A 54,795-nucleotide genomic window follows, 5' to 3' on the forward strand; every position below is an offset into this window, starting at 1 on the left:
GCCGCACCGGTGCGCCGGGGAGACCCGCCATGAGCAGCGGCCTGCGCTGGCGGGCGCTGGCCGGCGTCTCGGTGGGCCCCCTGGTGGGTGCCCTGATGGCCGGCGGCTGCGCGGTGGGGCCGGACTACGAGCGGCCCGCCGTGGACGTGCCCGAGACCTACCGCTTCGCGGAGCCCCCGCCGGCTACGGTTACGGTTACGCCCGCCACGCCCGCGCCGCCAGCCATCGACCCGCAATGGTGGGGCCAGTTCGGCGACCCGGTGCTCGACGCGATGATCGCCCAGGCGCTGGAACGCAACCGCGACATCCTGATCGCCGCGGCCCGGGTGGACGAATACTACGGGCGCGTGATGTCCACGCGCGGCCTGATGTTCCCGCAGGTGGGCGTGGAGGCTGCCGCGAGCCGGCAGCGCCTGAGCAACAGCGGCGGCACGCTGTCGCCGGTGGGCAATCCGTTCAACCAGGTGCAGGCCGATGTGTTCGCCTCGTGGGAGATCGACCTGTTCGGCCGGCTGCGGCGCCTGACCGAGTCGGCGCGCGCGCAGTGGGCGGCGTCCGACGAGGCGCGCCGCGCCGTGGAGATCAGCGTGGTGGCGGCCGTGGCCTCTGGCTACGTCACGCTGCGCGACCTGGACAACCGCCGGCTGGTGGCCGGCGACACGCTGGACAGCCGGGCCGGGGCGCTGGAGCTGTTCCGGCAGCGCTTCGAGGGCGGGGTGGTGTCCGAGGTGGAGGTGGCGCAGGCGCAGTCCGAGTACGCATCGGCGCAGACCTCGGTGGCGCTCTACGACCAGCTGGTGTCGCAGCAGGAGAACCTGCTGTCCGTGCTGATTGGGGAGAACCCGCGCGCCATGCCGCGCGGCCTGCCGATTGGCGAGTTGCGCCCGCCGACGATTCCGTCCGGCCTGCCGTCCGACCTGCTGGAGCAGCGCCCGGACCTGTTGCAGGCCGAACAGCAACTGGTGGCCGCCAACGCCGAGATCGGCGCGGCACGGGCGGAGTACTTCCCGACCATCACGCTGACCGGGCTGTTCGGCGCAGCCAGCACGGCGCTCTCCGGGCTCTGGGTGGGCGCGGCGCAGACGTGGTCGTATGGCGCATCGGTGGCGATGCCGATTTTCAGCGCGGGGCGCATTGCCGGCGATGTCCGCCAGGCCGAGGCGCGCCAGCGGCAGGCGCTGCAAGGCTACCAGCAGGCCATCCAGATCGCGTTCCGTGAGGTGGCGGACGCGCTGGTGGGCGTGCAGCGCACGCGGGACCAGCTCGCGGCCAAGACCGCGCAGGTCGATGCGCTGGCGCGCTATGCCGCGCTCGCGCGCGACCGCTACGAGGGCGGCTATACCAGCTACCTGGAGGTGCTCGACTCGGAGCGCGCGCTGTTCTCGGCCCAGATCGACCAGTCGAGCCTGCGTGGCACCGAGTTCGGACAGATCGTGCAGCTTTACAAGGCGCTCGGCGCCGGCTGGCCGCTGCGTGCGGCCGGCAACCCGCAAGCCGGGCGCCGGGATCAGGTATCCACAACGGAGTGATGACATGAAAAAGCGAGTATTGGTGATGGTGGCGATGTTGGTCATGGCAGGCGCGGCCCAGGCCCAGCCGGATACCAAGGTGGATGTCACGCGGGGGCAGGGGACGGCCACGATGACGGGCACCGCCAAGGTGAATGCGACGATCACGAAGATCGACGCGCCCACGCGCACGGTGACGCTGAAGACCCAGACGGGCAAGGTCGTGGACCTGGCCGTGGGCCCCGAGGCGCGTAATTTCGACCAGCTCAAGGTGGGCGACAAGGTAGCGGTGGAATACCGCGAGGCGCTGACACTGAAGCTGGAGAAGGGCAGCGGGCCGCTGTCGATGGAAACCAAGCCCATCGAGGAGCGTTCGGCGGCGGGTGCCAAGCCGGGCGGCGTGATTGGCCAGGAGGTGACCGTGGTGGCCGATGTGGTGGCGGTCAGCCCGTCCAAGCACACCGTGACGGTGAAGGGGCCCAAGGGCAATGTCATGGACCTGATGGTGGAGGACCCCGCCCAACTGGCCGATGTGAAGAAGGGCGACCGCATCAAGGCCGTCTACACGCAGGCCGTGGCTGTGAACGTGCAGGCGGCGACGAAGTAGCCTTATCGCATCCATCGCCCCCCATCGCCATGTCGCGCCGCCTTGCTGTCAACCTCCGCGCCTGCGTCTGCCTCGCCATGTGTGCCGTGGCCTGGCCGGCCCAGGCGTATTTCGATCATTTCCTGAACAACACCATCGTCGGCCGCCTGAGCCGCCCGCAGACGGAGACGCTGGCCGCCATCTACCGCACGGCGCTGTCCGAGAAGGACGATGGCAGCACCACGCCGTTCCAGCTGGAAGCGGACAAGGATGCGAAGGCCGCCGAGGGCAGTATGACGCTGGTCAAGACCACCCAAAAGGGTGACCAGCGGTGCCGGCAGGTGAAGTCAGAGTTCCGGCAGGCGGGCAAGACCGAGAAGTGGACGGGCTGGTACTGCCGCAAGGGCGATGGCGACTGGCGGCGCACGCAGATGAAGGAGTAGCCGGGCCGCCCCTCACTTGGGTGATGCGCGCACCGCATGGTGGACCATGGTCCAATACCGACCCGCGCCCCGGTTGAATATCTTGTTCAAGAGGCAGCGTCCGCGTCTGGCGCGGACGCTTTGACCATCGTCACCCCCTTGCGAGGCATTGCACCATGAGCCGACACGATACGTCGAAGCTGGCGAGCCTTTCGCCCTTCGAACTCAAGGATGAACTGATCAAGCTGGCCGGGAGCGTGTCCAACCGGCTGATGCTCAACGCGGGGCGGGGCAACCCCAATTTCCTGGCCACCGTGCCGCGCCATGGCTTTCTGCAGCTAGGGCACTTTGCCATGATCGAGTCGGAGCGCGCGTTCTCGTACCTGCCGGTGGGCGTGGGCGGGTTTCCGCGCCGGGCCGGCATCGAGGAGCGCTTCGACCAGTTCACGCGCCAGCACCAGGGCGTGCCCGGCGTGAGCTTCCTGACCGGCGCGGTCTCGTATGTGCGCGACCAGCTCGGGCTGGACGGTGGCGACTTCCTCTATGAGATGTGCGAGGGCTTCATGGCCTGCAACTACCCGGTGCCGGACCGGATGCTGCGGCTCAGCGAAAAGATCGTCAAGCAGTACATCCGCCGCGAGATGATCGGCACGCATCCATTCGATGGGGACTTCGACCTCTATGCCGTGGAAGGCGGCACGGCGGCCATGACCTACCTGTTCAACTCGATGCGCGTGAACGGGCTGCTGAAAGCGGGCGACACCATCGCGCTGGGCATGCCGATCTTCACGCCGTATATCGAGATTCCCGAACTGAAGGAGTACAGCCTCCACGAGGTGAATATCAACGCCGACCCGGCGGCCGGCTGGCAATACCCGGACAAGGAACTCGACAAGCTGCGCGACCCCAAGGTCAAGGCGTTCTTCCTGGTGAATCCGAGCAACCCGCCCTCGGTGCGGGTGAGCGACGCCAGCCTGGAGTATCTGGCGGGCATCGTCAAGGAACGCCCCGACCTGATCATCCTGACCGACGACGTGTACGGCACCTTCGCCGACAACTTCGTCTCGCTGTTTGCCATGTGCCCGCACAACACCATCCTGGTGTACTCGTACTCGAAGTACTTCGGCGCCACGGGCTGGCGGCTGGGGGTCATCGCCACGCATAAATCGAACCTGTTCGATGCGCAGATCGCCGCGCTGCCCGATGCCGAAAAGAAGGCGCTGAACGAGCGCTATTCGTCCATCACCACCGAGCCGGCCAAGCTGCCGTTCATCGACCGCATCGTGGCGGACAGCCGCACCGTGGCGCTGAACCACACGGCAGGGCTTTCCACGCCGCAGCAGGTGCAGATGGTGCTGTTCTCGCTGTTCTCGCTCATGGATACGGCGGACACCTACAAGGACACCGTGAAGCGGCTGATCCGCAGCCGCAAGGCCGCGCTGTACCGCGGCATGGGGGCCAAGGCGGATCCGGTGGACGAGAACGTGGTGGATTACTACACGCTGCTCGATGTGGAGCGCGAGAGCCGCGAGGTGGGGCCAGAGTTCGTGAAATGGCTGCTGGCCTCGATCCAGCCGCACGAGCTGCTGTTCCGGCTGGCCGAGGAGGCCGGCGTGGTGCTGCTGCCAGGGGGGGGATTCGGTACCCAGCATCCGTCCGGGCGGGTCTCGCTTGCCAATCTCAACGAAGAGGACTACGTGAAGATTGGCCGCTCGGTGCGCAAGCTGCGCGACGAGTACCTGGAGAGATATCTCGCGCAGGGCGGCAAGACCAGCAAAGCGGATAAGGCAGGCAAGGCCGGCAAGGCGGGCAACGGCAAGTCAGGCAAGTAGCCGCCCGTCCTCCACAAGAACAATCTGAAGGAGGTGCCCCATGAACTGGTTCGTGACGACCCTGAAGGCCTATCCCGAGATCTCGATTTTCCTGGCGCTGGGTATCGGGTACTGGGTGGGGGGGAAGAGCTACAAGGGCTTCAGTCTCGGGGCGGTGACGTCGACGCTGCTGGTCGCGATCGTGATCGGCATCCTCGGCGTCAAGATCTCGCCGAACGTGAAGTCGGTCTTCTTCCTGATGTTCCTGTTCGCGGTGGGGTATGGCGTGGGGCCGCAGTTCGTGCGGGGCATCGCCAAGGACGGCGTGCCGCAGGCGATCTTTGCCGTGGTGCTGGCGGTGCTGTCGCTGGCGGCGTCGGTGGCGGCGGCGATGATCGCCGGCTACGACCTCGGCTCGGCCGCGGGGCTGTTCGCCGGCTCGCAGACCATTTCGGCGTCGATGGGGCTGGCGACGGACGCCATCAACCGGCTCGGCCGCTCGCCAGAGGAAACCAAGGTGCTGCTGGACGGCATGCCGATTGCCTACGCGGTGACGTATATCTTCGGCACGGTCGGCTCGGCCATCATCCTCGCGCAGATTGGGCCGAAGCTGCTGGGCATCGACCTGGTGGCCGCCTGCAAGGAGTATGAGCACCTGCTGGGCGCCAGCGAGGGCGAAGACGCCGGCATGCAGTGGCACAACTTCGAGCTGCGCGCCTACAAGCTGGCAGCTGACGCGCCATACATCGGCAGGACCGTGGGCGATGTGGAGTCCCACACGCAGGCGGGCTTCCGTGCGTTCATCGAGCGCATCCGGCGCGACGGCAAGATCATCGAGACAGACCCCTCCACGGTCCTGCAGGCGGGCGATGTGGTGGCGATTGGCGGCAAGCGCAACCAGCTGATCGAGTTCCTCGGCCCGCGCGGCGCGGAGGTGGAGGACCGCGAGCTGCTGGACACGCCCACCGAGGGCGTGGACATCTACATCACCAACAAGGCCGTGGATGACCGGACGCTGGAGGACCTGGCGCGCGACCCCGGCGCGCGCGGGGTGTTCTTGAGGAAGATCAAGCGCGGTCCGACCGAGACCGTGATTCCGGTGCTGCCGAAGACCAAGCTGTATCGCGGCGATGTGGTCACGCTGGTGGGCCGCACGCGCGACATCAACGCCACGGCCAAGACACTCGGCTATGTGGACCGGCCCACCACGGTGACCGACGTGGCCTTCATGTCGCTGGCGATCACCGCGGGTGCCCTGATCGGGGCCATCGTGCTGAACGTGTCCGGCATTCCGCTGACGCTGTCCACGGCCGGCGGCGCGCTGATCGCGGGCATCATCTTCGGCTGGTATCGCGCCATCCACCCGACCTTCGGCCGCATTCCGGAGCCGACGGTCTGGTTCATGAACTCGGTGGGCCTGAACGTGTTCATCGCGGTGGTGGGCATCTCCGCCGGCCCCGGCTTCGTCGCCGGCCTCCAGAAGCTGGGCATCAGCCTGTTCCTGTGGGGCATCTTCGCCACGGCGGTGCCGCTGTTCATCGGCATGTTCATCGCCAAGTACGTGTTCCACTTCCACCCGGCGCTGCTGCTGGGCGTCTGCGCCGGCGCGCGCACCACCACGGCGGCGCTCGGCATGATCTGCGAATCGGCCAAGAGCCAGGTGCCGGGGCTCGGCTATACGGTGACCTACGCGGTCGGCAACACGCTGCTGACGATCTGGGGGATGGTGGTGATCATGATTCTGGCGTGAGGGGTGGCGTGGCGGCCGCTCAGACCGTGTTGAGCGGAATCTTCAGGTACCGAATGCCGTTCGCTTCGGCGGGCGGCAGCTCCCCCGCGCGGATATTGACTTGCACCGCCGGCAGTATCAGTGTCGGCATGGCCAGCGTCGCATCGCGCGCCTGGCGCATGGCAACGAACTGTTCCTCGCTCACGCCATCGTGCACGTGGATGTTGCCTTCACGTTGGGCTCGGACAGTTGTTTCCCACGCGGGCCCACGGGATTCGGGTGGATAGTCGTGGCACATGAAGAGGCGGGTATCCGCGGGCAGGTTCAGCAGCGTGCTGATGGAACGGTATAGCGCATGGGCATTCCCACCGGGAAAGTCGCAACGGGCCGTGCCAACGTCAGGCATGAACAGCGTGTCGCCGACGAAGACTGCATCCCCAATCTGGTATGCCATGTCAGCGGGTGTATGGCCGGGCACATGGAGCGCCTTGCCCTTCAGGCCGCCAATGACGAATTCCTCGTTCTCATCGAACAGGTGGTCGAACTGTGAACCGTCGAGCTGAAACTCGGGCTCCAGGTTGAACAGCTTCTTGAAGACGCCCTGCACACTGCGGATGTGTTGGCCAATGGCAATCTTGCCACCCACCTGACTCCGGAGATACGGCGCGGCTGACAAGTGGTCAGCGTGCGCATGCGTTTCCATAATCCACTCGACCTGCAGCGCATGCTCCCGCACGAAGGCGACGACCTTGTCGGCACTTGCCGTCGAGGTCCGCCCCGCTTTGGGGTCATAGTCCAGGACAGAGTCGATGATGGCGCACTCGGGGCGCCCCGCCTGATAGACCACGTAGGTCACGGTCCAGGTCGCGGGGTCGAAGAATGGCTGAATGGTGGGTTGCATGCGGGCCTCCTTGGGTGCAACACATTCTATTCACAAACATTATATTATTCAATATAATGTAAGTATCGAAATTGAAGGCTCATCCATGAGCGAGACCCATCCCGCTATCGACCTGGGCGCCATGCAGGCTGCTGCAGTGCAGGCCTGCGCGCTGCTCAAGCTGCTTGCAAACCAAGACCGGCTGCTGCTGATGTGCCAGCTCTCTCAGGGCGAGCGATGCGTAAGTGACCTGGAAACACAATTGGGCATACGGCAGCCTACGCTCTCCCAGCAGTTGGGCGTGCTGCGCGAGAACGGTCTGGTGACAACGCGCCGCGAAGGGAAGAGCATCTTCTATTCCATTGCCAGCCAGGAGGCGCTTGCCGTGATGGCTGTGCTGTATGAGCAATTTTGCGCCAACACAAAGTAGAGGCGATATGTTGATTGACCTAGCTAACTTCACCCCCGGTTTGTCGCTGGCCGGAGGGCTCATCATTGGCGCAGCCGCTGCCGTGCTCGTCCTGTTCAACGGCCGGATTGCAGGCATCAGCGGCATCCTTGGAGGCCTGCTCAGCTTGCCGCGCCATGACATGACTTGGCGCGTGGCCTTCCTCGTCGGGTTGGTCAGCGCCCCTGTCCTGGGCAGCCTGCTCGGTCACCCGGCAACGCCCGATATTCAGGCGAGCTGGGGCGAGATTCTGGTCGCCGGCTTCCTGGTCGGCCTCGGTACCCGCTACGCCAGCGGCTGCACAAGCGGTCACGGCGTCTGCGGCATCTCGCGCGGGTCCGTCCGCTCGCTGGTCGCGACCACGGCATTCATGACTGCGGGATTCCTGACCGTCCTCGTACAACGGCACATGATCGGAGGTTGACATGATGGCATTCGCTGCATTGTTGGCCGGCCTGCTTTTCGGCGTCGGCTTGATGGTTTCCGGCATGGCCAACCCGGCAAAAGTGCTGGGCTTTCTTGATCTGGCGGGACGCTGGGATCCATCGCTGGCCTTTGTCATGCTTGGGGCGATAGGCATTGGCTCGCTCGCATTCTTCATTGCCAGACGTCGCAAACGCTCGTTACTGGGACTGCCCATCCAACTCCCGGCCAGCACCGAGGTAACGCCGAGGCTCGTTCTGGGCAGCATCGCGTTCGGCATTGGCTGGGGCCTGGCCGGCTTCTGCCCGGGCCCGGCGCTGGTTGCCATGGGTGCGGGTTATCCGAAGGCCGTGGGCTTCGTTGCCGCCATGGTGGCGGGCATGGTCGTCTTCGAGCTGATTGAGCGGATGAAATCGGGCATGCAACGCGCTTAAGCCGCGCCGCGCAGGCTTGGCGGACAGTAGACCGGATTGACGCAACAGGACACGGCGAATGCTAAGAAAAAACATGCCTGCCTTTCAACCCCAGTTGGCGTGGCTTTACCTGCAAGGCCTGGCGTTTGCCATCGTGTTTGGCGCCGTTGGGGCATGCGCTGCCCACGCGTTCCGCTGGGCGCTGGAGCGGGCCAGTGCGAGTCTATTCAGGAGCGAGGACGATGTCTCGGTCGTGCTTGCGCATTTGGGCTGGCATTGGAAACTCGCCGTTCCGATTGCCGGCGGGGTGCTCGCGGGCGTCATCCTGCTCGCAGCGTTGCGCTACGAGAAGCGTAGCGGTACCAGCGGTGATTACCTGGAAGTCATCGACGGGCGCATGTCATCCATTCCGACGGCACCTTCGCTATTGCGCTGCCTGTCGTCCTTTTTCTCCATCCTGTCTGGCGGCTCAGTGGGCAAGGAAGGGGCGATGGTGCAGCTATCGGCCACCATCGGGTCCATCTGTTCGCGCTGGATCGGCGGCCTGCACGGCGATCGCTTCCAGTTGGCCATTGCGACTGCTGCGACGGGCGGGCTGGCGGCGGTCTATCACACGCCGCTCGCCGCGGCGATCTTTATTGCCGAGATTGCCTTCGGCGGCATTGAATTTCGACGCCTGGCGCTACTCTTCGCCGCGGCGGTCGCGGCAACCTGGCTGACCATGCTGCTGGGGCAATTCAGCCAGCCATACCTCTTGCCGGTGCATGAGTTCAAGCTCGATACCGCTGCGCTGCTTGTCGTCATGTTCGTAGGGGTTTCCTGCGGCCTGACTGGCTCCCTGCTGCTCACGGCGATTCGATTCGCGAAGATTGGCTTCGCCAAAGTGCCGGGTGGCCTTGTGATGCGGATGGCATTGGGCGGGCTGCTCGTCGGCGGTCTTATCGTGATCGCCCCGGAAGTCGCGGGGAATGGCTTCGCGCCGATTTCCCAACTGTTGCGCGATGAACCCGTGTCGGCCGCATTGTTCGCGTTGCTGGTGCTGAAGATACTGGCGACCGCGGCAACTGTCGGATCAGGCGCCGTCGGCGGGTTGTTCACACCATCGCTGCTGATTGGCGCGCTGACAGGAATGGGGTGCGTATCGTTGGTCAACGATGTGCTGCCCATTGCGCAGAACCCCATTCTGTTCGGCGTGGTGGGTATGGCGGCCGCACTCGCGGCGACCACCCAGGCCCCGCTTATGTCGACGCTCATGGTCTTTGAGATGACGCGCGAACCGCTGCTGATTTTTCCGATCATGCTCGCTACCGTCGTTGGCTACGGCACAACCAGCATCCTTGGGCAGACAGGAACCTATGCCGTAGTAGGGCGACACCGCGAGCGGTTTGCCAGTCGCAGTCGCTTGATGGAGATCTCGGTCGACAAGGTCATGCGGCCACTGGCGCGCTTTGTCCTCGAGAGTGCGTCCGTGGAGGAAGCGAGAAATCAAGGGCTCGCGGAGAAGAATCGGTTCGTATTCGTCCTGGATCAACATCATGCCTTTGTCGGCGCCGTCTGGATGCACGATCTGATGGCCGTCAGAAATACGGGCACGGCGGAGACCTCGATAGCGGCGCTAGTTTCCCGTGACTTCCCGACGGTGTGCGCACATGAGCGGCTTCGGGACGTTTGGGAAACGGTGGTGGCATCCCCTGCGGAGCGGATTCCAGTTCTCGCCGACCCGACGACAAGGCGGGTGGTAGGCGTTTTACACAAGAGCGTCGTGCTCGAGCACGCACGAGAGTTGCTGGGCTGAAGCGCATCCGCGTCTTTCCAGGGCGCCACGTTCCAACGCATGCGCCAGGGCAGGATGCCCTGGCATGAAGTCACGGCTGGTTTGCCGGCAGCGACGATTTTGCGGCGGTTACGCAACCCTGCGGGTGTGGTTGCCCGGGACGCATCCCGCTTGGCTGGCGGGGCCGCCTGTTACAGACCGGCCGGGAAACAAAAAACCCCGCAATCCTATGATTGGCGGGGTTTGGCGGACCTTGTGGAAAGGTCGGGGTCTTGCTGGTGCCCGGGGTCGGACTCGAACCGACACGCCTTGCGGCGGGGGATTTTGAGTCCCCTGCGTCTACCTGTTTCACCACCCGGGCATTTGGGCGGCGATACCCGGACGGGCATCGCACGGCGATGAACCGCGGATTATGCCGGAAATCCCCCCGCCGAACAACCGCCCCGGGCTTGCGGTAGCATAGCGCGCAGCGCCGCCCGCTTCAGCCCCCGTCCTCGTCGCGGCGTCTCCATCGGAGCACCGTGACATGTCAGACCAGCCGTCCCTGGCCAGCCTTGCCGAGTTGCCATCCCAAGATCCCGCGTTCTACGCGCACGCCTACAACAACCGCGCCCGCGTGCCGGACAACGCCACGCACATGGCCCGCTGGGCCGCCGATTCGGCGCTGGTGCGTGCCGCCGCGGCGTCTTACCTCGAGAACCTGCCCTATGGCGATCCGGCGTCGCCCCATGCCGACGACGAGCGCCTCGACTACTTCCCCGCCACGGGGGTGCCCGCCGGCACCCGTCCGCCGCTGCTGGTGTTCGTCCACGGCGGCTACTTCCGGGCGCTCGACAAGCGCGACCATAGCTTCGTAGCCGGCGTGCTGCCCCGGCGCGGCGTGTCGGTGGCGATCATCAACTACTCGCTGTGCCCGGCGGTCACCGTGGAAACCATCGTGCGGCAGGTGGTGCAAAGCGTGGCGTGGCTGTACCGGCAGGGCGATGCCCTCGGCCATGACCGCGACCGCATCTTCGCGGCCGGGCACTCGGTGGGCGGCCATCTGGTGGCGATGCTGATGACGGCGCTGTGGCCGCAGGTGGGTGTGGACCTGCCGGTGGGCCTGATCCGGGGCGGGCTGTCGATCAGCGGCCTCTACGATCTCGAACCGCTGCGCCGCGCCGACTTCCTCCAGGTAGACCTGCGTTTGACCGAGTCAGATGTGGTGCGCCTCTCGCCGGCCTTCCTGCCGCCGGCCACGCGCGCGCCGCTGCTGACGGCGGTGGGCGAGATCGAATCGAGCGAATATCACCGCCAGAACGCGCTGATCCGCGCCGCCTGGCCGGACAACGTGCGTGAGGACATCCCGCTGCCGGGCCGCCATCATTTCAACGTGATGGACGACCTGGCGCGCGACGGCAGCCCGATGCTGCGCGCGCTGCTGGCGATGATTGGCGGGGTGTAGGCGGGAGGGTTTTAGGACGCGTCCGAGTTCGGCGCCTGCTCGAGCAGGCGCAGCAGCGACGAGGTGTCGTCGCGTCCCCAGCCGTTCGCCATCATCTGGTCGAGCTGGGCCGAGGTGACGCGCATCGCGGGCAGGTCCAGCCCGATCTGGTCGGCGATGTCCTGCGCCAGCCCGAAATCCTTGGCGTGGAGCCGCGACTCGATGCCGGCGGCGAAGTCGCGCGCGACCATCTTGGGTCCCATCAGGTCGAGCATGCGGCTGCCGGCAAAGCCCGTGGAGAGCGCCTGGAACACCTTGCCGGTGTCCACGTTCTGCGCGGCGGCAAAGCGCATGGCCTCGGCGATACCCTCGATATTGACCACCTGGGCGATCTGGTTGCACAGCTTGGCGACCTGGCCCGCGCCGTGATCCCCGATATGCGTGATCGACTTGCCGAGCAGGTTCAGCAGCGGCCGCACGGCCTCCAGGTGCTCCGCCTTGCCGCCGACCATGATGGTCAGCGTGGCCGCCTGTGCGCCGGTCGTGCCGCCCGACACCGGGCAGTCGAGCGCGTGGATGCCGCGTGCCGCCAGCGCCTGGGCAATCTCGCGCGTGACGATCGGCGAGATCGTGCTGTGATCGACGCAGATGGTGCCGGGCGCGGCGCCCTCGATCACGCCATCCTTGCCGAGCAGCACTGCGCGCACGTCTTCCGACGAGGTGACGTTGGTGAACACCACGGCCGCCCCGCGTGCGGCGTCGGCGGGCGTGAAGCACGGCTCCGCGCCGAGCTGGCGGGCCGCCTCGGCGGCCTCCGGGCGGCGCACGAAGGCCCGTACCGTGTGGCCGCCGGCAATCAGGTGGCCGACCATCGGCGCGCCCATCGCGCCGAGGCCAATAAATGCAAGGGTGGTCATCTGCGGTTCCTTATCCCCATCGTAAAAAAGCCATGTGCCGCCGGCTTGGGCGACACATGGCGAGGATAGCCGAGGACGCCGCCAGGCGCCACGCAGGCACCTGTGCGGGCCGGGCTCAGAACGGCAGCGGCTGGATGGCGCGCAGGATCAGCAGGGGGCTGTTGCGGCCTTCCTTGCTGCTGAAGGCGAACGCATTGCCGGGGCGCACGGCCTTCACGCAGAACGAGATCGTCTTCTGGCCAGCCGAGAGCGCGTTCGCCACCGCCGCGCTGACGTCGATTTGCCGATATTGCTGCACATGGTTGAGGTAAAGCCGTGCCACGAACCGGCCGCCACACGCTGGGGCGTTGGCCATGGTCAGGGTGTCTTCGTTCCACGCCGTGTCGGTCACGAACACCTGCAGGATATCGGCCGCCGTGCCGGTGACGTTGCCGCCATGGAGCATGATCCGGTACTCGGGCCTGAAGCGGGCGGGCAGGGCCTGCGCGCCTTCAGGGATCTGGAACTTCATGTAGAAGCTCAGCGGCGGCGTGGCGCCTTGCGCCGCCTGCGTGGCCAGTTTCACGTCGCGGCCGAACTTCGTGTGGACGTCATCGCCGCCGCTGACCATCGCGTCAGCCTCAGGCGCGTTGTAGTCGTACGGAATCTCCCGCGCGCAGGCGCGCTCCTTGTTCAGGCACTCTTCGGTCAGATAACGCATGGCCTTGGGCTGCCAGCCATTGAAGAAGTCGGCATGCCCGGAATAGAGGGGACCCCAGTTCTCCTGGGACACCTTGCCATGGGCGTTCAGGCTCGGATCCTTCGAGAGCTGCGCATGCGTGAGATCGCGCACCTGGCCCAGCGCATAGGCGAGGTTGATGCTCAGGTGCGGCACGCGCACCGGATAGCCGACCGGGCAGGCGCCGCTGCGGTCGGCATAGGCCATGTTGTTGTAGCCGCCGTGGTGGGAGCGCAGCGTCGGATTCAGGTTGATGCCGTCCCAGCAAGTGGGGAAGCTGATGCCGATGTTGAGTTGCGTGCCCTTCACCGGATCGGGTACGCAGTCGGTCGGAATGGTGTTGGTGTAGCCCCGGCGGCTGCCGGTACACAGGAACGAGATGCGCGGGTTGGGCTGCGTGCCGGCGTGGTTGCCGGCCAGCATCTGCAGGCCGGGGGGCATGGGGCTGACCGGATAGCGGTTGGAACTCGGCACCGCCACGTTCGAGTAGTAGGTCTTCTTGTAGATGGGCGGCACGATCGTGCCGTCCGCCAGCTTCAGCGAGGGGGCCCAGTACGAGCTGGTGTCCGCGGCGTTCTCGCAGGTGGTGCCGGGCTGCGCCAGCAGGTCGGCGCCCGTAGTGTAGGCGTTTGCCGTCGTGTTGCCGAAGAAGTCATGCCGCATTGCCGTGCCTGGGCGCTGCGGGTGGACGATGGGGTCGTCCGCCAGCGTGTGCGAGTACAGGCAGAGCGCATTGGCACGGCCATCGCGCAGGGTGCCCTGCGCCATTGCGGAGAAGCTGGCGGCCAGACCGCCCACCAGCACAAGGGTTTTGAAACAGGAAGCGTTCATCGGTCGTCGTCTTTGCGAAAGGGGCCGCCTGACAGGAACAGGCGCAGTTGATTCTAGCGACGATAAACGCAATAAATTATCTCAATATCCCTCGTATTGTTGCGGTTTTGAGATTCAACGATTCTGCGATGCTGCGAGTCGCCACAGCGACGTCACTTCGGCCTTGCGAGCCTGGTGCAGCGGGTCATCCGGATCACTCGCCTTGGGATGGCGCGGGCGGATATCGGAGCGGCCCAGCACCTTCAGCCCCGCGTCTTCGATCCAGCCCAGCAGTTCCTCGCGCGTGCGCAGGCCCAGGTGCTCGGCGAAATCGGAGAGCAGCAGCCAGCCCTGGCCGGCCGGCTCCAGATGGTCGGCCAGGCCGGCGAGGAAGCCGCGCAGCATGCGGCTTTCCGGGTCGAACACGGCATGCTCGACCGGCGAACTCGGTCGCGCGGGCACCCATGGCGGGTTGCAGACCACCAGCGGGGCGCGGCCAGCCGGGAAGAGGTCGGCCTCGACCACTTCCACCTGATTTGTCAGACCCAGCCGCCCGAGGTTGTCGCGGGCGCATGCCAGCGCGCGCGGGTCCTGGTCCGTGGCCACCACGCGGCGCACGCCGCGCTGGGCCAGCAGCGCCGCCAGCACGCCGGTGCCCGTGCCGATGTCGAAGGCGAGCTTGTCCGAAGGCAGCGCTTCCTTGGCGACGAGGTCGAGGTATTCGCCGCGCACCGGCGAGAAGACGCCGTACCACGGGTGAATCCGTTCGCCCAGGGCCGGGATCTCGACGCCCTTCTTGCGCCACTCGTAGGCGCCGATCAAGCCGAGCAGTTCGCGCATCGACGCCACATAGGGCGCCGTGGCCGGGCCGTAAACCTGCGTGCAGGCCTCGGTCACCTCGGGCGCGCGGCGCAGCGGCACCACGTGGCCGGCGTCGAATGGCAGCAGCAGCATGCCCAGCGTGCGCGCGCGCTGCGACTGCGCCAGCCGGTGCTTGTGGAATGCCTCGGTCATATTGGCCGGCGGCTTGGGCGCGCGCTTGGGCTTGCGGTCCGTGCGGCGGGCCATGGCCTGGAGCAGCTGGCGCGCGTTCTGGAAGTCGCCGCGCCAGAGCAGGGCCACGCCTTCGCTGGCCAGCCGGAACGCCGTGTCGGCGGGCGTCTGGTCATCGGCGATCACCACGCGCTTCGGCGGCGGCAGGCCAGCCTCGGAGCGCCACAGCGCGCTGCGCTCGGCGCCGTCTTCGGTCCAGTGGATGGTCGGGAGGGAGGAGGAGTCAGACATATTTATATAGAGGGAGGCGTGCGCCACATCGGCAGGCAATCTTAAATGTGCCGATTACAGCTCATAGGCCTCGTGATCGCCCGACATCGCCTGTTCCACGAGCTTGCGGTTCAGGGTGGGCGAGAACAATTCGATGAAGGTATAGACGAAGCTGCGCAGATACGCGCCCTGTTTGACGGCCAGGTGGGTCACATTGGTGCCAAACAGATGGCCGACCGGGATGCCGCGCAGGTTGCGGTCGCGCTCGGCGTCGAACGCCACGCCGGCCACGATGCCGATGCCCAGGCCGATCTCGACATAGGTCTTGATCACGTCGGCGTCGATGGCCTCGAGGATGATGTCCGGCTGCAGCTGGCGCAAGGCGAACGCCTTGTCGATCTTGGGGCGGCCCGCGAAGTTCGGATCGTAAGTGATCAATGGATAACTTGCGAGATCCTCGAGCGCGATGTGCTTCTTTTCCAGCAGCGGATGGTCGGGCGGCGTGATGACCGTGTGCGACCACTGGTAGCCCGGCAGGGAGACCAGGCCCTTGTCGCCCGAGATGCCCTCGGTGGCGATGCCGATGTCGGCCTGATCGTGCAGGATCATGTCCGCGATCTGCGCGGGGTTGCCCTGCTGGATCGACAGCCGCACCTTGGGGTAGCGCTTGGTGAACTCGCCAATCACGCGCGGCAGCGCGTAGCGCGCCTGGGTGTGCGTGGTGGCGATGGTGAAGTTGCCCTGGTCCTGCGCCGCGTAGTCCTTGCCCACGCGCTTCAGGCTCTCCACCTCCTGAAGGATCTTCTCCACCGAGGTCAGGATGCGGCGCCCCGGCTCGGTCAGGCTGCGGATGCGCTTGCCGTGCCGCGTAAAGATATCGACGCCCAGCTCTTCCTCCAGCTCGATGATGGCCTTGGAGACGCCAGGTTGTGACGTATAAAGCGCTTTAGCGGCCTCGGTCAGGTTGTAGTTCTGACGGACGGCCTCGCGCACGAAGCGGAACTGGTGCAGGTTCATATAACTCGGTGCGTATAAACAAACAACTTCTTATTAGTTTGAGATATGAGGCCAGTTTATTACGATTTTCGAACTTTGTTAAATAACGGCCTGTCCGTATTGCGTCCGCGCCCAGCCTGACCCCCGGCGAAGCGTGAAAGTGATGGGAAAGGCATTGTCGAGACCCCCCGAATGTCCCTTGCGTACACCGCTTCCGGTCTGATGGTAGGTATCCTGGTCGGCCTGACCGGGGTAGGCGGGGGCTCGCTCATGACCCCGCTGCTGACCCTGCTGTTCGGCTTCTCGCCGGCCACGGCGGTGGGTACCGACCTCGCGTTTGCCTCCATCACCAAGGGCTTCGGCACCATCGCGCACCGCGCCCATGGCCACGTGCAGTGGCAGGTGGTGCGCCGTCTCTGCATCGGCAGCCTGCCTGCCGCGCTGGTCGCCATCCTCGTGCTCAAGAGCGCCGGGGAGCTGGACGCGCGCTGGCTGCATGGCATTCGGCTGATGATCGGCGTGTCGGTGCTGCTGACCGTATTGTCGCTGCTGTTCCGCAAGCAGATGCTGGCCTGGCTCGAACGCAACCCGCGCTTCCAGCTGGAAGGCCGCCGCCAGATGGTGGCCACCGTGGTGGTGGGCGCCGTGATCGGCGTGCTGGTCACGGTGTCGTCGATCGGCGCCGGCGCGGTTGGCGCCACGCTGATCCTGCTGCTGTACCCCCATATGAAGCCGGCCGAGGTGGCCGGCACCGATATCGCCTACGCCGTGCCCCTCACGGCGGTGGCTGGGCTGGGCCACGTGTGGCTCGGCACCGTCGACTGGAATTTGCTGCTGGCACTGCTGGTGGGCTCGATCCCCGGCATCTGGCTGGGCGCGCAACTGTCCCGGGCGCTGCCCGAGCGGCTCGTGCGCGCCGCCCTGGCTACCACGCTCACGCTGGTCGCCATCAAGCTCGTTTCCTAAGCATTCAACGAATACTGAACGGACCCACACCATGTATCAGTACGATCAATACGACCAGCGCATCGTCCAGGAGCGCGTTGCCCAGTTCCGTGACCAGGTGCGCCGCCGCCTTGCCGACGAACTGACCGAAGAGGAATTCCTGCCGCTGCGGCTGCAGAATGGCCTGTACATGCAGCGCCATGCCTACATGCTGCGCGTGGCCATTCCGTACGGCCTGCTGTCGTCGAAGCAGATGCGCATGCTGGCGCACATCGCGCGCGAGTACGACCGCGGCTACGGCCACTTCTCCACGCGCCAGAACATCCAGTACAACTGGATGGACCTCGAGCGCGTGCCGGACGTGCTGGCCGACCTTGCCAGCGTGGAGATGCACGGCATCCAGACTTCGGGCAACTGCGTGCGCAACATCACCACCGACCACTTCGCCGGCGTGACGCCGGACGAGACCGTGGACCCGCGCGTGCTGGCCGAACTGCTGCGCCAGTGGAGCACCTTCCAGCCCGAATTCGCCTTCCTGCCGCGCAAGTTCAAGATTGCGATCTCGGCCTCCGCCAACGACCGCGCCGTGGTGCAGATGCACGACATCGGCATCTACGCCTACCGGAACGCCGCTGGCGAGACGCGCCTGCGCATCCTGGCCGGTGGCGGCCTGGGCCGCACGCCGATCCTGGGCACGATCATCAAGGACGACCTGCCGTGGCAGCACCTGCTGACCTACGTGGAGTCGGCAATTCGCGTGTACAACCGCTACGGCCGCCGCGACAACAAGTACAAGGCACGCATCAAGATCCTCGTGAAGGCCATCGGCGCCGAGAAGTTCGCCGCCGAGGTCGAGGAAGAGTGGCAGCACAGCAAGGACGGCCCGGGCACCATCACGCAGGACGAATTCGACCGTGTGGCGCAGTACTTCGCCCCGCCGGCCTACGAGAAGCTGGCCGACACCGACGCCGGCTATGAGAAGCACCTGCTCGAGGACAAGGCGTTCGCGCGCTGGGTCAGCCGCAGCGTGCACGCCCACAAGGTGCCGGGCTACGCCGCCGTGACGCTCTCCACCAAGCCGGGTCCGGTCTCGCCCCCGGGCGATGCCACGGACAAGCAGATGGAAGCCGTGGCAGACCTGGCCGACCGCTACGGGTTTGGCGAGCTGCGCGTGGCGCACGAGCAGAACCTGGTGCTGCCGGACGTGAAGAAGCACGACCTGTTCGCCCTCTGGCAGGAAGCGAAGCAGGCCGGCCTGGCGACGGCCAATATCGGCCTGCTGACCGACATCATCGCCTGCCCGGGCGGCGATTTCTGCTCGCTGGCGAATGCCAAGTCGATCCCGATCGCGCTGGGTATCCAGGAGCGCTTCGACAACCTCGACTTCGTGCACGACCTGGGCGAGATCTCGCTGAACATCTCCGGCTGCATTAACGCGTGCGGCCACCACCACGTGGGCAACATCGGCGTGCTGGGCGTGGACAAGGACGGTTCCGAGTGGTACCAGGTGACGCTCGGCGGCGCCCAGGGCAACAACACCGCGCTGGGCAAGGTCATCGGCCCGTCGTTCAGCGCCGAGGAAATGCCCGAAGTGGTGAGCCGCATCATCGAGACCTTTGTCGCGCACCGCGTGGAGGACGAGCGCTTCATCGACACGTTCGCCCGTATCGGCATCGCCCCGTTCAAGGAACGTGTGTACGCCGACAAGCAGCGCGAAGAGCGCGCCGAAGCCTGACGACCCCGGAGAGACTGAACATGGCAAAGATCATTCAACTGCAACGCGACGCCGCCGACCTCCGCCCCGTGATCGTCGAGGACAACTGGACCGTGCTGCGCGCCACCGAGACCGAGCCGCTGGACGAGGCCCGCGTGGCCGCCGCCGCGCAGGGCACGGGCGCCGTGCTGTTCCCGCTGTCGGTGTGGAAGGCGCACGAAGCGCTGCTGGCCGGCCGCGACAAGGCCATCACCGGCGTGTGGCTGGCGCCCGAAGACGAGCCGGGCGATGCCGAGGCGTTTTTCGGCCGCGTGTCGCTGGTGGCCGTGGATTTCCCGGTGTTCCGCGATGGCCGCGGTTTCTCGTCGGCCTACCTGCTGCGCACCCGCTACCACTGGGACGGCCAGCTCCGCGCCATCGGCGATGTGCTGCGCGACCAGCTCAACTTCATGAAGCGCTGCGGTTTCGACGCCTTCGCGGTGCGCGCCGACAAGAACATCGACGACGCCATCAAGGGCTTTACCGAGTTCACGGTGGCCTACCAGGCCTCGGTGGACGAGCCGCTGCCGCTGTTCCGCCGCAACCGCGCGGAAGTGACCGCCCGGGGCGCTGCATGAGCACGGTGATCTCCGACATCCCAGTGGTGGAGATGGGTGCGCCGGTGTCCGGCCTGCGCCCGCCCGCGCTGTGGACCCAGCCGGTCTACACGGGCACCGTGGAGGCGCTGGAAGCCAAGGAACGCGCGCTGGCCGAGCGGCTGGCCGGTATCGCGGGCCGCTTCTTCCGCGCCCGCTTCGCCACCAGCCTGGCTGCCGAGGACATGGTCCTGACCGATGCCATCCTGCGCGGCGGCGACGCCGTGCGCGCCGGCATCCGCGTGTTCACGCTGAACACCGGCCGCCTGCACGCCGAGACGCTGGCCGTGCTGGACCAGGTGCATGCGCACTACGGCTACGCCATCGAGCAGTTCACGCCGGATCAGGACGCGGTGGAGAACTACCTGAAGAACCACGGCCTGAACGCGTTCTACGACAGCGTGGACCTGCGCAAGAGCTGCTGCGGCATCCGCAAGGTGGAGCCGCTGAACCGCGCGCTGTCCCACGCCGATGCGTGGATGACCGGCCAACGCCGCGAGCAGGCCGTCACGCGCGCCGAGCTGCCCTTCGAGGAGCTGGACGAAGCGCGCGGCATCCCGAAATTCAATCCGCTGGCCGACTGGACCGAGGCCGAGGTCTGGGCCTACCTGGTGCGCCACAACGTGCCGGTGAACGCGCTGCATGCCAAGGGCTACCCCAGCATCGGCTGCGAGCCGTGTACACGCGCCGTGAAGGCTGGCGAAGACGTCCGCGCCGGACGTTGGTGGTGGGAGAGCAAGGACTCGAAAGAGTGCGGGCTCCACGAGCAGAACATCAAGCATTGAAGTATTGAATCGAGGCCGAGAACGACATGGGCATCATGAACGACATCGCAGAAGCAGGGGTTGAACACCTGCTCCAGGTCCAGAACGACCACCTCGACCGGCTGGAAGCCGAGTCGATCTACATCATCCGTGAAGTGGTGGCCGAGTGCCGCAACCCGGCGCTGCTGTTCTCCGGCGGCAAGGACTCGATCGTCATGCTGCACCTGGCGCTGAAGGCTTTCCGCCTGGGCGACCGCAAGGTGGAACTGCCGTTCCCGCTGGTGCACATCGACACCGGCCACAACTATCCGGAAGTGATCGCCTTCCGCGACCAGCGCGTGGCGGAATTGGGCGCGCGCCTGGTGGTGGGCCACGTCGAGGATTCGATCAAGCGCGGCACGGTGCGCCTGCGCAAGGAAACCGACTCGCGCAACGCGGCGCAGGCCGTGACGCTGCTGGAAACCATCGAGGCCCACAAGTACGACGCCCTGATGGGCGGCGCCCGCCGCGACGAAGAGAAGGCCCGCGCCAAGGAACGGATTTTCTCGTTCCGCGACGAGTTCGGCCAGTGGGACCCCAAGGCCCAGCGCCCCGAGCTGTGGAGCCTGTACAACGCCCGCATGGCGGCAGGCGAGCAGATGCGCGTGTTCCCGATCTCGAACTGGACCGAGCTGGACGTGTGGCAATACATCGCCCGGGAAAACCTGGCCCTGCCGCCGATCTACTACGCGCACCAGCGCGAAGTGGTGCGCAAGAACGGCCTGCTGGTGCCGGTGACGCCGATCACGCCTAAGCAGGATGGCGATGTGAGCGAGGTGCTGTCGGTACGCTTCCGGACCGTGGGCGACATCTCCTGCACCTGCCCGGTGGCCAGCACGGCCGCCAACCCGGTGGACATCATCGCCGAGACCGCGGTGACCGAGATCACCGAGCGCGGCGCCACCCGGATGGACGACCAGACCAGCGAGGCGTCGATGGAGCGCCGCAAGAAGGAAGGCTACTTCTAAGCCGCAGCCAAGGACCAGAGGGACCAAATATCATGACTCAACAAGCATTGCACCAGGGCCTGCTGCGCTTTATCACCGCGGGTTCCGTGGACGACGGCAAGAGCACGCTGATCGGCCGCCTGCTGTATGACAGCAAGGCCGTGCTCTCCGACCAGCTGACCGCGCTGGCCAACGCCAAGAACAAGCGCACCGCCGGCGAGCAGATCGATTTTTCGCTGCTGACCGACGGCCTGGAAGCCGAGCGCGAGCAGGGCATCACCATCGACGTGGCCTACCGCTACTTCTCCACCGCGCGCCGCAAGTTCATCATCGCCGACACGCCGGGCCACGAGCAGTACACCCGCAACATGGTGACCGGCGCCAGCACGGCGCACGCCGCCATCGTGCTGGTGGACGCCACGCGCGTGACCGTGCAGGACGGCCGGGCCGAACTGCTGGCGCAGACCAAGCGCCACTCGGCCATCCTGAAGCTGCTGGAGATCCAGCACGTGATCGTGGCCATCAACAAGATGGATCTGGTCGAGTTCAGCGAGCAGCGCTTCAACGAGATCCGCACCGCCTACACCGAACTGGCCGCCCAACTGGGCCTGAAGGATGTGCGATATGTGCCGGTATCGGCGCTCCGTGGTGACAACATCGTCCACGCCAGCGACGCCATGCCGTGGTATCAGGGCGAGCCGCTGCTGCCGCTGCTCGAGGCCCTCCCCGTGGAGGACCCGGCCCCCGAGGGCGATGCCGCGCTGCGCTTCCCGGTGCAGCTGGTGATCCGCCAGGACGGCGCCCAGTCGGACGATTTCCGGGGCTACGCAGGCCGCGTGGAAGCGGGCACCGTGCGCGTGGGCCAGAAGCTGCGCGTGCTGCCGGCCAACCGCGACGCCGTGGTGGCCGAGGTGCTGACGCCGAACGGCGCGGCGGACTCGGCCAACGCGGGCGACACCGTGACGGTGCGCCTGTCGGAAGACGTCGATGTATCACGCGGTGACATGTTCGTGGCTGCCGATGCTGCCTCGGTCTCGGCCAAGAAGTTGCAGGCCGACCTGTGCTGGTTCGACGACGAATCGCTGAACCCGGCCCGCAAGTACGTGCTCAAGCACACCACGGCCAGCGTGTTCGCGCGCGTGTCGGCGGTGGATCGCGTGCTGGACGTGCACACGCTGTCGCACGAGACCGGCCGCCACGACATCCGCCTGAACGACATCGGCTCGGTGCAGCTGTCGCTGCAGAAGCCGATCGTGTGCGACGTCTACGGCGATAATCCTGCGACGGGCGCGTTCGTGCTGATCGACGAGGCGACCAACCACACGGTGGCGGCGGGCATGATCCGTGCGTATAGCTGACATCGATATCGTCAGACGGCAAGTAGAACAGTGAGCGAGATGACCCCGCATCAAGACAAACGGACCGGACGCGTGACCCTGATTGGTGCAGGCCCCGGTGCGGCCGACCTCATTACGGTGCGTGGCGCACGCCTGCTGGGCGAGGCCCAGGTGGTGCTGCACGACGCGCTGGTGTCGCCCGAGATGCTGGCCTGGTGCCCCCAGGCGCAACTCGTGGAGGTGGGCAAGCGCTGCGGCCAGCGCAGCACCGCGCAGCTGTTCATCAATCGCCAGATCGTGGACCTGGCCACCAAGTACGAGCGCGTGGTCCGGCTCAAGGGCGGCGACCCGATGCTGTTCGGCCGCGCCGACGAGGAACTGCAGGCGCTGGAAGCGGCGGGCATCGAGTATGAGGTGGTGCCGGGCATCACGGCGGCGCTGGCGGCGGCTTCGGCCATCCGCAAGCCGCTGACCAAGCGCGGCGTCTCGCGCAGCGTGGCCTTCGCCACCCAGGCCAAGGCGGCCGATGCGGTGGACGTGGAAGCTGACGTCCGCGCCGACACCATCGTCTATTACATGGGCCGCGACCAGGCGGCCAACATCGCTGCCCAGCTGATTGCCCACGGCAAGCCGGCTTCGACGCCCGCGTGGGTGGTGGAAGCGGCCACCACCGCGAAACAGCGCAGCCACCAGTTCACGCTACGCCAGATGGCCGCTGGGGAGGCCGCAGCGTGGATGGACCCGGTGCAGCCGAGCCTGCTGATGATCGGCGAGGCCCTGGCGGACCGGGCGACGGAGGCGGTGGAAGAGGCTGGGCCGGACGGACATCATCACGAACGCGCCGCCTGAATTGGCGGGGGCGGATGAAAAAGGCCAGAGCGATGCTCTGGCCTTTTTTTGCTCATCGCCGATCACGAACCCAGTTTGCAAATCCGTACATCGACGCATAGTATACGGATATCGATATCTTGAATGCATACAAGATGATATGTTGTATGGATTCAGGCGGGCTCAGCCATCAAACTGGAGTGATGACGTGTTGTACCGTGGTACGAAGGATGAAACATTTGTGCGTCAGGCGCTTAGCCAGGCGGACTATTCCTGCGGTAGATGGATCGCAAACCAAAGGTTCTTCGACAAGCCAGAAGACTCGGAATTGGATCCGCAGGCGAAGGCGGCAATCATCATCGCCGTCGCCATTTACGTGGAAACTGCGCGCCTGGACCAGAACGAACTACAGGGCGCGCTGGCCCTGCGGACGGTAGGGGAGGCGCATCGGCTGATCGACAGACTCCATCCCCTCACGTTCGGAGGCTGGAACGGATTGAGCGGGCTGAGCCGGCGTCTCAAATGACCTGAAACGCGTCGCGCGCCGGCCTTCGCGCGAGAAGCCCTGACAGCTTCTTGAGCGCAAGCGACAACTGCCCGCGTTCGGCGACCCCCCCGAGTGAAATCCGGATGGCACCTGGCGTGGACGTGCCGTCCGCAAAGGCGTCGGCGCCCGTCACGCGGAGATCTTCTGCGCGCGCGGTCCGGGTGAAGTCTGCTGATGTCCAATAGCTCGGCAATGGATGCCAGATGTGAATCCCCAGGGCCGGATTGGCATCGAAGCCCGCCAACCATTGTCTGGCGATCTGCTGCCGCGCGTCAGCCTCCGCCCGAATGCCATCAAGGAGCGTCTTCGCGGCACCATCGAGGATCCACTGCGTGGCGAGTGCCGTCGCCAGCGGCGACGCCATCAGCGTGATGGCCCGGAGTGCGGTCAGCATCGCGTTCTGAACCGCCGGATCCTTCACGACAACATAGGCGGTTCGCAACCCTGGGCTCAGACACTTCGATAGTGTCGATACATAGGCGGTCTGCTGCGGAGCCAGTGTCGCGATGGGTGGGGGCGCGTCGGGCGTGAGCAGCCAGTAGGGGTCGTCTTCGATAATCAGGATGCCCTGCCGCTCAGCGATACGGGCGATGTCTCGACGCCGTGTCTCGGGCATCGTATGCGTCGTGGGGTTCTGTAGCGTTGGATTGAGGTAGACCAGCCGAACCCCTTCCGTCTGGCATGCCGCTTCAAGGCTGTCTGGGCGCATGCCGTCGCCATCGACCGCAATCGTGACGATTCGCCTTCCGAGTTGCGATGCGGCGGCCCGTACCCCGGGATAGATCAAGGGCTCGGCGGCAATGGCGCCGCCGTGTTCCGTGCCCGCCATGATCAGGGCTGCCAAAGCCGTCTGGGCGCCGGGGCATGCCACGACGTCGTCTTCGGCTACCGACCCCAGCATCGGCGCAAGCCAACGCGCGCCGGCGGACCGGTCGGTTGTGGTGCCGCCACCCAGGTGGTAGGTCATCAACAGTGCAGGATCCGCGCGCAGGGTGAGTTGCCCGATCCCCCGTCGCAGCATCTCGCCGACATCGATGCCGGGCGCCGGCGGCGGCACGTTCATGCTGAGATCCACGGCCTGGGACAACTCGTAAGCCGGTAGCGCGACGAACGTCCCTTGAGAGCCGCGGGCGACGGTAAGGCCGCGCCGGGCCGCCTCGTTCAGGCCACGGGTCACCGTCGTCAGGTCGACCTGGAACAGGGACGCGAGCTGTCTCTGCGAGGGCAGGCGGTCTCCTGGGGCAAGGCTGCCGTCTCGCATCGCCACCTCGATCAGGTCGGCGATCTGCAGGTATCGCGAACCGCCTCCTTCCCGAAGTGGCCGGGCCCAGTCGGGCCGGGCGGGTGCCTCGCTCGGGTGTTGTTTCGACATTAAAATCTCTTGTATGGGTGTTGTCTTACATTAGCATGCCTCGCGGTTCGGGTAAATCCATACAACACCGGATAACCCGTTTTTCTTGCGAAGGTGGTTGTTATGCATGTGTGTGTGGCCGATACGCGGCGCGTCCGTCGGCGAAAGTCCCCCCGTTTCCTTTCTCCTGTTCTCTGGCGTTGGCTGATCCTCGCCGCCCTCCCGCTAAGTCTGGCCGGTTGTTCGTGGGAACTGCTCAATCCCAGCGGGTCCATCGGCGTGCAAACGCGAAACCTGATCGTGCTGGCCACGGCGCTGATGCTGATGGTGGTGATCCCCGTGATCATCCTTACGCTGGTGTTTGCGTGGCGGTATCGCGAGGGCAATACCAAGGCCGAGTACGCGCCGCGCTGGTCGCATTCGACCCGAATTGAAGTGGTGGTGTGGGGTATCCCGTGCGTGATTGTGGCGCTGCTCGGCATCATCATCTGGGACACCACGCACAAGCTCGACCCGTTCCGCCCGATCGAATCGAAGGTGGCGCCGCTGGAAGTGGATGTGGTGGCGCTCGACTGGAAGTGGCTGTTCATCTATCCGCAATACGGCGTGGCGTCACTGAACGAACTGCCCGTGCCGGTGGGGACGCCGATCAACTTCCGCATCACGGCCGAATCGACCATGAACGCGCTGTTCATCCCGCGCCTGGGCAGCATGGTCTACGCCATGGCCGGCATGCAGACAAAGCTGCATCTGATTGCCGACGAGCCTGGCGTGTTCGATGGCCGCTCTGCCGCGTATAGCGGCTCCGGCTTCTCGGACATGCATTTCCGCACAGTGGCCACGTCGCGTGCCGAATTCGATGCATGGATCGAGCGTGCCCGGGCATCGGGCCACACGCTTGACGAACAGACCTACCGCAAGCTGGAGCAACCGAGCAGCAAGGACCCCGTCACGCTCTACGCCAAGGTGGACCCGCGTCTGTTCCAGGGCGTGGTGGACCAGTACATGGCCAGCAATGGCGAAATCTGCCGCGCTGACAGCCCGGTGACCATCAGCGCCATTGCCGGCGCCAACATGCCGCCGCTCCCGGCGCAGCAGCAGACCCTGGAGCGCTAATCATCATGCTTGGAAAACTCTCTCTCGACGCCATCCCCCTGCACGAGCCCATCATCATGGGCACGCTGGTGGTGGTGCTGCTGGGCGGCGCCGCGCTGTTAGGCGCCATCACGTACTACAACAAATGGTCCTACCTCTGGAAAGAGTGGATCTGCTCCGTCGACCACAAGCGCATCGGCGTGATGTACATCATCCTGGCGCTGGTCATGCTGCTGCGCGGCTTTGCGGATGCCATCATGATGCGCACCCAGCAGGCCATCGCCGTGGGTGAGGCAACCGGCTACCTGCCCCCGCATCACTACGACCAGATCTTTACCGCGCATGGCGTGATCATGATCTTCTTCGTGGCTACGCCGTTCATCCTCGGTTTGATGAACGTGATTGTGCCGCTGCAACTCGGCGCGCGCGACGTGGCGTTCCCGTTCGTCAACTCGCTGAGTTTCTGGATGTCGGCGATGGGCGCGGTGCTGGTCATGATGTCGATGTTCGTCGGCGATTTTGCGGCCACGGGGTGGGTCGCCTATCCGCCCTTGAGCGGGCTCGGCTACAGCCCCACGGTGGGCGTCGACTACTACATCTGGTCACTGCAGATATCGGGGCTAGGCACCACGCTGACCGGCATCAACTTCATCGTCACGATCCTGCGCATGCGCGCACCGGGCCTGAACCTCATGAAGATGCCGGTGTTCACGTGGACCGCGCTGATCACCAACATCCTGATTGTCGCCATCTTCCCGGTGCTGACCGCCACGCTGGCGCTGCTGGCCGCCGACCGCTACCTGGACATGCACTTCTTTACCAGCGAGCTTGGCGGCAACGCGATGATGTACGTGAACCTGATCTGGATCTGGGGCCACCCGGAGGTCTACGTGCTGATCCTGCCGTGCTTTGGCGCGTTCTCGGAGATCATCGCCACGTTCTCGCGCAAGCCGCTGTTTGGTTACTCGTCGATGGTGTACGCCACATCGTCGATCGGTGTCCTGTCGTTCTTCGTCTGGCTGCACCACTTCTTCACGATGGGCTCGGGCGCCAGCGTCAATGCCTTCTTCGGCATCATGACCTCGATCATCTCGATTCCGACCGGCGTGAAGCTGTTCAACTGGCTGTTCACGATGTACCGCGGACGCATCCGCTTCCATTCGTCGACGCTGTGGACAATTGGCTTCATGGTGACGTTTGCCGTGGGCGGCATGACCGGCGTGCTGCTGGCCGTGCCGGGCGCGGACTTCGTGCTGCACAACAGCCTGTTCCTGATTGCCCACTTCCATAACGTGATCATCGGCGGCGTGGTGTTTGGCTGCCTGGCCGCGATGACGTTCTGGTTCCCGAAAGTGTTCGGCTTCACGCTGAACGAGTTCTGGGGCAAGGTCGCGTTCTGGTGCTGGCTGATCGGCTTCTACCTGGCGTTCATGCCGCTGTACGCGCTGGGCCTGCAAGGCATGACGCGCCGCATGAACCACTACAACAACCCCGAATGGCAGCCGTACCTGATCGTTGCACTGGTGGGCGCGGTGGTCATCGGCTGCGGCATCCTGGCGATCCTGTGGCAGCTGTTCGTCAGCGTGCGCGACCGGAACGAGAACCGCGACCTGACCGGCGATCCATGGGATGGCCGGAGTCTGGAGTGGGCTACCGCCTCGCCGGCGCCGTTCTACAACTTCGCGCACGTACCGCACATCACGTCGCTGGAACAGCATTGGGATGACAAGGAAGCGGGCCGCGCCTACGTGGCGCCTGCCGCGTACGAAGACATCCATATGCCGCGCAATACGTCGGCGGGCTTCATCGTATCGGTGTTCGGGCTGGTGCTGTGCTTTGGCCTGGTCTGGCACATCTGGTGGATGGCGGGCTTTGGCCTGGCCGCGATGATCTGCACGTTCATCGCCCGCGCCTATGACCGTGACGTGGACTACTACGTCCCTGCCGCCGAAGTGGAGCGCATCGAGCGCGCCCGCTTTGCGCAACTGAAAGGGGCCAACTGATCATGACGACGACCTTGAAACTGCGCGCCGAGGCCGCGCAGGCACCGCATCACGAGACCCACGCCGCGCATGCGCATGACGACGACCACGCGCATCACGCCGAACAGGCGCAAACCAGCCTCAAGCTTGGCTTCTGGCTGTACCTGATGAGTGACTGCCTGATCTTCGCCTCGCTGTTCGCGACGTTTGGCGTGCTCGTCAATGGCACAGCCGGGGGCCCGACTGGACGCGAGCTGTTCGATCTGCGCTTTGTACTCGGCGAAACGATGCTGCTGCTGACCAGCAGCCTGACCTTCGGCGTGGCGATGCTGAAGGTACGGAACGGCAAGGGCAACCCCAACGAAGTCATCCGCTGGATGGTGCTGACATTCGCGCTCGGTGCCGCCTTCGTCGGCATGGAGATCTTCGAGTTTCACGAACTGCTGCACGAGGGCGCAGGCCCGAATCGCAGCGCCTATCTGTCGGCGTTCTTCATGCTCGTGGGCACGCACGGCCTGCACGTCAGCGCCGGGCTGCTCTGGATCATCGTGATGGTCAACCAGGTGCAGGTGTTCGGTCTCGATGGCATCGTGCGTCGCCGCCTGGCCTGCCTGAGCCTGTTCTGGCACTTCCTGGACCTGGTCTGGATTGGCGTTTTTACCATTGTCTACCTGCGGGAGTTCCTGTGATGGCCAACCAACCACATGCGCATGAGGATGACCATGGCAGCCTGCGCAGCCACCTGACCGGCTACGTACTCTCGCTGGTGCTGACGTTCATCTCGTTCGGTGCGGTCATGGGCAAGCTGTTGCCGCCGCGCGCCGGGCTGCTGATGATCGTGACGCTGTGTATCGTCCAGTTGCTGGTGCAGCTGGTGTTCTTCCTGCACCTTGGCCCGCGCAAGGGCCAACGTGGCAACACGGCTATCTTTGCGTGTACCGTGTTCCTGATCGCCATTGTCGTAGCGGGGTCGTTGTGGGTCATGCACAACGCCAACCTGAACATGATGCCGATGCAGTCGGTGCCTGTTGGCAGCAATCGATAGATTGCAGGCATCTGACACGTCCATCGGTGAAGCGGATGGACGTGTCTTCAGATCATTCCCCTATTGGCGACTGCCGCGATGGTGTTGTTGCCACCGCCCCCACGCAGTACGCCGCAATCGCGTCCAGCACGCTCTCGGCCTCGCCCACCGCCGCGGCGCAGCCAATCCGCATCGCCGGATATTGCGCCCGGCATTGGTCGATCAGCGCCGGCAAATCGCGGCGGATGTGGCCGCCCTGGCCGAAGAACACCGGTACGACGGTGACTTCCTCCACGCTCGCGCTGGCCAGTTCGCCCAGCGCCACGGGCAGCGACGGCTCCATCAGTTCCAGGAACGCCAGCCGCACGGCGGTGTCCGGCAGCACGGCGGTCAGCTTGGCCTGCAGGCGGTCGAACGGTTCGCGCCAGCGCGCGTCGCGCGCGCCGTGGGCGAAGAGGACCAGGCCGGTGGTGGCAGCCATGGCGGTCAATGCCGGTCCACCCAGCGCAGGGCGCTCAGCGCCAGTGCCAGGTAGAGCGTGCCGGGAACGAGCGCCGAGACGATCGGCGGCCAGGTGTGCAGCAGGCCGACGTGCGAGAACAGCGTGTTCGACAGGTGGAACGACAGCCCCAGCATGATGCCGCCGAACACCTTCACGCCCACCGCACCGGCACGCGCATGCAGGTACGCGAACGGCAGCGCCAGCGCCACCATCACGAACAGCGTCAGCGGATAGACCACCTTCTTCCAGAAGGCGATCTCGTAGCGCTGCGTGTCCTGCTTGTTGTCGCGCAGATGGCGGATATAGCGGAACAGGTCGAGCGTGGACATCCGCTCCGGCGTGACCAGCAGCACTGACAGGATCTGCGGCGTCAGCTCCGAATGCATCACCATGTTCGGGAACTTGGCCTGCTCGGCACGGAAGTCCGGTGCCAGGGCGTCGCGCTGGGCGCCGTCAGGGTGGGGCAGTTCGATGAAACGGGTCTCGTTGACGTCATTGAGCTGCCACGCCTGGCCGCCCTGATAGCGGCCTTCCTTGGCGACGCGGATCACGCGCAGGCGGTATTGCTGGTCGAATTCGTAGATGGTGATGCCGTTGATGCTCTGGTCCGGCTTCAGCCCCTGCACGTTGACGAAGCGGGTGACTTCGCCGCCCGCGCCCTCGGGCGTGGTGTCCTTGTCGCGATCCTTGACCCAGACACCGGAGCGGAAGCCCGCCGACACCGTGGCGCCAATCGCCTCCAGCTTCACCTTCTGGGCGTACTGCTCGGCCGCCGGGCCGATGAATTCGCCGAAGATGAAGGTGACGATGGCCAGCGGCACGGCCAGCTTGAACAGCGAGAACAGCGCCTGGCGCGTGTTCAGGCCGGCCACGCGGAAGATCGTGTATTCCGACTGGCTGGCCAGCTGCGAGAAGACGTAGATCGCGCTGATCAGCACCGCGATCGGCAGCACCTCGTACACCCGGGTGGGCGCTTCCAGCATGACGTGGAAGAACGCCACCAGCGAGGTGTAGCCGCCCTGCACGCTCTCCAGTTCATTGAGCAAGTCGAAGAACACGAACAGCGAGAGCACCGCGAACAGGATGAACGCGAACACGCCATAGATCAGGCGGCCGAAATACCGCTCGTAGACCTGGAGGACCCTCATGCCTGGCTCCCCTTGGTGTCCTTGCGGCGCAGACCGAAGACGGCGCGCCAGCCGCCCAGGCTGCGGTTCTGCCGGTATCGGAACATGCCCACGGCACCGAGGAAGGCCGCCAGGTGGATCGGCCAGATCGCCATCCAGAACGAAAGTGTCCCCGAGCGCACCCAGGCCTGCGCCAGGTTGATCATGTTGCTGTAGGTCAGGTAGATCAGCACGGCGAAGACGAGCGGCGTATAGCGGCCCAGGCGCGGGTTCACGTACGCAAGCGGGATGGCGATCATCACGAAATTGAAGGCGAGGATCGGCAGCGAGACACGCCAGAGCAGTTCGCCCAGGTTGTCACGGGTGGGATTGCGGATCAGGTCCAGCGTGTTGCGGGCCTTGGGCGGCACGTCGCTCTCGTTCTCGGGCGGCTTGTTGTCCACCTTGACGGCGTAGCGGTCGAATTCCAGGATGCGGTAGTCGAGCTGGCCCGGCGTGCCGGCGTAGCGCCGGCCGTGTTCCATCACCACCAGACGGTCGCCGTTCGGCATGGTCTGGAACTGGCCCTGGTGGGACAGCGCCACGCCGATCTTGCCTGCCTCGGCATTGGCCACGAAGACGTTGCGCGCGTACTTCATGTCCGCGTCGATACCCTCGATGAACAGTACGTAGTTGCCGTTGGCCGGCTCGATGAAACGGCCCGAGGCGATCATCGACAGCACGCCGCGCTGCTGGAAGCGGTCGCGGAACAGGCTGCTCTGCTGGTTGGCCCACGGCCACGCGAACATGCCCAGCAGCAGCGCCATGACAAAGAACGGCGCGGCGAACTGGAGCACCGGCTTGATCAGGTCGCGCAGGGAGATACCGGCCGAGAACCACACCACCATCTCGGAGTCCTTGTACCAGCGGGTCAGGACGATCAGCGTGGAGATGAACAGCGTGGCCGACAGCAGGATCGAGAGGTAGCCGATCGTGGCCAGGCCGATCAGCATCAGCACGTCGTTGGGGCTGGCCTTGCCATTGGCGGCCATCCCCAGGATGCGGATCACGAGCGACGTGAGCATGAAAGTCAGCATCACCAGGAACACCGCGCCGGCGGTGTAGGCGAGCTCGCGTCGCAGGGCTTGTTGAAAGATCATGCGGAATCGCTTCCGGCTGCCGGCCGGAGCGGGCGATGTACCGGGGGCCGAGGGACTGGCAGGACCGCGGGCTGTCAGCGTGGCGGATCGGCGGCGGCAGATCGCGGATGAAAATCGCGGATAATGGGGCCTTTCTTTTCGACGAGCCCCTGAAGGAAGCGCGATGGAATTTAGCACAAAAGCCCTGGATTGGAGCAAAGCCGGCCAAAATGGTTTCCTGGCCACGAAGACCGACTGCCTGGTGGTTGGCCTGTTCGAGGGCCAGAGCCTGGCGGGCGTGGCCAAGGCCCTGGATGTCGCCACCAAGGGGCTGGTGGCGCGTCTGGTCAAGCAGGGCGACTTCGAAGGCAAGCGCGGCACCCAGCTGATGCTGCACGAAGTGGCCGGGATTGGCGCCGCCCGCGTGCTGCTGGTGGGCCTGGGCAAGGAAGCCGAGTTCTCGGACAAGGCCTTCGTGGAGGCCGTGCGTACCGCCGTGCGTGCGCTGTCCGGCACGCGTGCCGCGTCCGCCCTCTGGTGCCTGGCCCAGCAGCCGCCGGCCCAGCGCGACGTGGCCTGGGCCGTGATCACCACCATCACACTGGTACGTGACGCCGGCTACCGCCTGCTGGAGCGCCATCCGGAACTCAAGCGCCCGCCCAAGGGCGTGGGCGCCGACAAGCCGTCGCTGCGCAAGATCGTGCTGGCCGTGGACGCCGCCGACGCCAAGCAGGCCACCCAGGCCGTGGTGCGCGGCACCGCCATCGCCAACGGCATGGAGCTGACCCGCGACCTCGGCAACCTGCCGTCCAACATCTGCACCCCGACCTACCTGGCCAATACCGCCCGGGCCATGGCCAAGCGCCACAAGCTCAAGGCGGAGATCCTGGGCCGCAAGCAGATCGAGGCCCTGAACATGGGCGCCTTCCTGGCCGTGACCAAGGGCAGCGTCGAGCCGCCGCAGTTCATCGTGCTGCGCTACGACGGCGCCGCCGCCAAGCAGGCCCCGGTGGTGCTGGTGGGCAAGGGCATCACCTTCGATACCGGCGGCATCTCGCTGAAGCCGGGCGAGGGCATGGACGAGATGAAGTACGACATGTGCGGCGCCGCCTCGGTGCTCGGCACGATCCAGGCCGTGGCCGAAATGGGCCTGAAGATCAACGTCGTGGCCGTGGTGCCGAGCTGCGAGAACATGCCCAGCGGCATCGCCACCAAGCCGGGCGACGTGGTGACGAGCATGTCCGGCCAGACGATCGAGATCCTGAACACGGACGCCGAAGGCCGCCTGATCCTGTGCGATGCGCTGACCTACGTGGAACGCTTCAAGCCCGCCGCCGTGGTGGACGTGGCCACGCTGACCGGCGCCTGCATCATCGCGCTCGGCCACGTGAACAGCGGCCTCTACGCCCGTAACGACCTGCTGGCCGACCAGCTGCTCGACGCCGGCCGCAAGGCCATGGACACCGCCTGGCGCATGCCGCTGGACGATGACTACCAGGACCAGCTCAAGTCGAACTTCGCCGACATGGCCAATATCGGCGGCCGCCCGGCGGGCAGCGTCACGGCGGCCTGTTTCCTGGCGCGCTACACGGAAAAGTACGACTGGGCCCACCTGGACATCGCCGGCACGGCCTGGAAGAGCGGGGCGGCCAAGGGCGCCACCGGTCGTCCGGTACCGCTGCTGACGCAGTTCCTGATGGATCGCGCGTCGTAATCGACGAAAAAGGTAGCCGGGATGACGCGCATCGACTTCCACAGCAACGTGCCGGACTCGCTGGCCTACGTCTGCCGCCTGGTTCGCAAGGCGTACGGGGCGGGCCAGAAGGTGGTGGTATACGGCACGGCGCATCAGCTGACGCAGCTCGATGCGCGACTGTGGACGTTCTCGCCGCTCGACTTCCTGCCGCATTGCGGGCTGGACAGCCCCAACGTGGCGGTGACGCCGATCATCCTGGCCGCCACGCTCGAGGGCGTGCCGCATCACCAGATCCTCGTCAACCTGTCACCCGAGGCGCCGGCGCAGTTCGCCAGCTTCGAGCGGCTGATCGAGGTAGTGGGGGCCGGCGAGGCCGAACGCGCCGCCGGGCGCGACCGTTACCGTTTCTACCGTGAGCGCGGCTATCCGCTCACGCACCACGACATTGGCCAGTCCGCCAAGGGAGAATCCGCATGAGTGAACGTACCACCTCGCGGGTTATTCCGCGGCTGGGCCCGAACGACAGCGTGCCGTTGCTGACGGAAGTCGTGGACCTGCCCGACCTGCCGGAGACCGCCTTCGCGCCGCCGGGGCCCGCCTCGGCAGGCGTCGGCACGGTCATCGACACGGCAAACATGCCCGAGTCGGGGCTGGTGTCGTCAGTGGGGGATACCGAGGGTGGGGTGGAGGACGATCCGGAAGCGCCGATGATCGACCCGGTGCCCTTCCTGCCAGGCGAGGATGACCTGCGCGCGGTGCGCTCGGAATTGCTGACGCGCGTGATGATGCGTTTCCGCACCGAGTGGCCGCAGGTGGTGGAAGCCCATACCGAAGCCACGCTGCAATCGCGGCTGGCGCCGCTGACCGCGCAACTGGCCAGCGAGCTGACGCAGGCGCTGGAGGCGAGGCTGGTGGAATGGCTGGATGCGACGCTCGAGGAGATCGAGCGCGATCCGGGCGGGATGTAGCAGCGAAAGCAGAGAAAGCAGGGAATTTTCCCCTCTCCCGCAGGCGGCAGAGGGGAGAGGGGAGTCGGAGACCCCAAACAGGGTCAGTCCGTCACGGCGCCCTTGCTGGCCGTCGAGGCCAGTTTCGAGAACTTCGCCAGCACGCCACGCGTGTAGCGCGGCGCCGGCTGCTGCCACGTGGCGCGGCGCTTGGCCAGTTCCTCATCGGACACGTTCAGTTGCAGCTTCAGCTGGTGCGCGTCGATCGTGATCGAATCGCCTTCCTTCACCAGTGCGATGGTGCCGCCCACGAACGCCTCGGGCGCCACGTGACCCACCACCATGCCCCAGGTACCGCCCGAGAACCGGCCGTCGGTAATGAAGCCCACCGACTCGCCCAGCCCCTTGCCGATGATGGCCGAGGTCGGCGCCAGCATTTCCGGCATGCCCGGGCCGCCCTTCGGGCCCAGGTAGCGCAGCACCAGGATGTCGCCGGCGTTGATCTTGTCGGCCAGGATGGCGTCCATCGCGCTCTGCTCGTCCTCGAACACGCGCGCCGGGCCGGTGATGACCGGGTTCTTCAGGCCGGTGATCTTGGCCACCGCGCCTTCTTCGGCCAGGTTGCCCTTCAGGATGGCCAGGTGGCCCTGCTCGTACAGCGCCTTGTCGAGCGGCAGGATCACGTCCTGGTCTGCGCGCGGCTGGTCGGGCACGCCTTCCAGTTCCTCGGCCAGCGTGCGGCCGGTGATGGTCAGGCAGTCGCCATGCAGCAGGCCGGCGTTCAGCAGCAGCTTCATGACCTGCGGAATGCCGCCCGCGCGGTGCAGGTCGGTGGCCACGTACTGGCCCGACGGCTTCAGGTTGCAGATCACCGGCACGCGGCGGCGGATGCGCTCGAAGTCGTCGATGGTCCACTCCACCTCGGCCGAGTGCGCGATGGCCAGGTAGTGCAGCACCGCGTTGGTCGAGCCGCCCGTGGCCATGATCAGCGTCACGGCGTTCTCGATCGACTTGCGCGTGATGATGTCGCGCGGCTTGATGTCCTTCTTGATCGCTTCTACCAGCACGCGCGCCGATTCCGCGGCGCTGTCCACCTTTTCCTGGTCCGGGTTGGCCATCGTCGACGAGTACAGCAGGGACATGCCCAGCGCCTCGAACGACGAGCTCATGGTGTTGGCCGTGTACATGCCGCCGCACGAACCCGTGGACGGGCAGGCGTTCTTCTCCACGCCCTCGAAGTCTTCCTGGCTCATGCGGCCGGCGGTGAACTCGCCCACGGCCTCGAACGACGACACGATGGTCAGGTCCTTGCCCTTCCAGTTGCCCGGCTTGATGGTGCCGCCGTAGACGTAGATGCCCGGCACGTTGGTGCGCGCCAGCGCGATCATGCCGCCCGGCATGTTCTTGTCGCAGCCGCCAATCACCACCACGCCGTCCATCCATTGGCCCTGGGCCGCGGTCTCGATACAGTCAGCGATCACTTCGCGCGAGATCAGCGAGTACTTCATGCCCTCGGTGCCCATCGACATGCCGTCCGAGATGGTCGGCGTGCCGAAGATCTGCGGGTTGGCGTCGGACGCCTTGATGGCTTCCACGGCCGCATCGGCCAGGCGCTGCAGGCCGGCGTTGCAGGGGGTGATGGTCGAATGGCCATTGGCGATGCCCACCATCGGCTTGTCGAAGTCTTCCTTCTGGTAGCCGAGCGCGTAGTACATCGAACGATTGGGGGAGCGCGCCACGCCTTGCGTGATGTGCTTCGAGCGTTTGTTGAATGCCATGGTGGGGGTCTCTCCGGGGAGTTTGCGGCGGGCTCGGACGTGGGCCATGCCACGGCCTGCCGTGTTTGTGGCCTGAAGGATGCCGCCTGCGTAGTATCATGTCAAATATATTATTTGACATGTATTGAGTCGAAAAACATATCACAGCGACGAACGGGAGCGTGCGTGGACCTGCGGCAACTGCGGTACTTCGTGACAGTGGCGGAAGAGCTACATTTCGGCCGCGCGGCACGGCGGCTGGCCATGACCCAGCCGCCGCTCTCGCAACAGATCCAGGCGCTGGAGGAGGAGATCGGCGTGCAGTTGTTCGCGCGCACGCGCCGGTCCGTGATGCTGACGCCCACCGGCCAGCAGTGGCTGCCCGAGGTGCGTCGCGTGCTGGCCGATGCCGCCGCGCTGCCGGGGCTGGCCCAGCGGCTGGCGCGGGGCGAGGTGGGCTCGCTGGCGCTGGCCTTCGTCAGCACGGCCGACTACGGCATCCTGCCCGAGCTGCTGCGGCATTTCCGCGCACGGCACCCCGAGGTGCAACTGCAACTGCGCGAAGCCACCAGCGACGTCCAGCTGGAGGCGCTGGCCGAGGGTGGCATCGACGCGGGCCTCGTCATCCGTCCGCAACTGGCCGTGATGCCGCACGGGCTCTCATACCTGCCGCTGGTGCGCGAGCCGCTGGTGCTGGCCGTGCCCGATGGCTGGCGGCCCGCCAGCCTCGCCGCCGATGCCCCCGCGCCGACCGAAATCGCCCTGCGCGACGCCGCGCACGAGCCGCTGATCATCTTCCCGCGTCGTAGCGCGCCGGCGTTTTATGACATCATTACGGGCTACTATGCGCGGGACGGCCTGACGCCGGCGATTGCCCAGGAGGCTATCCAGATGCAGACCATCGTGAGCCTGGTGTCAGCAGGGATGGGCGTGGCGCTGGTGCCCGCATCGCTGTGCAACCTGCGGCGCACGGGCGTGTCCTACCTGACGCTGCGCGATGCCGGCTCGCTGATCGAGACCGGCCTGGTCTGGCGCGAAGGCGCCGCCGGGCCCTCGGCCGGGCAATCGGGGATGGCGCCGGTGCTGCGGTCGTTCATCGACATCGCAGCCGGGCTGGCCACCGCCATCGGCCTGTCGCAGGACGATGGTATCAAGGCAGCATGACCCAGACGGCATTACCCCAGAACCGGCGCGCCGCGCATCCGCACACTATATAAATACCCTCTCCTCCGCCATGCTCGTTCATCCGCAATTCGACCCGGTCGCGATTCACCTGGGCCCGCTGGCCATCCGCTGGTACGGCCTGATGTACCTGGCCGGCTTCATCATGTTCCTGTGGTTCGGCCGCCTGCGCGTGCGCCAGCCGCATATCGCTGCGCGCGGCTGGGCCACGCGCGACCTCGACGACATGCTGTTCTACGGCGTGCTCGGCGTGATCCTGGGCGGGCGTCTGGGCTATGTGCTGTTCTACAAGCCCACCTACTACCTCACGCATCCGCTCGAGATCTTCAAGGTCTGGGAGGGCGGCATGGCGTTCCACGGCGGCTTCCTCGGCGTGGTCGTGGCGATGTGGGTGTTCGGCAAGGTACGGCGCCGGCACTGGCTGGAAGTGACCGATTTCATCGCGCCGATGATCCCGTGCGGGCTGGCCGCCGGCCGCATCGGCAACTTCATCAATGGCGAACTCTGGGGCCGTCCGACTGACCTGCCGTGGGGGATGATCTTCCCGCAGGCCGGCGACAACATCCCGCGCCATCCGTCGCAGCTTTACCAGTTCGCCCTGGAAGGCGTGGCGCTGTTCATCATCCTGTGGCTGTTCTCGCGCAAGCCGCGCCCGATGGGGGCGGTGTCCGGCGCGTTCCTGATCGGCTACGGCGGCTTCCGCTTCCTGGCCGAGTTCGCGCGCGAGCCCGACACCTTCCTCGGCCTGCTGGCGCTGAATTTCTCGATGGGCCAGTGGCTGAGCCTGCCGATGGTGCTGGCTGGCGTGCTGATGATGGTCTGGGCCTACCGGCGCCAGGGCAACGGCGCCGCTGCCGGCGCGGCGCGCTGATCGCCGTCAGTTCCCGGCGCCCCGGATGGCCTCGATCCGCTCGCGCGTGAGCGGGTGGGTCGAGAAGAAGCTGGCATCGTCCTCGGACTTGTCCGAAGGCTTGCCACCATGGGCGCCTTCCAGCCTGGCCAGCACATCGGCAAGGGCGGAGACCGGCAAGCGGTTCCGCCGCATCACCTCCACCGCGTAGGCGTCCGCCTCGCGCTCATGGTCACGGGAATAGCGCATGGTCAGCATCGCGGCCGGCACCGTGGCGAGCACCGTCGAAAAATCCCCGAAGAAGTACGCCGCCAGCGCGCCCACGGCCGATGCCTGGATCACCTGCTGCAGGCCGTGGCGCTGCGCCACGTGGCCGGCCTCGTGCGCCAGCACGCCCATCATGCCGGCGCCGGTGCCGATCAGGGCCACCAGTTCGTCCGTGACCACGATGGTGCCGCCCGGCAGGGCCAGCGCGTTCGCGCCGAGCCGGCCGCCATGGCGGAACAGCAGTTGGTAGGCGTGGTCCGGATCGTCGGGGCGGCGTAGCGCGGCGAAGTTGTCGCGAATCCGCTGCTGGTCGGCGGCGGGCAGCTGGCTTGGTGTCACGAGGCCGTGGTCGAGGCTGTCGAGCGTGGCCTGGCCCAGTTGCGCCTCGATGGACGCCGGCACGGTTGCCGCCAGCAGGCCGGCGCTCCACGGCAGCAGGTAGAAATAGGCGGCCAGCACGAAGGCTACTATCCCCAGCAGCGCGAGCCCCGTGAGCCGCCAGCTGTTCTGCGCGCGCGACACCCAGCCCTCGCGGTGGCCGGTGCTGGCCAGCATGGCCTCGAAGGTGGCGTGGTCGGCCACCTCGCAGTACGCGCCGTCATCGAAGGTCACCAGGCGCGGCGCCCGCTTGTTGCGCTCGGACACCCGCAGCGAGGCCAGCGGCGCGCGGCGCACCTCCTCGCCCGCGGCATCGTGCAGGATGGCCTGCCCGCCCTGCACGATCAGCACGACGGGATGGGCGCGCGACGAGCGCGTGTCGAAATACCGGGCCGCTACCATGGCATTGCTCCGGGCGGCGCTCAGAGCGCGATGTCGATGTCGTACCAGTCCACGGCGGCGTCGCCCAGCGCGCTGACCTGCTCGGCTTCACCGGCCACGAAGGCGTCCAGCGGCCCGGCGGCGAACATCGTCACCGATTCCACGCGGTAGCGGGTGGAGCGGACTTTCGCGAAAGGCAGGAACAGGCCGCAGGTGAGGGCGATGGCGATCCAGTTCGTGAGGGTGATGAAGATCATGCGGCCCGCGCCCACGCGGCTCTCGAAGCGGTGCGGGGCCAGTGTGGTGTGGCTCCAGACCAGGTTCTGGAGCTTGGCCGTGAAGTAGGGGCCGGTCAGCATGAGGCCGAAGTAGGTGAACGCGACCGTTCCGCCGAGCACGATTGCCACGCCGCCTTTCGTACCGGCGCCGGCCGGGATGGCGATAGCGCTGAGCACGGCGCCCACGATCATGAACAGCGCCGTCACCATGCCGGTACGCAGGTACACGCCATAGAAGTGACTGGACGTTGCATCGAACGCGAACGGTGCCGTGCCAAAGCGCGTGTGATTGTGCTGGTAGTGCTTGAAGCGCTGGTGCGCCAGCGGCGCCAGCAGGCCGAGCGTCAGCATCGACAGGATCGGCCACAGCAGGAACACCTTGTAGGCTTCCCTGTCGCCGCCGGTGAAGGCGAAGCGCAGTCCACGATAGCTCGAATTCGCCATGCGGAAGCGCAGCGAGCGCACCAGCAGAAACGGCCACACTGCGCCAAAGACCACGGCGAACACCAGCGGCAGCGCCGGGCTCACCGCGCCGCTGAACTGGACCACCATGGCCAGCACCAGCACGATGGCGCGGCCCTTGAGGATCGCACCCGGCTTGCCGTGGTAGTCGAACGCGGCGTCATCGAGCCGCGTGTTGCGGTAGAAATACTGGAGCGTGCGGACCTTGGCCCAGGCGGAGTAGATGCCGAGCGTGAGCACCGTGAGCAGCGCGTTGACGATCCAGATACGGAAGTATTCCGAGCCCGATCCGGTGAACGAGAGCCGCAGCGGTGTCGGCGGCGGGGGGGTATGCCCCAGATCCGATGATCCCGCACCGATGAAGTGCTCGCCCTTGTGATCCCATGCCATGTTTGACCTCCCTGGTCGTCGGGGCGTTGTGGATCGGCATTATGGCGCCCACCGCCCTCGTTTCATATTTGCAACCGATTTGCCCAGGCCTTTCGTGCGCCAGGCGGCACATTGTGGCACTGCGGTGAACGCTTTCCATCACAAAACGTGGGAATAGACGCGTCAGAGACTGTGGGTTCGCCAACGGCTCTCGTAACGACGAAGAAACATCCTGTTACATGCTCCATGAAATGTAACAAGTCGCCAATCGTCCACCTCAATAAAATCAATGACTTGGCGTGGATGGCACGGTATTCGCTTCATGACTTGTTACAAGAAGACGGGCGGCATGGCGAAGCTGCCCGCGGCGATGGACCGAGGGAGGACATCGACCGGATGACACGCCACGCAGCAGAAAAGCAACGGGAAAGTCCGCGTCCCAACGGGGCGCTTCAGCGGGGGCAGGCGCGGGCCAGCGCCAGGTAGCAATTCTGGTCCACGCACGTCGGCATGAATGCCGGCAAGCGATGAGATGTCCGACGGCGGTTCTTTCAGGCGCGGACGATTTCCCCGGCAGGGAGGCCTGGGGAGATCGTCCGCCGCACCTCTTTGTGCTCCCCGAATGCCTGCAATTTTTTCTGCAAAAACGCCTGGCGAGGCTTGCGCGCCACGCCTTCTGCCGCTTTCCGCAATGCAGCATCGAAACCGCTTGCCACGCTGCCGGCGCTCTCCATAATTATGAATTATTGCGGCGCATACGCCGCGTGAGCAGTCTTCCCGGCATCCGGGACCGGAGGCATCGTGCGAATCATCCGGCAGGCGCTGTACCTCGAAGTGGCAGACCGTTTGCGGGCGATGATCGACGATCACACGCTGATGCCCGGCGCATGGATTGACGAAGTGGCGCTGGCCGCCTCGCTCGGCACCTCGCGCACGCCGCTGCGTGAGGCGCTCAAGGTGCTCGCGGCCGAAGGGCTGGTGCGGCTGGAGCCCCGGCGCGGCTGCTTCGTCAACGCACTGACCGAGCAGGATCTCGATGAGATCTTTCCGCTGATGGCGCTGCTCGAAGGCCGCTGTGCCTACGAGGCCGCGCGCAACGTCACCCAGGACGATCTCGACGCGCTGGAGGGCCTGCACGCCGACCTCGCGCGCTACGCCCAGGCCGGCGACATCGACGCCTATTACGAAACCAACTACCAGATTCACGAGGCGCTCCAGCGCCTGGCCGGCAACCGCTGGCTGTCCGGCGTGGTCAGCGACCTGCGCAAGGTGCTGCGCCTGTCGCGCCACAAGAGCCTGAAGCTGCCGGGCCGGATTCACGAATCGTGCGCCGAGCACATGTCGGTGTTTTCCGCGCTCAAGGCGCACGACCCGGAAGGGGCGGAGGCGCTGATGAAGACCCACGTGCTGCGCCAGCGCGGCGCGCTGCGGGCACTGGATCGCGCCGATCCGGCCCCGGAGCCGGCCGGGTCAGCTGACACCGCCGACGCCCCCGTTCTTCGCAACGTTCTCGCTGCAGGAGTCTCATGAGCGCCCTCGATCCCGCCGAACAGAAAGTCAGCGCCCCGCTGGAAGCCACGGAACCGGTCGGCGATACCTTGCTGTCGCGCTTCGGCCGCTGGTGGAGCCGCAAGGGCGACGCTGAAGCGGCCCCGGCCAAGCGGCCCAAGGTGGAGGAGGGCGACACCCCTGCGCTGTCCACGCGCGCGATGAAGCGCCAGCGCGAGCAGCTTCGCCCCTGTTTCGATGCCCGGCTGACCGATGGCGCCGCCAACGCCGCCGCGCAGGCGTGGCAGGCGGAATACGAAGCCGCCTCGGAGCCCGTGCGCCAGGCGATGCTGACCGTGCTGGCCGAAGTGGCGGCCGGCGCCGATGGCCCCGGTGCGAAGGCAGGATCACATTCCGGATCACATTCCGGATCACATTCGGGATCACATTCGGGCGCGGCGTCCGGGCTGTCGCAGGCGCTGTCCAACGCGCGCATCCGCTTCTTCAAGCGGTTGGCCGCGCACCACGGCAAGAGCGACAACAGCGCGTGCGGCCTGCACTTCCTGATCCAGCTGCGCGCGGACATGCTCCGCTGGCACAAGCGCGTGCCGGGCCTGCGCGTGCTCGACGAAGACCTGGAGGCGCTGTTCTCGAACTGGTTCGATGTGGGCCTGCTCGAGTTGCAACCCATCACCTGGGACTCGCCCGCCTCGCTGCTGGAAAAGCTGATCCGCTACGAGGCCGTGCACGAGATTGCCTCGTGGACCGACCTGCGCAACCGGCTCGACTCGGACCGCCGCTGCTACGCGTTCTTCCACCCGCGCATGCCGCGCGAGCCGCTGATCTTCGTCGAGGTAGCCTTCGTGCCCGAGATGGCGGCCAATGTGCAGGCGCTGCTCGACGAAGCCGCGCCGCTGGAAGACCTGCGGCGGGTCAAGTGGGCCATCTTCTATTCGATCTCGAACACGCAGGCCGGGCTGCGCGGCGTGAGCTTCGGCAATTTCCTCTTGAAGCGTGTCATCGAGGAATTGCAGCGCGAGTTCCCCAAGCTGAAGCAGTTCGCCACGCTGTCTCCGCTGCCCGGGTTTGCCGATTGGCTGCGCAAGCAGCACGGCGACGCGATCGCGACGATTCTGGGCGAGAAGCGCCTGGCGCGCTGGACCGAGCGCCACGGCACGCCGCCCACGGATGGCGCCGGCTGGCTGGCCGCGCTGCCCGCCGATGCGCCGGACCCCGTAGTGCGTGATACCGCGCTGACGCTGGCCGCGCATTACCTCGTGCGCGAGGGCGCGCCGGGGCAGCCGGCGGACCCCGTGGCGCGCTTCCACCTGGGCAATGGCGCCTGCGTGGAGCGGCTGAACTGGGCTGCCGACCTGTCGCGAAAAGGCCGCGCCCAGTCGTGCGGCATGATGGTGAATTATCTTTACGTGCCGGAGGCGCTGGATGACAATCTGGCACGCCTTGGCGATGGCAATCCCCGCATGAGCCGTGCGGTGGGCAAGCTGCTGTGACCCCTGGGTCGGGCACGGATGGCGCCGGGCAATCTTGTCGGGTGAATGTAGTACTTCGATTGACTTTCCGCAGCAAGTAGAGAGAGGAGACAGTACATGAATCGTCGTCAGTTCCATCTGACCGCGTGCGCGCGTGCGTTCGCGGTTGTGGCGGGTGTTGCCGCCGCGTCGGCAGGGTCGATGTATGCGCCGGCCGCCCTGGCCGATACGTGGCCGAGCAAGCCGGTCACCGTGATCGTGCCGTTCCCCGCCGGCGGCGGCACCGACGCCTTCGCGCGTCCGCTGACCGCCCAGTTGTCCAAGCAGCTCGGCAAGCAGTTCGTGATCGACAACCGTGGCGGCGCGGGCGGCACCGTGGGCGCCAGCATCGCCGCCAAGGCCGCGCCGGATGGCTACACCATCTTCATCGGCGGCGCGCACCATGCCATCGCCCCGTCGTTCTACAAGAAGCTCGATTACGACATCGAGAAGGATTTCATCCCCGTCACCGTGATTGCCCAGCCGCCGCAGGTGGTGGTGGTGAATCCGACCAAGGTGCAGGCCAACACGCTCAAGGAGCTGATCGCCTACGCCAAGGCCAATCCGGGCAAGCTGAACTACGGCTCTGCGGGCAATGGCTCCTCGCACCACCTGGCGGGCGAGCTGTTCAAGCTGCAGACGCAGACCTTCATCACGCACATCCCCTACAAGGGGGCCGGCCCGGCGCTGTCGGACCTGATCGCTGGCCAGGTGGACATGCTGTTCGACGGCCTGGGTTCGTCGGCGCAACACATCCGCGCGGGCCGCATCAAGGCGCTGGCGGTGGCGTCGAACAAGCGCTCGCCGGCCTTCCCGAACGTGCCGACGGCGGCCGAGGCGGGCGTGCCGAACTACGAGGTTTCCACGTGGTACGCGCTCTGGGCGCCGAAGGGCACGCCGAAGGAAGTGATCGACCGGCTCTACACCGAGACCACCAAGGCGCTGAACTCGCCGGAAATGAAGCAGGTCTGGCTCCAGAATGGCTCGGAGACGCCGGCGTTCACGCCTGAACAGTTCGCCACGTTCCAGCATGCCGAGATCAAGCGCTGGGCCGAGGTGGTGCAGCGCTCCGGCGCCAAGATCGACTGATGGGCGGCACCGTCACGTTCGCGCGGGACGGCGCCGTGGCCACGGTCACGCTGTCGCATCCGGGCAAGCTCAACGCGATCTCGACCAGCATGTGGCAGGCGCTGGCCACGGGCTTCGCGGAGCTGGCGGCGGATACGTCGCTGCGCTGCGTGGTGGTGCGGGGCGCCGAGGGCAATTTTGCCGCCGGCGCCGACATCGCCGAGTTTCCGGTCGTGCGGGGCGACGAGGCGTCGGTGCGCCGCTACCACACGGAGATCCTCGCCCCGGCGCTGGCGGCCATCGCCACGTGCCCGCATCCGACGCTGGCGATGATCGAGGGTGTCTGCGTGGGCGGCGGGCTGGAAATTGCCTGCCACTGTGATTTGCGCATTGCCGCGGCGGGCAGCCGCTTCGGCGTGCCGATCAACCGGCTGGGTTTCCCGATGGCGCCCGGAGAACTGGGCGGGCTCCTGGCGCTGGCCGGGCGCGCCGTCACGCTGGAAATCCTGCTGGAAGGCCGCGTGTTCGATGCGGCCGAGGCCGAGCGCAAGGGCCTGCTCACGCGCGTGGTGGCCGAGTCCGCGCTCCACGACGAGGTGGCCGCCACGGTGCAGCGCCTCTGCGCCGGCGCGCCGCTGGCCGCCCGGATCAACAAGGCGACGATCCGTCGCCTGTCGTCCGATCCCGCGCCGCTTACGGCGGCCGAGATCGACGCGCATTTCGCCTACGCCGGCAGCCGCGATCACGCCGAAGGCGTGGCCGCCTTCCTGGCGCACCGGCGGCCCGAGTTCACCGGGGAGTAAGATGGCGGCCGGCCGGCACGTCCGCGTGCCGGTTTCGCCACCGTAATCCCGTCTTATTCGCCGGCATCCTATTTCCTTCGATTCCGTACCATGAACGCCAATCTGTTCGCCCTGTTCGAATCCCGCTTTCCCGTCGACCGCAGCGCGTGCTGCATCGAGACCCATGACGGGCTGTACTACAGCTGGGATGACCTGGACCGCGCCACCGCCAAGATCGCCAACCTGCTTGCCGCGCTGAAGCTGCCGGCCGGCGCGCGCGTGGCCGTGCAGGTGGAGAAGTCGCCCGAGGCGCTGTTCCTGTACCTGGCCACGCTGCGCGCGGGCTACGTGTACCTGCCGCTGAACACCGCGTACCAGGAATCGGAAATCGACTATTTCGTGGGCAATGCCGAGCCCGCCGTGGTGGTCTGCGGCAGCAAGAACTTCGGCTGGGTGTCGAAGGTGGCGTTCCGCCACAACACCGCGCACGTATTCACGCTGGACGACGACCGCAGCGGCTCGCTGCTGGCCCGCGCGGCCGCCCAGCCGGATACCTTCCAGACCGTGACGAAGGGCGACGATGACCTCGCGGCCATCCTCTATACCTCCGGCACCACGGGCCGCAGCAAGGGCGCGATGCTGACGCACCGCAACCTGGCCTCCAACGCCCAGACGCTGCACGAATACTGGGGCTGGCGCAGCGACGACGTGCTGCTGCATATGCTGCCCATCTTCCACGTGCACGGGCTGTTCGTGGCCTCCCACGGCGCGCTGCTGGCCGGGGCCAAGATGATCTGGGCGCCCAAGCTCGACATGGCGCAGATTCTTGCCTTCCTGCCGCGCGCGACGGTGATGATGGGCGTGCCGACCTACTACGTGCGCATGCTGCAGGAGCCGCGCTTCAACCGCGAGGTGTGCCGCAACATGCGGCTGTTCGTGTCGGGCTCGGCGCCGCTGCTGCTGGAGACGTTCGACGGCTTCCGCGAGCGCACCGGCCACACCATCCTGGAGCGCTACGGCATGAGCGAGACCGTGATGCTGGTCTCGAACCCGTACGATCCCAAGCTCGGCGAGCGCATTGGCGGCACGGTGGGCATGCCGCTGCCGGGCGTGTCGGTGCGCGTGATGGACGGCGAAGGCAACCCCTGCACGCCGGGCGCCATCGGCAATGTGGAGGTCAAGGGCCCGAACGTGTTCAAGGGCTACTGGCGCATGCCGGAGAAGACCGCCGAGGAATTCACCGCCGACGGCTGGTTCAAGACCGGCGACGTGGGCCGCTTCGGCGGTGCCATCGTCAGCCAGGCGGGCGAGCGCAAGGTGCCGGACAACTATCTGACGATCGTGGGCCGCAGCAAGGACCTGATCATCTCGGGCGGCTACAACGTCTATCCGAAGGAAATCGAGAGCTTTATCGACGAACTGCCGGGCGTGGTGGAATCGGCCGTGATCGGCGTGCCGCATGCCGATTTCGGCGAGGCCGTGGTGGCCGTGGTGGTGCGCAAGCCGGGGGCGGAGATCGACGAGGCGGGGATGATCGGCACGCTGCGTGGGCGCATCGCCAACTTCAAGGTGCCCAAGCGCGTGCACGTGGTGGACGAGCTGCCGCGTAACACGATGGGCAAGGTGCAGAAGAACGTGCTGCGGGAGCAGTTCGCCGCGCTGTGATGGATTTCCCCCTCGCCCTGTGGAAACGGGGGAGGGGGAAGCCAGACTGGCTGGTTACTTCACCATCTGCACCGACCCATTGACCGACACGGTCACATGGGCCTTGCCGCCTTCCATCGGGATCGGCGCGCCGGCATCGGCGGACATCGCCTTGGCGGCATACATGCGCGGCGTCGGCGGCACCACGCCGCCGCTGTCGTTCATCGACACTTCTCGAATCGTATAACCGCTATAACCGAACAGCTTGGTGCTGACCTGGGCTTTGTCGCGGAATGCCGACACGGCTTGCTCGGCCAGCTTGGCCTCGGTGGCCTGGCGTGCCTCGCGCGAGAGCGAGAAGGCAACGTTCTGCACCTGCATCTGGTTGGCCAGTTCTCCGGCCAGCTTCGACACCGCCGCGAAATCCTTCGACTTCAGGATCACTTCCGAGCGCCCGCGCCACGTGCTGATGCGGCCGTTGCGGTCCGTGCTCGGATGGATGGTGAAGCCGCCCGACTGGGCCTCCACGCCCGAAGTGCGCTTGGCCTGCGCCAGCACGGCCTGCGTGCGCGCCGACAGCGCCGACGAGATGGCCGACGGCTCGGCGCCTTCCTGTTCCGCGGCCAGCGTCAGTTGCACCACGTCGGTGGGTACCTCGGTGACCGCCTCGGCGGACAGCGACAGCACGCCGGCGGGCGGCGGCAGGGTCTGGGCCGATGCCACGGCAGCCGTGGTAGTCAGCAGAGAGGCCGCAAGCAGATGCTTCATGTTTTGTTCTCCCGATCAAAGTGATGGCTTTCAGACGCCTTTCCGTGCACTTCGTTCCGCGCGCGCTTCCCATGACTGTATCCGGGTGTTTCGCCGTGTAATACGGGGGGGCAGGGCAGTCAGAACGTCTGCCACGCCTTCCAGAGCATGTACGAGGCCAGGCAGGCCAGCAGCGCGGCGAACACGCGCCGCAGCGCGTTCACGTCCATGCTGTGGGCCGCCCGGGCGCCCAGCGGCGCGGTCAGCACGCTGGTGATGGCGATGATGCCCAGCGCCGGCAGGTACACATAGCCGAGCGAGCCCGCCGGCAGCCCGCCCACATTCCAGCCGCCCCAGACGTAGCCGACCACGCTGGCGAGCGCAATCGGAAAGCCGAGCGCGGCCGAGGTGGCCACGGCGTTGTGGATCGGCACGTTGCACCAGGTCATGAACGGCACGGAGATGAAGCCGCCGCCGGCGCCGACCAGGCTCGAGATCAGGCCGATGACCGAGCCCACGCCGACCATGCCCGGCGTGCCCGGGAGCCGGCGCGCGGCGGGTGGCCGGCGGCTGCGCAGCATCTGGAGCGCCGAGAAGCCCACGAAGACCGCGAACAGCAGCGACAGCCAGCCGGTCTTGAGCACGCTGAAGATCTTGCCGCCGCCGATCAGGCCACCCAGCAGGATGCCCGGCGCCAGCGCCAGCACAATGCCCCAGCGCACCGCGCCGCGCTTGTGGTGGGCGCGCACGGACGAGAGCGAGGTGAACAGGATGGTCGCCATCGACGTGGCGATGGCCATGTGGACGATGTGGCTGTCGGAGACCTGCATGGCCGTGTAGAACAGCGTCAGGAACGGCACCATCAGCATGCCGCCGCCCACGCCGAGCAGCCCGGCGCAGAAGCCGGTGAAGGCGCCGAGGATCAGCAGCCCGGGAATCAGGACAGGACTCATGGCAGGTCCGTCACTTCATCAGCCGTTCGGTGATATAGCGCCATTCCGCCGGCGTGACCGGCGTGATGGAGAGGCGGTTGCCGCGCCGGAGCACCACCATGTCCGCCAGCGCCTCGTGCTCGCGCAGTGCGGGCAGCGGAATCAACGCGCTCTTGCGTACGAAACGCACATCCACGAGCGACCAGCGCGGTTCCTCGGGCTTCGAGGCCTTGTCGTAGTAATCGCTCTTGGGATCGAACTGCGTGGGATCGGGGTAGGGCTGGGAGCAGACCTCGGCCAGTCCGGCGATGCCGGGCTCGGGGCAGGAGGAGTGGTAGAACAGCACACCATCGCCGATGCGCATCTGGTCGCGCATGAAGTTGCGCGCCTGGTAGTTGCGCACGCCGGTCCACGGCAGCGTGCCGCGCTTGGCAAGATCGTCGATGCTGGCTTCGTCCGGCTCGGACTTCATCAGCCAGTACTGCGGGGCGCGTTGGCCCGGTTTGGCGGCGGGTGGCGTCACGGTACCAGTGTCCGTCGGTCAATAAAAAAAGGCGGTGGTTCTGAAAACCACCGCCTTCTGAGGGGTCCCCGCCTCGGCCGCTGGGTCGGCATCCTGAACCCAAGTGAGGTTCAGAGTGGCTGCGGAAGTCGTATTTTGGGTACATCACCCACTCAGGGAGTCCAGGCGAACCCAGACTATGAATGCGGTGACGCGCTCGCCCACACGACATAATCCCGCACCATGCAATGCATATCGGTTCAAGGAGTTATGACCCTCACGAACCAGGCAGGGAAACTGTCAAACGTCTGACTTTATATTCACCTTATGCTGCGAGCAGCTGGGGTGATGTCAGACGTTTGCCGTTTCGAAACAGGATGGGATGAAAACGGCGGTCGGGCGCGATAACCTGACCTGTATGCTGCACCGGTAAGGCGTTTGTGCAGTCTGGCTACACTATACACCGCGTCGTCAGGCATACCAAGTTCGGCATGTTGCATCGTTACATTTTCAACACCGGACATCGGCCAGATCCGACATTGCGCCATCGGCTTCACATGCCTGTCATGTGCGGCCGATGCGGTGTGATTTCAAGTCCGGCCAGATTCGGCCGATGTCGATGTCAGCCCTGCGCGCGGGGGTCGGTGCCCACGTGCGCGTACTGCCGCAGTGCCTCGTCGGCGCGCTCGTTCAGCTCGCGGATGCGGGCCCGCACGGCGTCCACGGGAATCTGCCCGTCCTCTTCCTGCTTGCGGCGCATGGCCAGCAGGTCCGAGGCAATGCTGATGGCGGCCATCACGGCCACGCGCTCCACGCCCTTGGCGGAGACGTTGCCCTTGAGCTTGTTCATCTGGTTGTCCACCAGCGCCACGGCTTCCAGCAGCGCGGCTTCATTGTCCGGCGCGATGGCGAAGCGGTAGGGCTGCCCCGCGATGTTCACTTCGACTTGCTTGTTGCTCATGCGTGTTCTCCGGGGGCGGGGTGCGCGCCGCTGGCATCGGGGTCGGTGCCGGTGGCCGGGGCGCCTTCACCCAGCAAATCGAGCTGGCGCGCATCGCTGGCCGTGGGCAGCTTGTCCAGGATCGACTGGATGCGCAGCTGGGCTTCCTCGATCTTGATATTGAGCAGTTCGCGGTCGGCCGCCATGGCTTCGCGGTCCGTGCGCAACTGGCTCGCCTCGGCCCGCAGGCGGTCGATCTCCGCGCGCAGCCGCTGGTTTTCCGCCGCCAGGGTGTCTGCATGATGCAGCACGCGCCCGATCTTGGCGGCCAGTTGTTCGAGTTCGTTGAGCATAGTGCCTGTCTGTCCGATGGATTGTGGGTCAGGTTTCGGGATTCTAGCCGATGCCGGATCGGCCACGTTGTCAACGAGACGTTTCTGACTGCAGCGTCGCCAGGAAGTTGCATCGATCGTCACGCAACATGCGGGTAACCGGCCCCGGAGTGGACGGTTCCGCACCACGTCCGCCAGATTGACGGCCCCGGTGAAACTGCCTACACTCGCGCACGTTCCAGGTGCTCGCGACCCTGCCCACAGGGCCGCAGTTCAACGGGAAACAGGGAGTCCGGGGCGCGCCGCGCGCTGGGCCAACCTGTGCTGCCCCCGCAACGGTAAGCGACCGCGCACGCGCCATGCGCCGCGCAAGGGCCTGCCAGCATGCCACTGATCCACCCCGCCATGTGACGGGGATCCACCGATCGGGAAGGCGGCCGGCCTGATGTCGTCAGCCCGGATACCGGCCTGAACGCGGGCGCACCGCTCCACACGGCGGCGCGCCACTTCGCCATATGGCCCGCGGGGGAACGGGCCCGGCCGTGCTTCCATCCATCCAGCAACATGCGTTCCTCGCTCCACAGGCCGACCGCCGCGACACAGCCGCCGGTCCGCCCACTCGTGCCCGCCATCCTGGCGGCCATCGCTGTTTTCTCGTCCGTTTCCCTGCCCGCCATGGTCCACGCGCAAACCGCGCCGGAGGCCAGCGGCGCCGCCCCCGGCCAGACGCTCGCCCCGGTCGTCGTCACCGCCTCGCGCACCGCGCAGGCCGTGACCGAGGCGCTGCCGCACACCACGGTGGTCACCCAGGAAGACATCGTCAATGCCCAGGCGCCGGACCTGCGCTCGCTGCTGCGCGGCCAGGCGGGCGTGGAATTTGCCACCACGGGCGGCATGGGCGCCAACACCACGCTGTTCATGCGCGGCGCCAATTCCAACCAGGTGCTGATCCTGGTGGATGGCGTGCGCATTGCCGGCGCCAGCGGCGGCACCGCGCAGCTCGCCAATATCCTGCCGGACCAGATCGACCATATCGAGGTGGTGCGCGGCAACGTCTCGGCCCTGTATGGCTCCGACGCCATCGGCGGCGTGGTGCAGATCTTCACCAAGAGCGGCGCCGGCCAGGCCCCGGCGGCCAATGCTTCGGTGGAGTACGGCAGCAACAACACGCGCCAGGGCACCGTCGGCTATGGCGGGCAGGTGGGCGATACCTCGTTCAACGTCACCGGTTCGATCTTCAAGACCGACGGCTATTCGTCGATCGACGCCGCGGCATGGAATCGCGACAACCCCACGCGCGCCCGGCAGGGCATCGGCCCGAACCCGGCCGACAACCCGTACGAGAACAAGAGCGTCTCCGGCCAGGTGAAGCACAAGTTCAGCCAGGACTGGGACGCCGGCGTGGCCGCGTACTACGCCAACAGCCAGCTCTCGTACGACAGCGCCAGCGGCAAGCCGACCGACGACCTGCGCATGGATAGCGAGCTGTACACGCTGTCCGCCTTCGTCAACGGCAGGCTGCTGCCCGACTGGCGCACCCATTTCAAGGTCGCCCAGAGCGAGGACCGCGCCGAAACCAGCAAGAACGGCCTGTTCGACAGCCTGTTCAGCACCCGTTCCCGCCAGTTCAACTGGCAGAACGAGTACGCGCTGACGCCTGACCACACGCTGCTGTTCGGCACCGACTACCTCCAGCAGGAACTGTCGTCCAGCGCCTACAACGCCCCCACGCGCAATGTGTTCTCGGTCTACGGCGGCTACGAAGGCAAGATCGGCCGCCACCAGCTGCAGCTGAACGCGCGCAACGACCATTATTCGGACTTCGGCAACCAGGGCAGCTTCTTCGCCGGCTATGGCTTCCACCTGACCCAGGCGGTCAAGCTGATCGCCAACGTCAGCAACGCTTTCCGGGCGCCGACCTTCAACGAACTCTATTACCCGAACTTCGGCCAGCCGAACCTCCAGCCCGAGCGCGCCAAGTCGGCCGAACTGGGCGTGCAGGTGGAAACCGCCGCCACCGGGCTGCTGCGCGTGACCGCGTTCGAGACCCGCTACAACGACCTGATCGTCTCCACGCAGCAGGCCAGCGGGTTGTTCCTGGCGCAGAACGTCAACAAGGCCAAGGTGCAGGGGGTGGAGGCGTCCTGGCGCGCCAACCTGCTCGGCACGGATGTCGGCGCCAGCGTGACCTTCCAGAATCCGGTCGATGAAACCAACGGCACCCAGCTGCTGCGTCGCGCGCGCCGCCATGCGTCGGTCGATGTCGGCCGGAATTTCGGCGATTTCCGATTCGGGGGCGAGTGGCTGGTGTCGTCGTCGCGGATGGACAATGGCTCGCGCCGGCTGGGCGGATACGGTATCTTGAACCTCACCGCCCGCTACAACATCGACAAGCAATGGTTCGTCGCCGCCCGCGTGGAAAACCTGTTCGACAAGAACTACCAGCTCGCCTATCCGTACGCCACGCAGGGCCGGGCGGGGTTCGTCACGCTGGGATGGCGCCAGAAATGAGGCCCGGCAAGGCGCCGCGCGGGGACGGTGCCCGCCATGGCTGAGGCGCGCCGCGCGCTGGCCGTCTGGCTGGTCCTCGCCCTGGCGGGGCTGGCCGTGTTCGGGCTGTCGCTGGCGCTGGGCAGCGTGTCGCTCGATGCCGCGCAGCTCTGGCAGGCCCTGAGCGCCACCGATGCCGGCATGGCCGGCGCCATTGTCAGGGAATTACGACTCCCCCGCGCCGTCGCCGCGTTCGCGTGCGGTGGCCTGCTGGCGCTCTCCGGCGCGCTGATGCAGGTGCTGCTGCGCAACCCGCTGGCCGAGCCCTATGTACTAGGCGTCTCGGGCGGCGCCGCCACCGGCGCGTTGCTGGCGATGCTGCTGATGCTGCCGCTGTGGACCGTGCAGGCGGGCGCCGCCGGCGGGGCGCTGCTGTCGATGGTGCTGGTGGCCTCGCTGGCGCGCCGGGACCTGCTCCACCCGCGCGTGCAGGGCGGCCACCACGAGGCGGGCGCCCGCCTGCTGCTGACCGGCGTGATCCTGGCCGCCGGCTGGGGCGCGCTGATCACGCTGATCCTGGCCATCGCGCCGGAGTCGCGGCTGCGCGGCATGCTGTTCTGGCTGACCGGCGACCTCGGCGGCACCGCCAGCTACGGCGCCGCGCTGGCCACGCTGGCCGTGGCGCTGGCGCTGGCCATGCCGATGGCGCGCTCGCTCAACGTGATGCTGCTCGGCGAGACCGTGGCGCAATCGCTGGGCGTGCAGGTGGGCCGGGTGCGGCTGGCCACGTTCCTGATCGCCTCGTTCGCCATTGCGGCGGCGATCACCACCGCCGGGTCGATCGGCTTTGTCGGCCTGGTTGTACCGCACATGGTGCGGCTGGCCTGGGGCAACGACCAGCGGCTGCTGCTGCCGGCGTCGGTGCTGCTGGGCGGCACATTGCTGATGGCGGCGGATCTGATCGCCCGTACCGTGATCGCCCCGACCCAACTGCCGGTGGGTGTGATTACCGCGCTGCTCGGCGTGCCGACCTTCCTCTACCTGCTGCTGCGGAGGCCGCGATGAACCACTGGTCTACGCCGCTTGCGCCCTGTCCCAGCCTGCACCTGCGCGACGTCGCCCTGCGCACCGGGTCGCGCGTGCTGGTGGAGCATCTGTCGATGGCCATCGCGCCGGGCGAGTTCTGGTGCGTGGTCGGCCCGAATGGCGTGGGCAAGTCCACGCTGATGGGCGTGCTCGCCGGCCTGCGCGCGCCCGATGGCGGCGAGGTCCGCATCGACGGCACCCCGGTCACCCGCGCCGCGCCGGCCGCGCTCGCGCGCCAGCGGGCCTACCTGCCGCAGGCCGTGCATGACACCTTCTCGATGGCCGTGCAGGACGCCGTGCGCGTGGGACGCCATCCGCACATGAGCGGCTGGGGCTGGGGCCAGGGCGATGACGACCGCGTGGTGCGCGACGTCATGACCGAACTCGACCTCGACGCCCTGACCACGCGCGACGTCCTCACGCTCTCCGGCGGCGAGCGCCAGCGCGTGTCGCTGGCTGCCGCCATGGCCCAGCAGGCGCCGCTGCTGCTGCTGGACGAACCGGTGGCTCACCTCGACCTGCGCCACCAGATCCTCGTGCTGGAACTGCTGCGCCGCCTGACCACGGCGGGCCGCCACGCGGCCATCGTGATCCTGCACGATCTCAACCTGG

53 protein-coding genes, 1 tRNA gene, 1 other RNA gene and 1 riboswitch (1 of these 56 only partly in view) are annotated in these 54,795 nt (G+C 66.4%); of the genes, 35 read left to right on the forward strand and 20 right to left on the reverse strand.

Annotated features, from left to right (window positions below; translation table 11 throughout):
* Positions 1-95: 95 nt before the first annotated feature.
* From KHO18_RS18050 to aspT, 5 genes are all read left to right on the forward strand, one after another.
* The gene (locus tag KHO18_RS18050) at positions 96-1,529 is read left to right on the forward strand and encodes an efflux transporter outer membrane subunit (RefSeq protein WP_244844896.1); all 1,434 of its coding nucleotides are present in this window, start codon (positions 96-98) and stop codon (positions 1,527-1,529) included.
* 4 nt (positions 1,530-1,533) lie between these two features.
* Positions 1,534-2,115 (forward strand): DUF1344 domain-containing protein, encoded by a 582-nt coding sequence (locus KHO18_RS18055; RefSeq protein ID WP_144197880.1) that lies wholly within the window; start codon positions 1,534-1,536, stop codon positions 2,113-2,115.
* Between the two features lie 29 nt (positions 2,116-2,144).
* Positions 2,145-2,537, forward strand: a complete 393-nt coding sequence (locus KHO18_RS18060; RefSeq protein WP_211943653.1) for a hypothetical protein — start codon at positions 2,145-2,147, stop codon at positions 2,535-2,537.
* A gap of 155 nt (positions 2,538-2,692) precedes the next feature.
* On the forward strand, positions 2,693-4,348 hold the full coding sequence (locus KHO18_RS18065; RefSeq protein ID WP_144197882.1) for a bifunctional aspartate transaminase/aspartate 4-decarboxylase: 1,656 nt from the start codon (positions 2,693-2,695) through the stop codon (positions 4,346-4,348).
* A gap of 40 nt (positions 4,349-4,388) precedes the next feature.
* A complete protein-coding gene (gene aspT, locus KHO18_RS18070) occupies positions 4,389-6,077 on the forward strand; it encodes an aspartate-alanine antiporter (RefSeq protein ID WP_211943654.1) in 1,689 nt (562 codons plus the stop codon).
* 19 nt (positions 6,078-6,096) lie between these two features.
* Here aspT and KHO18_RS18075 read toward each other — a convergent pair whose 3' ends face one another.
* Entirely contained in the window at positions 6,097-6,957 is an 861-nt protein-coding gene (locus KHO18_RS18075) for an MBL fold metallo-hydrolase (RefSeq protein ID WP_211943655.1), read from the reverse strand.
* Positions 6,958-7,042: 85 nt separating this feature from the next.
* Between KHO18_RS18075 and KHO18_RS18080 the strand changes: the two genes are divergently transcribed.
* The 4 genes from KHO18_RS18080 (at position 7,043) to KHO18_RS18095 (ending at position 10,015) form a co-directional block, all read left to right on the forward strand.
* A complete protein-coding gene (locus tag KHO18_RS18080) occupies positions 7,043-7,366 on the forward strand; it encodes an ArsR/SmtB family transcription factor (protein ID WP_144197885.1) in 324 nt (107 codons plus the stop codon).
* Positions 7,367-7,373: 7 nt separating this feature from the next.
* Positions 7,374-7,808 (forward strand): YeeE/YedE family protein, encoded by a 435-nt coding sequence (locus KHO18_RS18085; protein WP_211943656.1) that lies wholly within the window; start codon positions 7,374-7,376, stop codon positions 7,806-7,808.
* 1 nt (position 7,809) lies between these two features.
* Complete coding sequence (locus tag KHO18_RS18090) at positions 7,810-8,241, forward strand: YeeE/YedE family protein (RefSeq protein WP_144197887.1); 432 nt, start codon at positions 7,810-7,812, stop codon at positions 8,239-8,241.
* A gap of 73 nt (positions 8,242-8,314) precedes the next feature.
* The gene (locus KHO18_RS18095) at positions 8,315-10,015 is read left to right on the forward strand and encodes a chloride channel protein (RefSeq protein ID WP_186296834.1); all 1,701 of its coding nucleotides are present in this window, start codon (positions 8,315-8,317) and stop codon (positions 10,013-10,015) included.
* Positions 10,016-10,270: 255 nt separating this feature from the next.
* On the opposite strand, the gene KHO18_RS18100 is transcribed toward KHO18_RS18095, so the two are convergent.
* Positions 10,271-10,355: transfer RNA gene (locus KHO18_RS18100), tRNA-Leu, on the reverse strand.
* A 165-nt stretch (positions 10,356-10,520) separates the two neighbouring features.
* Between KHO18_RS18100 and KHO18_RS18105 the strand changes: the two genes are divergently transcribed.
* Positions 10,521-11,438 (forward strand): alpha/beta hydrolase, encoded by a 918-nt coding sequence (locus KHO18_RS18105; RefSeq protein WP_211943657.1) that lies wholly within the window; start codon positions 10,521-10,523, stop codon positions 11,436-11,438.
* 11 nt (positions 11,439-11,449) lie between these two features.
* Here the strand turns inward: KHO18_RS18105 and KHO18_RS18110 are convergent, their stop codons facing one another.
* From KHO18_RS18110 to KHO18_RS18125, 4 genes are all read right to left on the reverse strand, one after another.
* The gene (locus KHO18_RS18110) at positions 11,450-12,334 is read right to left on the reverse strand and encodes an NAD(P)-dependent oxidoreductase (protein WP_211943658.1); all 885 of its coding nucleotides are present in this window, start codon (positions 12,332-12,334) and stop codon (positions 11,450-11,452) included.
* 115 nt (positions 12,335-12,449) lie between these two features.
* Complete coding sequence (locus tag KHO18_RS18115) at positions 12,450-13,883, reverse strand: DUF1996 domain-containing protein (protein WP_211943659.1); 1,434 nt, start codon at positions 13,881-13,883, stop codon at positions 12,450-12,452.
* A 114-nt stretch (positions 13,884-13,997) separates the two neighbouring features.
* Complete coding sequence (locus KHO18_RS18120; protein ID WP_144197892.1) at positions 13,998-15,146, reverse strand: methyltransferase; 1,149 nt, start codon at positions 15,144-15,146, stop codon at positions 13,998-14,000.
* A gap of 54 nt (positions 15,147-15,200) precedes the next feature.
* On the reverse strand, positions 15,201-16,142 hold the full coding sequence (locus tag KHO18_RS18125) for a CysB family HTH-type transcriptional regulator (protein ID WP_144197893.1): 942 nt from the start codon (positions 16,140-16,142) through the stop codon (positions 15,201-15,203).
* Between the two features lie 171 nt (positions 16,143-16,313).
* Here KHO18_RS18125 and KHO18_RS18130 point away from each other — a divergent pair, with 171 nt between their 5' ends.
* From KHO18_RS18130 to KHO18_RS18165, 8 genes are all read left to right on the forward strand, one after another.
* Positions 16,314-17,087, forward strand: a complete 774-nt coding sequence (locus tag KHO18_RS18130; RefSeq protein WP_144197894.1) for a sulfite exporter TauE/SafE family protein — start codon at positions 16,314-16,316, stop codon at positions 17,085-17,087.
* 31 nt (positions 17,088-17,118) lie between these two features.
* A complete protein-coding gene (locus KHO18_RS18135; RefSeq protein ID WP_144197895.1) occupies positions 17,119-18,801 on the forward strand; it encodes a nitrite/sulfite reductase in 1,683 nt (560 codons plus the stop codon).
* Between the two features lie 20 nt (positions 18,802-18,821).
* Complete coding sequence (locus KHO18_RS18140; protein WP_144197896.1) at positions 18,822-19,397, forward strand: DUF934 domain-containing protein; 576 nt, start codon at positions 18,822-18,824, stop codon at positions 19,395-19,397.
* Positions 19,394-20,200 (forward strand): phosphoadenylyl-sulfate reductase, encoded by an 807-nt coding sequence (locus KHO18_RS18145; RefSeq protein ID WP_144197897.1) that lies wholly within the window; start codon positions 19,394-19,396, stop codon positions 20,198-20,200. The genes KHO18_RS18140 and KHO18_RS18145 overlap by 4 nt, the downstream gene beginning before the upstream one ends.
* A 26-nt stretch (positions 20,201-20,226) precedes the next feature.
* Positions 20,227-21,186, forward strand: a complete 960-nt coding sequence (cysD, locus tag KHO18_RS18150) for a sulfate adenylyltransferase subunit CysD (RefSeq protein WP_144197898.1) — start codon at positions 20,227-20,229, stop codon at positions 21,184-21,186.
* 32 nt (positions 21,187-21,218) lie between these two features.
* Positions 21,219-22,523 carry a sulfate adenylyltransferase subunit 1 gene (locus KHO18_RS18155; protein WP_144197899.1) on the forward strand — a complete coding sequence of 435 codons (1,305 nt, stop codon included), beginning with the start codon at positions 21,219-21,221 and terminating at the stop codon, positions 22,521-22,523.
* A gap of 39 nt (positions 22,524-22,562) precedes the next feature.
* Positions 22,563-23,351 carry a uroporphyrinogen-III C-methyltransferase gene (gene cobA, locus KHO18_RS18160; RefSeq protein WP_211943660.1) on the forward strand — a complete coding sequence of 263 codons (789 nt, stop codon included), beginning with the start codon at positions 22,563-22,565 and terminating at the stop codon, positions 23,349-23,351.
* A 187-nt stretch (positions 23,352-23,538) separates the two neighbouring features.
* On the forward strand, positions 23,539-23,856 hold the full coding sequence (locus tag KHO18_RS18165) for a hypothetical protein (RefSeq protein ID WP_144197901.1): 318 nt from the start codon (positions 23,539-23,541) through the stop codon (positions 23,854-23,856).
* On the opposite strand, the gene KHO18_RS18170 is transcribed toward KHO18_RS18165, so the two are convergent.
* Positions 23,849-25,249, reverse strand: coding sequence for an aminotransferase-like domain-containing protein (locus tag KHO18_RS18170; RefSeq protein WP_144197902.1), 1,401 nt, complete (start codon positions 25,247-25,249; stop codon positions 23,849-23,851). The genes KHO18_RS18165 and KHO18_RS18170 overlap by 8 nt on opposite strands.
* 102 nt (positions 25,250-25,351) lie before the next feature.
* Here KHO18_RS18170 and cyoA point away from each other — a divergent pair, with 102 nt between their 5' ends.
* From cyoA to cyoD, 4 genes are read left to right on the forward strand one after another with little or no spacing between them, the layout of a single operon-like run.
* Positions 25,352-26,344, forward strand: coding sequence for a ubiquinol oxidase subunit II (cyoA, locus tag KHO18_RS18175; protein WP_211943661.1), 993 nt, complete (start codon positions 25,352-25,354; stop codon positions 26,342-26,344).
* 5 nt (positions 26,345-26,349) lie between these two features.
* The gene (gene cyoB / locus KHO18_RS18180) at positions 26,350-28,326 is read left to right on the forward strand and encodes a cytochrome o ubiquinol oxidase subunit I (RefSeq protein ID WP_144197904.1); all 1,977 of its coding nucleotides are present in this window, start codon (positions 26,350-26,352) and stop codon (positions 28,324-28,326) included.
* A gap of 2 nt (positions 28,327-28,328) precedes the next feature.
* Entirely contained in the window at positions 28,329-28,994 is a 666-nt protein-coding gene (gene cyoC, locus KHO18_RS18185; protein WP_144197905.1) for a cytochrome o ubiquinol oxidase subunit III, read from the forward strand.
* A complete protein-coding gene (gene cyoD / locus KHO18_RS18190; protein WP_144197906.1) occupies positions 28,994-29,350 on the forward strand; it encodes a cytochrome o ubiquinol oxidase subunit IV in 357 nt (118 codons plus the stop codon). Before cyoC ends, cyoD begins: the two co-directional genes overlap by 1 nt.
* Positions 29,351-29,402: 52 nt before the next feature.
* Here the strand turns inward: cyoD and KHO18_RS18195 are convergent, their stop codons facing one another.
* The 3 genes from KHO18_RS18195 to lptF are packed head-to-tail and all read right to left on the reverse strand — an operon-like array spanning position 29,403 to position 32,097.
* Positions 29,403-29,810, reverse strand: a complete 408-nt coding sequence (locus KHO18_RS18195; RefSeq protein WP_144197907.1) for a sirohydrochlorin chelatase — start codon at positions 29,808-29,810, stop codon at positions 29,403-29,405.
* A 5-nt stretch (positions 29,811-29,815) separates the two neighbouring features.
* Complete coding sequence (lptG, locus tag KHO18_RS18200; protein ID WP_144197908.1) at positions 29,816-30,979, reverse strand: LPS export ABC transporter permease LptG; 1,164 nt, start codon at positions 30,977-30,979, stop codon at positions 29,816-29,818.
* The gene (gene lptF, locus KHO18_RS18205; protein WP_144197909.1) at positions 30,976-32,097 is read right to left on the reverse strand and encodes an LPS export ABC transporter permease LptF; all 1,122 of its coding nucleotides are present in this window, start codon (positions 32,095-32,097) and stop codon (positions 30,976-30,978) included. Before lptF ends, lptG begins: the two co-directional genes overlap by 4 nt.
* 163 nt (positions 32,098-32,260) lie before the next feature.
* Between lptF and KHO18_RS18210 the strand changes: the two genes are divergently transcribed.
* Genes KHO18_RS18210 through KHO18_RS18220 form a run of 3 tightly spaced genes read left to right on the forward strand, consistent with a single transcriptional unit; the run spans position 32,261 to position 34,740 of the window.
* The gene (locus tag KHO18_RS18210; protein ID WP_144197910.1) at positions 32,261-33,790 is read left to right on the forward strand and encodes a leucyl aminopeptidase; all 1,530 of its coding nucleotides are present in this window, start codon (positions 32,261-32,263) and stop codon (positions 33,788-33,790) included.
* A 21-nt stretch (positions 33,791-33,811) separates the two neighbouring features.
* Positions 33,812-34,249 (forward strand): DNA polymerase III subunit chi, encoded by a 438-nt coding sequence (locus KHO18_RS18215; RefSeq protein ID WP_144197911.1) that lies wholly within the window; start codon positions 33,812-33,814, stop codon positions 34,247-34,249.
* Positions 34,246-34,740 carry a hypothetical protein gene (locus KHO18_RS18220; RefSeq protein WP_144197912.1) on the forward strand — a complete coding sequence of 165 codons (495 nt, stop codon included), beginning with the start codon at positions 34,246-34,248 and terminating at the stop codon, positions 34,738-34,740. Before KHO18_RS18215 ends, KHO18_RS18220 begins: the two co-directional genes overlap by 4 nt.
* An 83-nt stretch (positions 34,741-34,823) precedes the next feature.
* Here the strand turns inward: KHO18_RS18220 and ilvD are convergent, their stop codons facing one another.
* Positions 34,824-36,497, reverse strand: a complete 1,674-nt coding sequence (ilvD, locus tag KHO18_RS18225) for a dihydroxy-acid dehydratase (protein ID WP_144197913.1) — start codon at positions 36,495-36,497, stop codon at positions 34,824-34,826.
* A gap of 165 nt (positions 36,498-36,662) precedes the next feature.
* Here ilvD and KHO18_RS18230 point away from each other — a divergent pair, with 165 nt between their 5' ends.
* Both KHO18_RS18230 and lgt read left to right on the forward strand, forming a co-directional pair.
* Entirely contained in the window at positions 36,663-37,640 is a 978-nt protein-coding gene (locus tag KHO18_RS18230; RefSeq protein WP_211943662.1) for a LysR family transcriptional regulator, read from the forward strand.
* A 70-nt stretch (positions 37,641-37,710) separates the two neighbouring features.
* Positions 37,711-38,529 (forward strand): prolipoprotein diacylglyceryl transferase, encoded by an 819-nt coding sequence (gene lgt, locus KHO18_RS18235; RefSeq protein WP_144197915.1) that lies wholly within the window; start codon positions 37,711-37,713, stop codon positions 38,527-38,529.
* A gap of 6 nt (positions 38,530-38,535) precedes the next feature.
* On the opposite strand, the gene KHO18_RS18240 is transcribed toward lgt, so the two are convergent.
* The 3 genes from KHO18_RS18240 to KHO18_RS18250 form a co-directional block, all read right to left on the reverse strand.
* On the reverse strand, positions 38,536-39,555 hold the full coding sequence (locus tag KHO18_RS18240) for a M48 family metallopeptidase (protein ID WP_144197916.1): 1,020 nt from the start codon (positions 39,553-39,555) through the stop codon (positions 38,536-38,538).
* Between the two features lie 20 nt (positions 39,556-39,575).
* Positions 39,576-40,664, reverse strand: coding sequence for a YjgN family protein (locus KHO18_RS18245; RefSeq protein WP_211943663.1), 1,089 nt, complete (start codon positions 40,662-40,664; stop codon positions 39,576-39,578).
* 530 nt (positions 40,665-41,194) lie between these two features.
* Positions 41,195-41,359 carry a hypothetical protein gene (locus KHO18_RS18250; RefSeq protein ID WP_186296835.1) on the reverse strand — a complete coding sequence of 55 codons (165 nt, stop codon included), beginning with the start codon at positions 41,357-41,359 and terminating at the stop codon, positions 41,195-41,197.
* Between the two features lie 85 nt (positions 41,360-41,444).
* Here KHO18_RS18250 and KHO18_RS18255 point away from each other — a divergent pair, with 85 nt between their 5' ends.
* The 5 genes from KHO18_RS18255 to KHO18_RS18275 all read left to right on the forward strand — a co-directional run bounded on the left by KHO18_RS18255 (position 41,445) and on the right by KHO18_RS18275 (position 47,175).
* The gene (locus KHO18_RS18255) at positions 41,445-42,173 is read left to right on the forward strand and encodes a GntR family transcriptional regulator (protein ID WP_144197918.1); all 729 of its coding nucleotides are present in this window, start codon (positions 41,445-41,447) and stop codon (positions 42,171-42,173) included.
* Positions 42,170-43,642, forward strand: coding sequence for a malonyl-CoA decarboxylase domain-containing protein (locus KHO18_RS18260; RefSeq protein ID WP_144197919.1), 1,473 nt, complete (start codon positions 42,170-42,172; stop codon positions 43,640-43,642). Before KHO18_RS18255 ends, KHO18_RS18260 begins: the two co-directional genes overlap by 4 nt.
* 96 nt (positions 43,643-43,738) lie before the next feature.
* Positions 43,739-44,749 (forward strand): Bug family tripartite tricarboxylate transporter substrate binding protein, encoded by a 1,011-nt coding sequence (locus tag KHO18_RS18265; protein ID WP_144197920.1) that lies wholly within the window; start codon positions 43,739-43,741, stop codon positions 44,747-44,749.
* Complete coding sequence (locus tag KHO18_RS18270) at positions 44,749-45,531, forward strand: enoyl-CoA hydratase/isomerase family protein (RefSeq protein WP_144197921.1); 783 nt, start codon at positions 44,749-44,751, stop codon at positions 45,529-45,531. Before KHO18_RS18265 ends, KHO18_RS18270 begins: the two co-directional genes overlap by 1 nt.
* A 90-nt stretch (positions 45,532-45,621) precedes the next feature.
* Positions 45,622-47,175, forward strand: a complete 1,554-nt coding sequence (locus KHO18_RS18275) for a malonate--CoA ligase (RefSeq protein WP_211943664.1) — start codon at positions 45,622-45,624, stop codon at positions 47,173-47,175.
* 54 nt (positions 47,176-47,229) lie between these two features.
* On the opposite strand, the gene KHO18_RS18280 is transcribed toward KHO18_RS18275, so the two are convergent.
* The 6 genes from KHO18_RS18280 to KHO18_RS18305 form a co-directional block, all read right to left on the reverse strand.
* On the reverse strand, positions 47,230-47,922 hold the full coding sequence (locus tag KHO18_RS18280) for an SIMPL domain-containing protein (RefSeq protein ID WP_144197923.1): 693 nt from the start codon (positions 47,920-47,922) through the stop codon (positions 47,230-47,232).
* A 119-nt stretch (positions 47,923-48,041) separates the two neighbouring features.
* Positions 48,042-48,854: a sulfite exporter TauE/SafE family protein gene (locus KHO18_RS18285; RefSeq protein WP_144197924.1), complete on the reverse strand. Its 813-nt coding sequence runs from the start codon at positions 48,852-48,854 to the stop codon at positions 48,042-48,044.
* A gap of 10 nt (positions 48,855-48,864) precedes the next feature.
* Positions 48,865-49,305: an EVE domain-containing protein gene (locus tag KHO18_RS18290; protein ID WP_144198124.1), complete on the reverse strand. Its 441-nt coding sequence runs from the start codon at positions 49,303-49,305 to the stop codon at positions 48,865-48,867.
* Between the two features lie 112 nt (positions 49,306-49,417).
* Positions 49,418-49,633, reverse strand: a non-coding RNA gene (gene ssrS, locus KHO18_RS18295) — 6S RNA.
* Between the two features lie 324 nt (positions 49,634-49,957).
* Positions 49,958-50,296, reverse strand: a complete 339-nt coding sequence (locus KHO18_RS18300) for a cell division protein ZapA (protein WP_144197925.1) — start codon at positions 50,294-50,296, stop codon at positions 49,958-49,960.
* Positions 50,293-50,628, reverse strand: a complete 336-nt coding sequence (locus tag KHO18_RS18305; RefSeq protein ID WP_144197926.1) for a hypothetical protein — start codon at positions 50,626-50,628, stop codon at positions 50,293-50,295. Before KHO18_RS18305 ends, KHO18_RS18300 begins: the two co-directional genes overlap by 4 nt.
* Before the next feature lie 201 nt (positions 50,629-50,829).
* Positions 50,830-51,093: riboswitch (cobalamin riboswitch) on the forward strand.
* A gap of 78 nt (positions 51,094-51,171) precedes the next feature.
* Between KHO18_RS18305 and KHO18_RS18310 the strand changes: the two genes are divergently transcribed.
* The 3 genes in view from KHO18_RS18310 to KHO18_RS18320 are tightly spaced (at most 36 nt apart) and all read left to right on the forward strand, a layout consistent with a single transcriptional unit that may run on beyond the window.
* Positions 51,172-53,118: a TonB-dependent receptor plug domain-containing protein gene (locus KHO18_RS18310; RefSeq protein WP_144197927.1), complete on the forward strand. Its 1,947-nt coding sequence runs from the start codon at positions 51,172-51,174 to the stop codon at positions 53,116-53,118.
* A gap of 36 nt (positions 53,119-53,154) precedes the next feature.
* The gene (locus KHO18_RS18315) at positions 53,155-54,162 is read left to right on the forward strand and encodes a FecCD family ABC transporter permease (protein ID WP_144197928.1); all 1,008 of its coding nucleotides are present in this window, start codon (positions 53,155-53,157) and stop codon (positions 54,160-54,162) included.
* Positions 54,159-54,795 carry the 5' portion of an ABC transporter ATP-binding protein gene (locus tag KHO18_RS18320; RefSeq protein ID WP_144197929.1) on the forward strand. 179 nt of this gene lie beyond the right edge of the window, so the window shows 637 of its 816 coding nt (coding positions 1-637); its start codon is at positions 54,159-54,161; its stop codon lies off the right edge, out of view. Before KHO18_RS18315 ends, KHO18_RS18320 begins: the two co-directional genes overlap by 4 nt.

Origin of the sequence: Cupriavidus campinensis (assembly GCF_905397395.1) — a bacterium.
GTDB lineage: Bacteria > Pseudomonadota > Gammaproteobacteria > Burkholderiales > Burkholderiaceae > Cupriavidus > Cupriavidus campinensis.

What these genes read in the sequence shown, in the direction of transcription:
- KHO18_RS18050 (WP_244844896.1), top strand. Translation starts at nt 96, where the DNA reads ATGGCCGGCGGCTGCGCGGTGGGGCCGGACTACGAGCGGCCCGCCGTG.
- KHO18_RS18055 (WP_144197880.1), top strand. Translation starts at nt 1,534, where the DNA reads ATGAAAAAGCGAGTATTGGTGATGGTGGCGATGTTGGTCATGGCAGGC.
- KHO18_RS18060 (WP_211943653.1), top strand. Translation starts at nt 2,145, where the DNA reads ATGTCGCGCCGCCTTGCTGTCAACCTCCGCGCCTGCGTCTGCCTCGCC.
- KHO18_RS18065 (WP_144197882.1), top strand. Translation starts at nt 2,693, where the DNA reads ATGAGCCGACACGATACGTCGAAGCTGGCGAGCCTTTCGCCCTTCGAA.
- aspT (WP_211943654.1), top strand. Translation starts at nt 4,389, where the DNA reads ATGAACTGGTTCGTGACGACCCTGAAGGCCTATCCCGAGATCTCGATT.
- KHO18_RS18075 (WP_211943655.1), bottom strand. Translation starts at nt 6,957, where the DNA reads ATGCAACCCACCATTCAGCCATTCTTCGACCCCGCGACCTGGACCGTG.
- KHO18_RS18080 (WP_144197885.1), top strand. Translation starts at nt 7,043, where the DNA reads ATGAGCGAGACCCATCCCGCTATCGACCTGGGCGCCATGCAGGCTGCT.
- KHO18_RS18085 (WP_211943656.1), top strand. Translation starts at nt 7,374, where the DNA reads ATGTTGATTGACCTAGCTAACTTCACCCCCGGTTTGTCGCTGGCCGGA.
- KHO18_RS18090 (WP_144197887.1), top strand. Translation starts at nt 7,810, where the DNA reads ATGATGGCATTCGCTGCATTGTTGGCCGGCCTGCTTTTCGGCGTCGGC.
- KHO18_RS18095 (WP_186296834.1), top strand. Translation starts at nt 8,315, where the DNA reads ATGCCTGCCTTTCAACCCCAGTTGGCGTGGCTTTACCTGCAAGGCCTG.
- KHO18_RS18105 (WP_211943657.1), top strand. Translation starts at nt 10,521, where the DNA reads ATGTCAGACCAGCCGTCCCTGGCCAGCCTTGCCGAGTTGCCATCCCAA.
- KHO18_RS18110 (WP_211943658.1), bottom strand. Translation starts at nt 12,334, where the DNA reads ATGACCACCCTTGCATTTATTGGCCTCGGCGCGATGGGCGCGCCGATG.
- KHO18_RS18115 (WP_211943659.1), bottom strand. Translation starts at nt 13,883, where the DNA reads ATGAACGCTTCCTGTTTCAAAACCCTTGTGCTGGTGGGCGGTCTGGCC.
- KHO18_RS18120 (WP_144197892.1), bottom strand. Translation starts at nt 15,146, where the DNA reads ATGTCTGACTCCTCCTCCCTCCCGACCATCCACTGGACCGAAGACGGC.
- KHO18_RS18125 (WP_144197893.1), bottom strand. Translation starts at nt 16,142, where the DNA reads ATGAACCTGCACCAGTTCCGCTTCGTGCGCGAGGCCGTCCGTCAGAAC.
- KHO18_RS18130 (WP_144197894.1), top strand. Translation starts at nt 16,314, where the DNA reads ATGTCCCTTGCGTACACCGCTTCCGGTCTGATGGTAGGTATCCTGGTC.
- KHO18_RS18135 (WP_144197895.1), top strand. Translation starts at nt 17,119, where the DNA reads ATGTATCAGTACGATCAATACGACCAGCGCATCGTCCAGGAGCGCGTT.
- KHO18_RS18140 (WP_144197896.1), top strand. Translation starts at nt 18,822, where the DNA reads ATGGCAAAGATCATTCAACTGCAACGCGACGCCGCCGACCTCCGCCCC.
- KHO18_RS18145 (WP_144197897.1), top strand. Translation starts at nt 19,394, where the DNA reads ATGAGCACGGTGATCTCCGACATCCCAGTGGTGGAGATGGGTGCGCCG.
- cysD (WP_144197898.1), top strand. Translation starts at nt 20,227, where the DNA reads ATGGGCATCATGAACGACATCGCAGAAGCAGGGGTTGAACACCTGCTC.
- KHO18_RS18155 (WP_144197899.1), top strand. Translation starts at nt 21,219, where the DNA reads ATGACTCAACAAGCATTGCACCAGGGCCTGCTGCGCTTTATCACCGCG.
- cobA (WP_211943660.1), top strand. Translation starts at nt 22,563, where the DNA reads ATGACCCCGCATCAAGACAAACGGACCGGACGCGTGACCCTGATTGGT.
- KHO18_RS18170 (WP_144197902.1), bottom strand. Translation starts at nt 25,249, where the DNA reads ATGTCGAAACAACACCCGAGCGAGGCACCCGCCCGGCCCGACTGGGCC.
- cyoA (WP_211943661.1), top strand. Translation starts at nt 25,352, where the DNA reads ATGCATGTGTGTGTGGCCGATACGCGGCGCGTCCGTCGGCGAAAGTCC.
- cyoB (WP_144197904.1), top strand. Translation starts at nt 26,350, where the DNA reads ATGCTTGGAAAACTCTCTCTCGACGCCATCCCCCTGCACGAGCCCATC.
- cyoC (WP_144197905.1), top strand. Translation starts at nt 28,329, where the DNA reads ATGACGACGACCTTGAAACTGCGCGCCGAGGCCGCGCAGGCACCGCAT.
- cyoD (WP_144197906.1), top strand. Translation starts at nt 28,994, where the DNA reads ATGGCCAACCAACCACATGCGCATGAGGATGACCATGGCAGCCTGCGC.
- KHO18_RS18195 (WP_144197907.1), bottom strand. Translation starts at nt 29,810, where the DNA reads ATGGCTGCCACCACCGGCCTGGTCCTCTTCGCCCACGGCGCGCGCGAC.
- lptG (WP_144197908.1), bottom strand. Translation starts at nt 30,979, where the DNA reads ATGAGGGTCCTCCAGGTCTACGAGCGGTATTTCGGCCGCCTGATCTAT.
- lptF (WP_144197909.1), bottom strand. Translation starts at nt 32,097, where the DNA reads ATGATCTTTCAACAAGCCCTGCGACGCGAGCTCGCCTACACCGCCGGC.
- KHO18_RS18210 (WP_144197910.1), top strand. Translation starts at nt 32,261, where the DNA reads ATGGAATTTAGCACAAAAGCCCTGGATTGGAGCAAAGCCGGCCAAAAT.
- KHO18_RS18215 (WP_144197911.1), top strand. Translation starts at nt 33,812, where the DNA reads ATGACGCGCATCGACTTCCACAGCAACGTGCCGGACTCGCTGGCCTAC.
- KHO18_RS18220 (WP_144197912.1), top strand. Translation starts at nt 34,246, where the DNA reads ATGAGTGAACGTACCACCTCGCGGGTTATTCCGCGGCTGGGCCCGAAC.
- ilvD (WP_144197913.1), bottom strand. Translation starts at nt 36,497, where the DNA reads ATGGCATTCAACAAACGCTCGAAGCACATCACGCAAGGCGTGGCGCGC.
- lgt (WP_144197915.1), top strand. Translation starts at nt 37,711, where the DNA reads ATGCTCGTTCATCCGCAATTCGACCCGGTCGCGATTCACCTGGGCCCG.
- KHO18_RS18240 (WP_144197916.1), bottom strand. Translation starts at nt 39,555, where the DNA reads ATGGTAGCGGCCCGGTATTTCGACACGCGCTCGTCGCGCGCCCATCCC.
- KHO18_RS18245 (WP_211943663.1), bottom strand. Translation starts at nt 40,664, where the DNA reads ATGGCATGGGATCACAAGGGCGAGCACTTCATCGGTGCGGGATCATCG.
- KHO18_RS18260 (WP_144197919.1), top strand. Translation starts at nt 42,170, where the DNA reads ATGAGCGCCCTCGATCCCGCCGAACAGAAAGTCAGCGCCCCGCTGGAA.
- KHO18_RS18265 (WP_144197920.1), top strand. Translation starts at nt 43,739, where the DNA reads ATGAATCGTCGTCAGTTCCATCTGACCGCGTGCGCGCGTGCGTTCGCG.
- KHO18_RS18270 (WP_144197921.1), top strand. Translation starts at nt 44,749, where the DNA reads ATGGGCGGCACCGTCACGTTCGCGCGGGACGGCGCCGTGGCCACGGTC.
- KHO18_RS18275 (WP_211943664.1), top strand. Translation starts at nt 45,622, where the DNA reads ATGAACGCCAATCTGTTCGCCCTGTTCGAATCCCGCTTTCCCGTCGAC.
- KHO18_RS18280 (WP_144197923.1), bottom strand. Translation starts at nt 47,922, where the DNA reads ATGAAGCATCTGCTTGCGGCCTCTCTGCTGACTACCACGGCTGCCGTG.
- KHO18_RS18285 (WP_144197924.1), bottom strand. Translation starts at nt 48,854, where the DNA reads ATGAGTCCTGTCCTGATTCCCGGGCTGCTGATCCTCGGCGCCTTCACC.
- KHO18_RS18290 (WP_144198124.1), bottom strand. Translation starts at nt 49,305, where the DNA reads ATGAAGTCCGAGCCGGACGAAGCCAGCATCGACGATCTTGCCAAGCGC.
- KHO18_RS18300 (WP_144197925.1), bottom strand. Translation starts at nt 50,296, where the DNA reads ATGAGCAACAAGCAAGTCGAAGTGAACATCGCGGGGCAGCCCTACCGC.
- KHO18_RS18305 (WP_144197926.1), bottom strand. Translation starts at nt 50,628, where the DNA reads ATGCTCAACGAACTCGAACAACTGGCCGCCAAGATCGGGCGCGTGCTG.
- KHO18_RS18310 (WP_144197927.1), top strand. Translation starts at nt 51,172, where the DNA reads ATGCGTTCCTCGCTCCACAGGCCGACCGCCGCGACACAGCCGCCGGTC.
- KHO18_RS18315 (WP_144197928.1), top strand. Translation starts at nt 53,155, where the DNA reads ATGGCTGAGGCGCGCCGCGCGCTGGCCGTCTGGCTGGTCCTCGCCCTG.